The sequence below is a fragment of the Microbispora sp. H10836 genome (genome assembly GCF_012999525.1).
Lineage (GTDB): Bacteria > Actinomycetota > Actinomycetes > Streptosporangiales > Streptosporangiaceae > Microbispora.
In genome coordinates this window covers 1-57,671 of the sequence record NZ_JABBWU010000006.1, presented here as the reverse complement: position 1 = coordinate 57,671, position 57,671 = coordinate 1, and the positions used below count along the sequence as shown (strand labels likewise).

At 71.8% G+C, this 57,671-nt stretch carries 46 protein-coding genes (1 of these 46 running past the window's edge); 10 read left to right on the top strand and 36 right to left on the bottom strand.

Annotated elements, in window-relative coordinates:
* A protein-coding gene (locus HHX30_RS13490; protein ID WP_169982271.1) for a GNAT family N-acetyltransferase crosses the window boundary here: on the top strand, positions 1–681 show its 3' portion. Its footprint begins 432 nt before the window's first position; only the last 681 of its 1,113 coding nucleotides appear in the window; its start codon lies beyond the left edge, outside the window; it ends in the stop codon at positions 679–681.
* Between the two features lie 116 nt (positions 682–797).
* On the opposite strand, the gene HHX30_RS13485 is transcribed toward HHX30_RS13490, so the two are convergent.
* Both HHX30_RS13485 and HHX30_RS13480 read right to left on the bottom strand, forming a co-directional pair.
* Complete coding sequence (locus HHX30_RS13485) at positions 798–2,021, bottom strand: aminotransferase class III-fold pyridoxal phosphate-dependent enzyme (RefSeq protein WP_169982270.1); 1,224 nt, start codon at positions 2,019–2,021, stop codon at positions 798–800.
* 46 nt (positions 2,022–2,067) lie between these two features.
* Entirely contained in the window at positions 2,068–2,988 is a 921-nt protein-coding gene (locus tag HHX30_RS13480; protein WP_169982269.1) for a carbohydrate kinase family protein, read from the bottom strand.
* A gap of 52 nt (positions 2,989–3,040) precedes the next feature.
* Here HHX30_RS13480 and HHX30_RS13475 point away from each other — a divergent pair, with 52 nt between their 5' ends.
* The gene (locus HHX30_RS13475; RefSeq protein WP_169982268.1) at positions 3,041–3,631 is read left to right on the top strand and encodes a TetR/AcrR family transcriptional regulator; all 591 of its coding nucleotides are present in this window, start codon (positions 3,041–3,043) and stop codon (positions 3,629–3,631) included.
* 42 nt (positions 3,632–3,673) lie between these two features.
* On the opposite strand, the gene HHX30_RS42655 is transcribed toward HHX30_RS13475, so the two are convergent.
* Both HHX30_RS42655 and HHX30_RS13465 read right to left on the bottom strand, forming a co-directional pair.
* Entirely contained in the window at positions 3,674–5,194 is a 1,521-nt protein-coding gene (locus tag HHX30_RS42655) for an FHA domain-containing protein (RefSeq protein WP_169982267.1), read from the bottom strand.
* Between the two features lie 234 nt (positions 5,195–5,428).
* Entirely contained in the window at positions 5,429–6,559 is a 1,131-nt protein-coding gene (locus tag HHX30_RS13465) for a site-2 protease family protein (protein ID WP_169982266.1), read from the bottom strand.
* A 159-nt stretch (positions 6,560–6,718) separates the two neighbouring features.
* On the opposite strand from HHX30_RS13465, the gene HHX30_RS13460 reads away from it, so the two are divergent.
* The 3 genes from HHX30_RS13460 (at position 6,719) to HHX30_RS13450 (ending at position 9,747) form a co-directional block, all read left to right on the top strand.
* Positions 6,719–7,579: a PD-(D/E)XK nuclease family protein gene (locus tag HHX30_RS13460; RefSeq protein WP_169982265.1), complete on the top strand. Its 861-nt coding sequence runs from the start codon at positions 6,719–6,721 to the stop codon at positions 7,577–7,579.
* Between the two features lie 166 nt (positions 7,580–7,745).
* The gene (locus HHX30_RS13455) at positions 7,746–9,005 is read left to right on the top strand and encodes a sensor histidine kinase (protein WP_169982264.1); all 1,260 of its coding nucleotides are present in this window, start codon (positions 7,746–7,748) and stop codon (positions 9,003–9,005) included.
* Between the two features lie 58 nt (positions 9,006–9,063).
* Positions 9,064–9,747, top strand: a complete 684-nt coding sequence (locus tag HHX30_RS13450) for a response regulator transcription factor (protein ID WP_169982263.1) — start codon at positions 9,064–9,066, stop codon at positions 9,745–9,747.
* 54 nt (positions 9,748–9,801) lie between these two features.
* Here HHX30_RS13450 and HHX30_RS13445 read toward each other — a convergent pair whose 3' ends face one another.
* The 8 genes from HHX30_RS13445 to metH all read right to left on the bottom strand — a co-directional run bounded on the left by HHX30_RS13445 (position 9,802) and on the right by metH (position 20,907).
* Positions 9,802–10,839 carry an ABC transporter ATP-binding protein gene (locus HHX30_RS13445; protein WP_169982262.1) on the bottom strand — a complete coding sequence of 346 codons (1,038 nt, stop codon included), beginning with the start codon at positions 10,837–10,839 and terminating at the stop codon, positions 9,802–9,804.
* The gene (locus HHX30_RS13440; protein ID WP_169982261.1) at positions 10,836–11,861 is read right to left on the bottom strand and encodes an ABC transporter ATP-binding protein; all 1,026 of its coding nucleotides are present in this window, start codon (positions 11,859–11,861) and stop codon (positions 10,836–10,838) included. Before HHX30_RS13440 ends, HHX30_RS13445 begins: the two co-directional genes overlap by 4 nt.
* Positions 11,858–12,877 carry an ABC transporter permease gene (locus tag HHX30_RS13435; protein ID WP_169982260.1) on the bottom strand — a complete coding sequence of 340 codons (1,020 nt, stop codon included), beginning with the start codon at positions 12,875–12,877 and terminating at the stop codon, positions 11,858–11,860. Before HHX30_RS13435 ends, HHX30_RS13440 begins: the two co-directional genes overlap by 4 nt.
* 90 nt (positions 12,878–12,967) lie before the next feature.
* Positions 12,968–14,743 (bottom strand): ABC transporter substrate-binding protein, encoded by a 1,776-nt coding sequence (locus HHX30_RS13430; protein WP_169982259.1) that lies wholly within the window; start codon positions 14,741–14,743, stop codon positions 12,968–12,970.
* Positions 14,744–14,797: 54 nt separating this feature from the next.
* Positions 14,798–15,787, bottom strand: coding sequence for an ABC transporter permease (locus HHX30_RS13425; RefSeq protein WP_169982258.1), 990 nt, complete (start codon positions 15,785–15,787; stop codon positions 14,798–14,800).
* Positions 15,788–16,155: 368 nt separating this feature from the next.
* Complete coding sequence (locus HHX30_RS13420) at positions 16,156–16,650, bottom strand: cellulose synthase (RefSeq protein WP_169982257.1); 495 nt, start codon at positions 16,648–16,650, stop codon at positions 16,156–16,158.
* Between the two features lie 69 nt (positions 16,651–16,719).
* A complete protein-coding gene (locus HHX30_RS13415) occupies positions 16,720–17,361 on the bottom strand; it encodes an HAD family phosphatase (protein ID WP_169982256.1) in 642 nt (213 codons plus the stop codon).
* A gap of 81 nt (positions 17,362–17,442) precedes the next feature.
* Positions 17,443–20,907, bottom strand: coding sequence for a methionine synthase (gene metH / locus HHX30_RS13410; protein WP_169982255.1), 3,465 nt, complete (start codon positions 20,905–20,907; stop codon positions 17,443–17,445).
* A gap of 217 nt (positions 20,908–21,124) precedes the next feature.
* On the opposite strand from metH, the gene HHX30_RS13405 reads away from it, so the two are divergent.
* Positions 21,125–21,979 carry a PAC2 family protein gene (locus tag HHX30_RS13405; RefSeq protein ID WP_169982254.1) on the top strand — a complete coding sequence of 285 codons (855 nt, stop codon included), beginning with the start codon at positions 21,125–21,127 and terminating at the stop codon, positions 21,977–21,979.
* Positions 21,980–22,037: 58 nt separating this feature from the next.
* Here HHX30_RS13405 and HHX30_RS13400 read toward each other — a convergent pair whose 3' ends face one another.
* From HHX30_RS13400 to epsC, 8 genes are all read right to left on the bottom strand, one after another.
* Entirely contained in the window at positions 22,038–22,625 is a 588-nt protein-coding gene (locus HHX30_RS13400) for a TIGR03086 family metal-binding protein (protein ID WP_169982253.1), read from the bottom strand.
* On the bottom strand, positions 22,612–23,094 hold the full coding sequence (locus HHX30_RS13395; protein ID WP_169982252.1) for an SRPBCC family protein: 483 nt from the start codon (positions 23,092–23,094) through the stop codon (positions 22,612–22,614). Before HHX30_RS13395 ends, HHX30_RS13400 begins: the two co-directional genes overlap by 14 nt.
* Positions 23,027–23,425 (bottom strand): ArsR/SmtB family transcription factor, encoded by a 399-nt coding sequence (locus tag HHX30_RS13390; protein ID WP_396703870.1) that lies wholly within the window; start codon positions 23,423–23,425, stop codon positions 23,027–23,029. Before HHX30_RS13390 ends, HHX30_RS13395 begins: the two co-directional genes overlap by 68 nt.
* A gap of 98 nt (positions 23,426–23,523) precedes the next feature.
* Positions 23,524–24,459, bottom strand: a complete 936-nt coding sequence (locus HHX30_RS13385) for a PLP-dependent cysteine synthase family protein (RefSeq protein ID WP_169982251.1) — start codon at positions 24,457–24,459, stop codon at positions 23,524–23,526.
* A gap of 78 nt (positions 24,460–24,537) precedes the next feature.
* Positions 24,538–25,224 carry a TRM11 family methyltransferase gene (locus tag HHX30_RS13380; RefSeq protein WP_169982250.1) on the bottom strand — a complete coding sequence of 229 codons (687 nt, stop codon included), beginning with the start codon at positions 25,222–25,224 and terminating at the stop codon, positions 24,538–24,540.
* Positions 25,224–26,516, bottom strand: a complete 1,293-nt coding sequence (locus tag HHX30_RS13375) for an MFS transporter (RefSeq protein WP_211591980.1) — start codon at positions 26,514–26,516, stop codon at positions 25,224–25,226. Before HHX30_RS13375 ends, HHX30_RS13380 begins: the two co-directional genes overlap by 1 nt.
* On the bottom strand, positions 26,513–27,823 hold the full coding sequence (locus tag HHX30_RS13370; protein WP_169982249.1) for a hypothetical protein: 1,311 nt from the start codon (positions 27,821–27,823) through the stop codon (positions 26,513–26,515). Before HHX30_RS13370 ends, HHX30_RS13375 begins: the two co-directional genes overlap by 4 nt.
* Positions 27,820–29,814 carry a serine O-acetyltransferase EpsC gene (gene epsC, locus HHX30_RS13365; protein WP_211591979.1) on the bottom strand — a complete coding sequence of 665 codons (1,995 nt, stop codon included), beginning with the start codon at positions 29,812–29,814 and terminating at the stop codon, positions 27,820–27,822. The genes HHX30_RS13370 and epsC overlap by 4 nt, the downstream gene beginning before the upstream one ends.
* Positions 29,815–30,287: 473 nt before the next feature.
* On the opposite strand from epsC, the gene HHX30_RS43720 reads away from it, so the two are divergent.
* Positions 30,288–30,494 (top strand): plasmid mobilization protein, encoded by a 207-nt coding sequence (locus tag HHX30_RS43720; protein WP_283246764.1) that lies wholly within the window; start codon positions 30,288–30,290, stop codon positions 30,492–30,494.
* A 53-nt stretch (positions 30,495–30,547) separates the two neighbouring features.
* Here the strand turns inward: HHX30_RS43720 and HHX30_RS13350 are convergent, their stop codons facing one another.
* From HHX30_RS13350 to HHX30_RS13320, 7 genes are all read right to left on the bottom strand, one after another.
* Complete coding sequence (locus tag HHX30_RS13350; protein WP_311922353.1) at positions 30,548–31,279, bottom strand: CbiX/SirB N-terminal domain-containing protein; 732 nt, start codon at positions 31,277–31,279, stop codon at positions 30,548–30,550.
* Positions 31,276–32,439, bottom strand: a complete 1,164-nt coding sequence (locus HHX30_RS13345) for a uroporphyrinogen-III synthase (RefSeq protein ID WP_169982247.1) — start codon at positions 32,437–32,439, stop codon at positions 31,276–31,278. The genes HHX30_RS13350 and HHX30_RS13345 overlap by 4 nt, the downstream gene beginning before the upstream one ends.
* Positions 32,436–32,792, bottom strand: coding sequence for a nitrite reductase small subunit NirD (gene nirD, locus HHX30_RS13340; protein WP_169982246.1), 357 nt, complete (start codon positions 32,790–32,792; stop codon positions 32,436–32,438). Before nirD ends, HHX30_RS13345 begins: the two co-directional genes overlap by 4 nt.
* A complete protein-coding gene (nirB, locus tag HHX30_RS13335; protein WP_169982245.1) occupies positions 32,792–35,242 on the bottom strand; it encodes a nitrite reductase large subunit NirB in 2,451 nt (816 codons plus the stop codon). Before nirB ends, nirD begins: the two co-directional genes overlap by 1 nt.
* Positions 35,239–36,660, bottom strand: coding sequence for an FAD-dependent oxidoreductase (locus tag HHX30_RS13330; protein ID WP_169982244.1), 1,422 nt, complete (start codon positions 36,658–36,660; stop codon positions 35,239–35,241). Before HHX30_RS13330 ends, nirB begins: the two co-directional genes overlap by 4 nt.
* Entirely contained in the window at positions 36,657–38,741 is a 2,085-nt protein-coding gene (locus HHX30_RS13325) for a molybdopterin oxidoreductase family protein (protein WP_249350024.1), read from the bottom strand. The genes HHX30_RS13330 and HHX30_RS13325 overlap by 4 nt, the downstream gene beginning before the upstream one ends.
* A gap of 234 nt (positions 38,742–38,975) precedes the next feature.
* A complete protein-coding gene (locus HHX30_RS13320) occupies positions 38,976–40,331 on the bottom strand; it encodes an MFS transporter (RefSeq protein WP_169982242.1) in 1,356 nt (451 codons plus the stop codon).
* 472 nt (positions 40,332–40,803) lie between these two features.
* Between HHX30_RS13320 and HHX30_RS13315 the strand changes: the two genes are divergently transcribed.
* Entirely contained in the window at positions 40,804–41,601 is a 798-nt protein-coding gene (locus HHX30_RS13315; RefSeq protein WP_169982241.1) for a peptidoglycan recognition family protein, read from the top strand.
* 49 nt (positions 41,602–41,650) lie between these two features.
* Here the strand turns inward: HHX30_RS13315 and HHX30_RS13310 are convergent, their stop codons facing one another.
* From HHX30_RS13310 to HHX30_RS13295, 4 genes are all read right to left on the bottom strand, one after another.
* Entirely contained in the window at positions 41,651–42,907 is a 1,257-nt protein-coding gene (locus HHX30_RS13310; protein WP_169982240.1) for a nucleotide sugar dehydrogenase, read from the bottom strand.
* 38 nt (positions 42,908–42,945) lie between these two features.
* A complete protein-coding gene (gene rfbB / locus HHX30_RS13305) occupies positions 42,946–43,923 on the bottom strand; it encodes a dTDP-glucose 4,6-dehydratase (RefSeq protein WP_169982239.1) in 978 nt (325 codons plus the stop codon).
* Positions 43,920–44,987 carry a glucose-1-phosphate thymidylyltransferase gene (locus HHX30_RS13300; protein ID WP_169982238.1) on the bottom strand — a complete coding sequence of 356 codons (1,068 nt, stop codon included), beginning with the start codon at positions 44,985–44,987 and terminating at the stop codon, positions 43,920–43,922. The genes rfbB and HHX30_RS13300 overlap by 4 nt, the downstream gene beginning before the upstream one ends.
* 151 nt (positions 44,988–45,138) lie before the next feature.
* Positions 45,139–45,588 (bottom strand): GtrA family protein, encoded by a 450-nt coding sequence (locus HHX30_RS13295; RefSeq protein WP_169982237.1) that lies wholly within the window; start codon positions 45,586–45,588, stop codon positions 45,139–45,141.
* A 61-nt stretch (positions 45,589–45,649) separates the two neighbouring features.
* Between HHX30_RS13295 and HHX30_RS13290 the strand changes: the two genes are divergently transcribed.
* Positions 45,650–46,660 carry a glycosyltransferase gene (locus HHX30_RS13290; RefSeq protein WP_311922352.1) on the top strand — a complete coding sequence of 337 codons (1,011 nt, stop codon included), beginning with the start codon at positions 45,650–45,652 and terminating at the stop codon, positions 46,658–46,660.
* Here HHX30_RS13290 and HHX30_RS13285 read toward each other — a convergent pair.
* The 3 genes from HHX30_RS13285 to HHX30_RS13275 all read right to left on the bottom strand — a co-directional run bounded on the left by HHX30_RS13285 (position 46,623) and on the right by HHX30_RS13275 (position 50,709).
* A complete protein-coding gene (locus tag HHX30_RS13285; RefSeq protein WP_169982235.1) occupies positions 46,623–47,384 on the bottom strand; it encodes an N-acetyltransferase in 762 nt (253 codons plus the stop codon). The two genes, HHX30_RS13290 and HHX30_RS13285, sit on opposite strands and share 38 nt — an antisense overlap.
* Positions 47,381–48,538, bottom strand: coding sequence for a dTDP-4-amino-4,6-dideoxygalactose transaminase (rffA, locus tag HHX30_RS13280; RefSeq protein ID WP_169982234.1), 1,158 nt, complete (start codon positions 48,536–48,538; stop codon positions 47,381–47,383). The genes HHX30_RS13285 and rffA overlap by 4 nt, the downstream gene beginning before the upstream one ends.
* Before the next feature lie 101 nt (positions 48,539–48,639).
* Positions 48,640–50,709, bottom strand: coding sequence for a DUF4082 domain-containing protein (locus HHX30_RS13275; protein ID WP_169982233.1), 2,070 nt, complete (start codon positions 50,707–50,709; stop codon positions 48,640–48,642).
* Positions 50,710–51,784: 1,075 nt separating this feature from the next.
* On the opposite strand from HHX30_RS13275, the gene HHX30_RS43225 reads away from it, so the two are divergent.
* Entirely contained in the window at positions 51,785–54,607 is a 2,823-nt protein-coding gene (locus tag HHX30_RS43225) for a N,N-dimethylformamidase beta subunit family domain-containing protein (RefSeq protein ID WP_311922351.1), read from the top strand.
* Here the strand turns inward: HHX30_RS43225 and HHX30_RS13265 are convergent.
* Complete coding sequence (locus HHX30_RS13265; RefSeq protein WP_169982232.1) at positions 54,582–55,715, bottom strand: glycosyltransferase family 4 protein; 1,134 nt, start codon at positions 55,713–55,715, stop codon at positions 54,582–54,584. The two genes, HHX30_RS43225 and HHX30_RS13265, sit on opposite strands and share 26 nt — an antisense overlap.
* The coding region (locus HHX30_RS13260) for a hypothetical protein (RefSeq protein WP_169982231.1) at positions 55,712–57,671 on the bottom strand (1,960 nt) is incomplete at its 5' end. The genes HHX30_RS13260 and HHX30_RS13265, both read right to left, overlap by 4 nt.

Sequence of the window (57,671 nt, the reverse complement as noted above, 5' to 3'; positions counted from 1 at the left end):
CACCGGTGCGGATTCACGCACGAGGGCGTGCTGCGCGCGGCCGGTTCGGCCCGCGGGGAGGCCCGCGCCGATCTGGCGGTGTTCGGGCGGCTCGCCTCCGACCCGGGCGACCCGATCGCGCCCTTCCTCCCGTTCTTCCCCGGAGGGTTCCCCGGCGGCTCGCTCACCGACGGGGTCGTCCGGCTCACGCCGCTGACCGCCGCCGACGCCGCCGACTACTTCGCGCTGGCGTCCGTACCGGACGTGATGGACTCGCACGTGCCGCCGGTGGAGCCGTCGTACGCCGGCAGCGAGGCCGTCTGCCGGTACGCCGGGCACCGGTGGCTGACCGGCCAGCGGGCCGACGTGGCCATCAGGGACGCCCGCACCGGCGAGTTCGCCGGGGACATCCAGCTCACCGGCGTCGTCCCGCCGCTCGGCCAGGCGATGCTCGGCTACAGCCTCCGTCCGGAGTATCGCGGCAGGGGCATGGTGACGCGGGCGGTGAACCTGCTGGTGGAGTGGGCGTTCGCGAACACGCCGCTGAGGCGGATCGTCGCCGGGACCACGCCGGACAACACCGCCTCGCACCGGGTGCTCGAACGGGCGGGATTCACCAGGGAGCACCTCGTCAAGGGGCTGCTGCCCGGCCCCGGAGGCACCCGCCTGGACGACGTCCAGTGGGCCAGGACACGCCCCTGAGCGGAACGGACCCCCCGCGCTCGGGCGCCGCCCGGAACCCGGCGCCCGAGCGCGGGCCGTCCGCGGCGCGGCACGCCCGGGTGGGCGTGCCGGCCACGCCTGCGCCGGCCGGTCCCTCAGCCGGCTCCGTACGCGGCCCTCAGCTTGGCGAAGGCGGCGTCGGTGCCCTGCAGGGCCCGGTCGATCTCCTCGTCGGTGTGCGCGGCCGACAGGAACCAGTTGTGCCAGGGATGGAGGTAGACGCCCTCCTCCAGACAGGCCCCGGCCCAGGCGATGCCCTTCTCCAGGGTGTCGTCGCCGTCGAAGGACAGCCACGGCACCTGCACCGGGCCGGTCTGGCGGACCACGAAGCCGTGCGCCGCCGCCTGGGCGGCGAGCCCCTCGCGCAGCCGCGTCCCGGCCCGGTGCATGAGCGCGGGCCCGTCGATCTCGCGCAGGATCTCGATCGTCGCCTTGGCGGCGGCCATGGCCGTGGCGGAGAACCAGAAGGAGCCGGTCGAGTACAGCGTCTGGGCCGCCCCGCGCAGCGCGTCGGTCCCGGTGACCGCCGCGATGGGGAAGCCGTTGGCCATCGCCTTGCTCCAGGCCGTCAGGTCGGGGCGCACGCCGAGCGGCTCCCACGAGCCGCGCAGGTCCAGCCGCCACCCGGCGCGTACGTCGTCGATGACCAGGGCCGCGCCGAGACGGTCGGCCAGTGCCCGCACGCCCCGGGCGAACTCCGCATCGGCGGGCTCCTGGTCCTCGAACGAGTCGTGCTTGAACGGCGTGACCAGGATGGCGGCGACGTCGCCGGCCGCCTGGGCCGCGGCGGCCTCGGCGCTCGCGAGGTCGTTGTAGGTGAACTCGATCGTGTCCGCCCGCTGGTTGGGGGTGACTCCGGACAGACCGGGCGTGCACCAGGGGTCGGCGCCGTGGTAGGCGCCGTGGGCGACCAGCGTCTTGGTCCTGCCCGTCGCCGCCCTGGCCACCATCAGGGCCTGGGTGGTGGCGTCGGTGCCGTTCTTGGAGAACATGGCCCAGTCGGCGGAGGGGATGAGGTCCACCAGGAGCTCGGCGAGCTCCACCATGACCGGGCCGGGACCGTTCAGGCAGTCGCCCGCCGCCTGCTGGGCCGCGGCGGCGGCCTCCACCTTCGGGTTGCGGTGACCGACGATCATCGGGCCCCAGCTGCACATCAGGTCGACGTACTCGCGGCCGTCGGCGTCCCACTGCCGGGCGCCCTCGGCGCGGACGAAGAACTGGGGGTAGCGGTCCCCGTGCAGGGCCGCGTTGAGGTGGCCGTACATGCCGCCGGGGATGACCTTGGCGGCACGGGCCCGCAGAGAGGCGTCGACGGACATGGGCGGCACTCCTGAACTCGGGGGAATCGGAGAGGTGGAGCCGGGGTCAGGCGTCCGGGGCGGGGTCGCCGGGGCGGAAGCCGTCCAGGCCCGCGTCGGAGCCGAGCCCGCCGGCGACCCGCGCGGCGACGGACGTGCCGAGGCGGGCGGCGCCGAGGACGTCCTCGCCGCGCAGCAGTCCGGCGGCGAAGCCGGCGCAGTACGCGTCGCCGCAGCCCGTGGTGTCGACCACCGGCACGTCCAGGGCGGGCACGCGGGTGACTCCGCCGGCGGTGGCGACGAGGCTGCCCGCCGGCCCCAGGGTGACGATCACGCCCTTCGGGCCCTCGGCGAGCAGCGCGGCCGCGGCCTCCTCCGGCGTCGGCGCCCCGCTGAGCATGAGCGCCTGCTCCTCGTTCGGCAGGAGGTAGTCGACGTGGGGCAGGAACGCGCGGACGCCGGGCATGAGGTCGGGCATGTTCGACAGCAGGTCCAGCGTGACGGTCGTGCCGCCCTCGCGCGCCTTGTCGAGCAGCGTGTAGAAGGCGGGATCGTGCAGGCCCCAGGTGACGTCCATGCCGCCGAGGTGCACCACCTTCGCGCCGGTCAGACGGCCGGCGTCGAGGTCGGCGGTCGCCAGCCCCAGGTTGGCCCCGGGCACGTGGAACGAGGGCCGGCCGCCGTCGGGACGGATGGGCAGGATCGAGGCCGCCGTCTGCTCCCCCGCCCTGCGCACCACGCCGTCCACGTCGACGCCGTGCCGCGCCATGATCATCAGGAGGAAGTCGCCCAGCTCGTCGTCGCCGACGGCGCCCATGGATGCGACCGGCACGCCGATCTTCGCCAGGGCCACGGCCGTGCCCGCGGCGGCGCCGGCCGCGGTGATGCGGATCTGCTCCAGCAGGTGGGTGTCCTGACCGGCCGGGATGGACTCGACCGGGCGGGCCAGGACGTCGACGATATGCACGCCGACCGTCACTACCGTCATGAGCGGATAATAGACGGGCGCCCGACTAAAATGTCAACCGAGGTGGTGGGCCATGCCGAAGATCGTCAATCACGAGGAGCGCAGGGGCGAGGTCGTCGCGGCAGCCCGCCGCGTCATCCTGCGCGAGGGCATCGAGGGCGCGACCACGCGGGCCATCGCCAAGGAGGCCGGATACTCCAACGGGGTGCTCACGCACTACTTCGCCGACAAGGACGAGATCCTGCTGTCGGCGCTGGAGGCGTCCCACCGCCGGATCGCCGACCGGCTGCGGGAGAAGCTGTCGGGCCGCACCGGCCTGGCGGCGCTGCGGGAGCTGCTGCTCGACAACGTGCCGCTGGACGAGGAGCGGGCCGGGGAGACCGGCCTGGAGGTGGGCTTCTGGGGGCGCAGCCTGACCAGCCCCGCGCTGCTCGAGGTCCAGCGGCGGGAGGCCGCCGAGCTCCGCTATCTGGTGACGAGCCTGCTCAGGTCCGCGGCCGAGGCCGGTGAGATCCGTACGGACGAGGACCTGGAGGACGTCGCGGAGCGGCTGCTCGCGCTCGTGGACGGGCTCAGCGTGCACCGGCTGCTCTATCCGTCGCACGTCACCGGCGAGCGGCTGGAACGGCTCATCATGGGCGAGATCGAGCGCCTGCGCGCCTGACCGCCGCCGGGAGCCGGCCAGGCCCCCGGCGGGTCTCACGGGTCAGGCGTTGCGGTGGGCCTCGTACCGCATCGTGCGCGAGACGCCGACGCGCACGGTCGTGCCGGGCAGGATCGGCACCGGCTCGTTCGGCGGGATGTCGTAGAAGTTGGGGTCGCCGGGCGGCTGGATCTGGGTGCCGTTCACCGAGCCCAGGTCGAGCAGGTTGACGTCCCAGCTGTCCAGGAAGACCCGCAGGTGACGGCGCGACACCGAGCCGTCGGGGCTGGTGACCCTGGCCGGCCTGGCCTCGCCCGACTGAACCTCGGGCGCGCGCTCGGGGTCGCGGCCCAGCAGGTAGTCGGCCTCCAGCGGCAGCGCCATGCCGTCGTCGAGCAGCAGCACCCCGAGCTGCGGCCGTGGCCCCTTGTACGGCACCACCGCCCGCTGGTCGATGGGGATGCCGCAGACCGCGCAGTACGGCGCACGCGGGTCGTTGAAGTGGTCGTTCTTGCAGTCGACGCCGTAGACCATCGGCCGCGGCTCCGGCTCGGGCGTCGCGTCCATCTGGGTCGGCTCGCCCGGGTCCTCGTCGGCGGGCGCGTGCGGCGCCTGCTCGAACGGCCCGCCCGGCGGACCGTCCGGCCCGCCGAAGTCATGCGGCCCGCCGAAGTCGTGCGGCCCGCCGAGGTCGTGGGGCGCCCCGAGGTCGTGCGGCCCGCCCCGGTCCTCGGCGGGCTCGGGCAGCGGGGGCATCGGCTGCGGCCCGGAGTGATGCGCCGGCCCGGGGTCGGGGAGGGCGGGCGGCAACGGCGGCAGCGGCTGGGAGACATGGGACGGCGGCTGGACGGGCGGCGGCGCGAGCGGCTGGGACGATCCCGGCGGCGCCTGCTCGCCCGACGGCCCCCCGCCGGGCAGCGGGCCCGAGAACGGCGACACGGGCGGCGGCGGCACGGGCGACGGCACGGGCGATGGCACAACGGGTCCGCGCGGGGCGATCGGCTCGGGAGCCCCGATGGGCGGCGGCTGGACGCTCTGCTGCTGTCCCTGATGCTGCGGCGGGCGCGGGGGCAGCGGCGGGAAGGCGAGATCGCCCTGCTGGGCGAAGTCGCACTCCAGCCCGGCCCCGGCGACCACGCCGCCGTCCAGCCGGGCGTACGGGCTCGACGGGCCCGCTCCGGGCAGGCGCAGCTCGACCCGGGACACCGGGCCGTTGACGAGACGGTCGGTCCAGGTCAGCGCGTCGTGCCCGGCGAGGCGGACCTCGCCGTCGGCCCCCGACACGGTGGCGTACGCGGCCCCGCTGACCAGCACGGCCACACCGCCCCCGGCGGGCCCGGCGACCGCGCAGGCCACCGGCTCCCCGCCGATCGACCTGTCCATGGCGCGCGCGAGGACCTGGGCCACCCGCCGGGCCAGCGCCCGGCCGTCGCCGCCCGTCGTGGCGGTCTCGCTCAGCGCGCCGAGCAGGTCCTCGACCGGCTGGTCGCCGCCGGTGGCGCACACGAGCAGCAAACCGTTCAGATGGGCGACCACGCCCTCCCCCGGCAGCGGGCGGACCACCCCCACGCCCTGTTCCGTCACAGAAGTTCTCCCTCCGGAAACGCCACCGGATGACCGGCACCATCGCCGGCACGCCGTGTGCCGGATCGATCCCCCCAGAAAGTAGCAAAAAAGAACGGTGAACCGGCCTGCGGGAGCGCGCGGCGAGCGACCGAACGGCGCCCGGCCCCGGTCTCGATCAGCACCCGGTGCCAGGCGGGCCGCCGGACGAGTGCGCGGGGCGCCCCGCTGGGGAGGCCGTTCCCCGGGCCGCGCTCACACACCGCTGAACATGCGGTTGACGTCGGCGGTGGCGAGCACGCCGTATATCTCCCCGCCCCGCTCGACGAGCAGATACTCCGGGGCCGGGGTGTCCCGCATGGCGTCGAGCAGGGACTCCCCCTCCAGATCGGCGCCGAGCACGAGCGAGGGCTCCAGGGCGCGCGACAGGGCGCCGACGTTCACCCACGGCCTGCGGTGCTCGGGAGTGGCGTTGACCGCGGCCTCGTTGACGATGCCGACCGGCCGCCCGTCGTGGTCGACCACCACCATGGCCCCGGCCCCCGCCTCCTGAGCCCGGCGCAGGCCCTCCGACAGCGGCACCTCGGCGGTGACCGGGATCGCCCGGCGGGCCAGCCCCCTGGCCCGCAGCTGTGGCAGCCGGGCCCGCACGCGGGCCACCCGCAGCGACTGGGACGCGCCGAACCAGATGAACGACGCCAGCACCACGGTCCAGAGCATGCTGCCCACACTGGGCTCCTGCCCGGCCATCAGGTTCATCAGAAGCGGCACCACGACCACCGCCACCGCCACGCCCCGGCCGACCCACGCGGCGACCAGCGTGCCCGTGCCCGAGTCACGCCTGACCTTCCACACGGCGGCCCGCAGCATCCGGCCGCCGTCGAGCGGCAGCCCCGGCAGCAGGTTGAACAGGCCGACGATCAGGTTGGACAGCCACAGCTGCCAGACGAGCACCTGCGCCAGGCCGCCCGGCGGCACGACGAACGCCTCCGCCAGGGCCCCGATGCCGGCCAGCCCCAGCGACAGCAGCGGCCCGGCGAACGCGACGGCGAACTCCCGGCCCGCCGTCTCGGGCTCGCGCTCGATCTCCGAGACGCCGCCGAGCATGTAGAGGGTGATCCGGCGCACCGGCAGCCCGTAGTGCTTGGCCACGACGCAGTGCGCCAGTTCGTGCAGCAGCACGGAGACGTACAGCAGGACGGCGAAGGCCAGCGCGACGGCGTACGCCGCGGTCTCGCTGAAGCCCGGCAGCATGTCGGCGAACTGCGGCTGGAAGCTGATCGTGATGAACGCCGCCACGATGAGCCAGGTGGGCGAGACGTAGACAGGGATGCCGAACGGCCGTCCCATCCGCAGTCCGGTGGACTCCTTGACAGGTGTGCTCATGTGGCCGCCTTCCCCTCCCACGCCCCTCGATGCTACGTGCCGGAGCGTGAGATCAGCCTAAGAGCTCGCCCGCCCGTCGCGCACCGTGCGATCGGCCACGCGGGGCGAGCGGGGGCGAGACGGGAGCGTTCTGTCGGCCCGGTGTCCTACAGTTCGGGCATGACCCTCGCCGAAGAGCGCGCCGTCATCGGGGCGCTTTCCCCCTCCCGGGCCGGTGACTTCATGACCTGCCCCCTGCTCTACCGGTTCAGGGTGATCGACCAGCTCCCCGAGCGGCCCTCGGCCGCCGCGGTCAGGGGCACGCTCGTTCACGCGGTGCTGGAGCGGCTCTACGACCTGCCCGCGGAGGCGCGGACGGTCGCCGCCGCGCAGGATCTGCTCGAGCCCCAGTGGCGGCGGCTGCTCTCCGAGGAGCCCGACTACGCGGGGCTGTTCGAGGACGACGGCGAGCGGGACGCCTGGCTGACGCAGGCGCGCGGCATGGTCGAGCGTTACTTCACGCTGGAGGACCCCCGGCGGCTGGAGCCCGCCGAGCGTGAGATGTACGTCGAGGTCGTGCTCGAAAGCGGGCTGCTGCTGCGCGGCTACATCGACCGCCTCGACGTGGCCCCGACCGGCGAGGTGCGGGTCGTGGACTACAAGACGGGCACGGCGCCGGGGCGCGACTGGGAGGCAAAGGCGCTGTTCCAGATGAAGTTCTACGCGCTCGCGCTGTGGCGGCGCAGCGGCCAGGTCCCCCGGATGCTCCAGCTCATGTATCTGGGGAACGGCGAGATCGTCCGCTACGTCCCGGACGAGGCGGACCTGCGGGCGACCGAGCGCAAGGTCGAGGCGCTGTGGACGGCCATCGAGCGCGCCGTGCGCACCAAGGAGTGGCGCGCCCGCCGCTCGCGGCTGTGCGACTGGTGCGACCACCAGGCGCTGTGCCCGGAGTTCGGCGGCACGCCGCCGCCCGTGCCCGACCGCGAGCCCGGGCTGTCCCCCCGCGTCAGCAGAAGGTCGGCCAGCGACGAACTGTGAGGCCGGACCGGCGGCGCGGCCCTCAGGCTCGGGCCGCTCACTCCCGCCGGTCGTGCCGGAGGCGCGCCGCGAGCACAGCCCCGTCGCTCGGACTCATCCGCGGGGAGGATGCGCATATCCGTCCCGGGCAGGGTGGACGCGGGCGGTGACCGCCTAGATTTGGTACGTGCGCACCACCCCCGGCAGTACGCGGTCCTGGCTCTGGGCCCATCCCCTGGTCTCCGACTCGATCCTCGCGGTGGTGCTGACGACCGCGTCCCTCTGGACGATCGTCGCCTTCGCCGAGCCCCCGTACGCCCGCCCCGCGGACGCGCTCAACCTGGCGCTGGCGGCCTCCTGCACCCTGCCCCTGACCCTGCGGCGGCAGCGGCCGTTCGTGCTGCTGGTGGCCACCGCCCTTCCCGGCGTGGGGCTGATCGCGCTCGGCTACAGCCCCGGCCTGAGCGGGATCGGCACGTTCGTCCTCCTCTACTCGGTGGCCGCCCACCGGGGGCTGGCGTTGAGCCTGGCCGCGCTGGCCGTCTCCTTCGCCACCTACGCCGCCATGGTCGCCGCCGCGCCCGTCCCGATCTCCTGGGCCAACCACGTGGTCATGACCACCGTCATGCTGCTGTGCTGGGTGTGCGGCCGGGCGCTGCGGCTGCGCCGCGCCTACCTCTCGGAGCTGGTCCAGCGGGCCGACCGGCTGGAGCGGGCGCGGGAGGCCGACACCAGGGCCGCCCGGGCGGAGGAGCGCTCCCGCATCGCGCGGGAACTGCACGACGTCGTGGCCCACCACGTCAGCGTGATGACGGTCCAGGCCGCCGCCGCCCGCAAGATGCTCGACACCAAGCCCGACGTGGCGCGGGACGCCCTCACCGCCATCGAGGAGATGGGCCGCACGGCGATGGCGGAGATGCGCAGCATCGTCGGCGTGCTGCGCACCGACGGCCCGGCCGAGCGCGCCCCGCAGCCGGGCATGCAGGACCTGCCGGCGCTGGTGGAGCAGATGCGCGAGGCGGGCCTGCGGACCCAGCTGTGGATCGAGGGCGAGCGGCGCGGCCTGCCGCCCGGGGTCGACCTCGCCGCCTACCGGCTCGTGCAGGAGGCGCTGACCAACAGCCTGCGGCACGCCGGGCCCTCCGCCCGCGCCTGGGTCACCGTACGGCACGAGCCGGACGAGCTGAGCGTCCACGTGGAGGACGACGGGCGCGGCGCGGCGGAGGAGTCGCTGCGGATCGGGGGCAAGGGCCACGGGCTGGTGGGCATTCGCGAGCGCGTCGCACTCTATGGTGGTGTTCTGCGGATCGGTCCCCGCACCGGGGGTGGCTTCGAGGTCCGCGCCCAGTTCCCGATCAACCACAGGCCCCTCGGTAACAGCCCCCTCAACCACAGGCCCCTCAACCACAGCCCGCTCAAGCAGAGCCCCCTCGAGGACAGAGCATGACGATCAGGGTGTCCCCCTCCACCCGGCGGCCCGCCGCCTCCCCCGTAACGGACGCATCATGACGATCCGGGTGTTGCTGGTCGACGACCAGCCGCTGCTGCGCACCGGGTTCCGGTTCATCCTGGAGGCGGAGCCGGACGTCACCGTCGTGGGCGAGGCGGGCGACGGCGCGGTGGCCATGGAGCAGTCCCGGGCCCTGCTGCCCGACGTGGTGCTCATGGACATCCGCATGCCCGGCACCGACGGCATCGAGGCGACCCGCCGCATCGTGCGAGAGGCCGCGCCGAGCGCGCACGTGCCGAAGGTGCTCGTGCTGACCACGTTCGACCTGGACGAGTACATCGTGGAGGCGCTGCGCGCGGGCGCGAGCGGGTTCCTCCTCAAGGACGTGCCGCCGGACGACCTGGTCCAGGCGATCCGCGTGGTGGCGGCGGGCGACGCGATCGTGGCGCCGAGCGTCACCCGGCGGTTGCTGGACAGGTTCGCCAGCCGACTGCCCTCCGCGCACCAGCAGGCCACCCCGGCGCGGCTCGACCGGCTCACCGAGCGCGAGCTCGAGGTGCTGCGCCTGATCGCGAAGGGCATGTCGAACGCCGAGATCGCCGCCCAGCTCGTGGTCAGCGAGACGACCGTGAAGACCCACGTCGGCAACGTGCTGACCAAGCTGGGGCTGCGCGACCGGGTCCAGGCCGTCGTACTCGCGTACGAGACCGGCCTGATCGTCCCCGGCGCCTTCTCCTGACCGCCCGGCGCGGCGTCGCCGGGCCGGGGGCGTGGCCGGCGGCCACGCCCGGGCTCAGTCCGCGGGCGCCGCGGCCGGCTCCTGCGGCGCCGCCGCCGCGCTCCCGGAAGGCGCGTTCTCCGGGAAGTGGCAGGCCGCCTGGTGGCCGGGGGCCAGCGTCAGCAGCGGCGGCTCGACCTGCCGGCAGATGTCCTGCGCCTTCCAGCACCGGGTGTGGAACCGGCAGGCGGGCGGCGGGTTGAGCGGGGAGGGCACGTCGCCCTGCAGCCGGATGCGGTCCCGCTCCTTGCGCCGCTTCGGGTCCGGGATCGGCACCGCCGACAGCAGCGCGTTGGTGTACGGATGCATCGGCGCCTCGTACAGGCCCTTGCGGTCGGCGATCTCGACGATCTTGCCGAGGTACATTACCGCGACGCGGTCGCTGATGTGCCGGACCACCGACAGGTCGTGCGCGATCACCACGTACGTGAGGTCGAGCTCGCTCTGCAGGTCCTCCAGCAGGTTGACGACCTGGGCCTGGATCGACACGTCGAGCGCGGAGACCGGCTCGTCCGCGATGATCAGCTTGGGCTTGAGCGCGAGCGTCCTGGCGATGCCGATGCGCTGCCGCTGGCCGCCGGAGAACTCGTGCGGGTAGCGGTTGTAGTGCTCCGGGTTGAGGCCGACCAGTTCGAGGATCTCCTGGACCGCCTTCTTGGTGCCCTGCTCGGTCTTGATGCCCTGGATCCGGAACGGCGCGCCCACGATGGCACCGACCGTGTGCCGGGGGTTGAGCGAGCTGTAGGGGTCCTGGAAGATCATCTGCACGTCCCTGCGCAGCGGGCGCAACCGGCCCTGGGACATGTGCGAGATGTCGTTGCCCTCGAACACGATCGTGCCGCCGGTGGGCTCGATCAGCCGGGTGATGAGGCGTCCGGTGGTGGTCTTGCCGCATCCCGACTCGCCGACCAGGCCGAGGGTCTCGCCCTTCATCACGTCGAAGCTGATGCCGTCGACGGCCCTGACCGCGCCGACCTGCCGCTTGAGCAGGCCCTTCGTGACCGGGAAGTGCTTCTCCAGCCCCTGTACGGACAGCAAGGGCTCCTCGTTCACGAAGCCTCCAGGTTCGGCTTGATCTCGTTCTCCCAGATGGCGCGCCTGCGCTCGCGCGTCAGGTGGCAGCGCACCAGGTGGCCGCCCTCGGTCTCCAGCAGCTCGGGGACCTCCGTCTTGGCCCGCCCGGCGGTGCGCTCCTCGAACGCGCAGCGCGGGTGGAAGGCGCAGCCGGACGGCACGTTGATCAGCGAGGGCGGCGAGCCCTTGATCGGCAGCAGCCGTTCCGTCGGCTCGCGGTCCAGCCGCGGCATCGAGCCGAGCAGGCCCCAGGTGTAGGGGTGCTCGGGCCGCTCGAAGATGTCCTCGGACGTCCCGTACTCGACGCACTTGCCGCCGTACATCACGAGGATGTCGTCGGACAGCTCGGCGACGACGCCGAGGTCGTGGGTGATGACGATCAGCGCGGCGTTGAAGTCGCGCTGCAGGTCGCGCATCAGGTCGAGGATCTGCGCCTGCACGGTCACGTCGAGCGCGGTCGTCGGCTCGTCGGCGATCAGCAGCTCGGGGTCGCAGCTCAGCGCCATCGCGATCATGGCGCGCTGCCGCATGCCGCCGGAGAACTCGTGGGGGTAGCTGTCCACGCGCCGCTCCGGCTGCGGGATGCCCACCCGGCCGAGCATGTCGACCGCGTGCTTGCGCGCGACCTTCTTGCTGACGTCGTTGTGGATGCGGTACGCCTCGATGATCTGCTCGCCGACCGTGTAGAACGGGTGCATCGCCGACAGCGGGTCCTGGAAGATCATCGCCATCTTCTTGCCGCGCAGCCCCCGCACGTGCTCCTGGCTGGCGCCGACGAGTTCCTCGCCGTCCAGCCAGATCTCGCCGGAGATGCGGGCGCGCCCGCCCTTGTGCAGGCCGAGGATGCCGAGGCTGGTCACGCTCTTCCCGGAGCCGGACTCGCCGACGATGCCGAGCGTCCTGCCCCGCTCCAGCGAGAACGACAGCCCGTCGACGGACTTGACCAGGCCGTCGTCGGTCGGGAAGTGGATCCGCAGGTCCTTCAGTTCCAGGAAGCTCATCCCAGCCTCACCCTCGGGTCCACGACGGCGTACAGGAGGTCGACGATCAGGTTCGCGAAGACCACGAAGAACGCGGCGACGAGCGTCACGCCCATGACCTTCGGCAGGTCCTGGTTGGTGATCGCGTCGATCGCGTACTTGCCCATGCCGGGCAGCGAGTAGGTGCTCTCGGTGAGCACGGCGCCGCCGAGCAGCAGGCCGAGGTCGAGGCCGAAGATCGTGAGGATCGGGGTGAGCGCGCCGCGCAGGCCGTGTTTGACCACCACCCTCCGCTCGCTCAGGCCCTTGGCCCGGGCGGTGCGGATGTAGTCCTCGTTCATCGTCTCCAGCATGCCCGCCCGGGTGAGCCGCGCGTATCCCGCGGCGTACAGGAAGGCCAGCGTGATCCACGGCAGGATCAGGTTGTAGGCCCACATCGCCGGGTTCTCGTCGAACGGCGTGAAGCTGCCGCCCGGGGCGGTGATGCGGAAGGGAGTGCCATAGCTGAAGACGACCAGCGAGACGATGCCGGTGAAGAAGATGGGCAGTGACACGCCGGCCAGGGCGACGCCCATCGCGGCGCGGTCGAACAGGCTGCCGCGTCTCAGCGCGGACAGCACGCCGGTCGCCACACCGGCTATCACCCAGATGACGGCGGCCCCGATGGCGAGCGAGAGCGTCACGGGCAGCCGGTCCATCAGGTCCGGCCAGACCGGGAGCCGGGTGAGGAAGGAGTATCCGAAGCAGGGCGCCGGGCAGTGCTCCACGCCGGGGCCGTAGTCGTAGTCGGCGCCGGCGACGATGCCCTTGGCGAACCGCCCGTACTGCACGATCAGCGGATCGTTGAAGCCGAGCTTGTCAGCCGCGATCTTGACCTGTTCCGCCGAGGCGGTGCGCCCAACGTAGCGCGCGGCCAGGCTCTCGGAGGTGGCGCCCGCCAGGCGGGGCACCAGGAAGAAGATGCCGAACGTGATGATGCTCACGATGGTGAGCATCACCACCGCCCAGATCAGCCGCCGGATGATGTATGTGACCACAGTCCCCCCGGCTCCGGGGGCCGGTCCCGTGGGACCGGCCCCCTTGCCGCGTTCACGCGTCTATCGGATCTGTCTGGTCTCGGTGGACGCTTACTTGACGCCCATGCCGAGGTAGTCGTACATGCCGTACGCGTCGTTGACGAAGATGTTCGTCGCGTTCTTGCTCCGCACGAGCAGGGTCTTCGTCCACACGTTCGGCAGGATGAAGGAGTCCTCCATGACCTTCTTGTCGATCTGGGTCCAGATCGCGTTGCGGGCGTCGGTGTCGGTCTCCTTCATCGCCTGGTCGATGAGCTTGTCGACCTCGGGGTCCCGGACGCTGATGTTGGAGGAGCCGCCGGTGTCACGGATGACGCGGCTGTCGACGATCTGCTGCAGGAAGCCGAAGCCGTCGGGCCAGTCGGACTGCCAGCCGTTCATGGCCAGGCCGATCTTGTTGTCCTTGGCGTAGCCCGGCTTGCCGGCGTACAGGGCGAAGTAGTCCGCCTGCGGGAACGGCTTGAGCGTGAGCTTGATGCCGACCCGGCCGAGCGACTGCTGCAGCGCCTCGGCGGCCTGCTTCTCCTTCGGCCGCTCGGCGCGGTAGGAGATGTTGGTCTCGAAACCGCCCGGCTGGCCGCAAGCGGTCAGCGCCTCCTTGGCCTTGTCCAGGTCGCCCTTGTTGTCGGCGCCCGGCGGGTAGAGGTTGAAGTCCTCGTGGCCGGGGATCGCCGGCGGCAGCAGGCTGGTCGCGATCTGGCCGCCGGAGAACTCGCCGCCCCAGGCGGTCTGGAGGGCCACCTTGTCCGTGGCGTACTGGACGGCCTTGCGGCAGTCGATGTTGTCGAGCGGCGCCACGTTGCCGTTGATCGAGGTGTACCAGAGGCGGGTGCTGGTCGGGTTGTCGGAGTTCGCCTTCATCGCGGGGTCGGGCAGGACCCGGCCGAGGGCCGCCGACTGCACGCCGATGCCCGCGACGTCGACGTCGAGGTCGCCGGCGATGATCCGGTTGTCGATGTCGTCGGCGTTGACGTTGGTGGAGACCTCGTAGCCGTCCGGCAGCGCCTTGCGGTTCGGGTCGGTCGCCGGGTCCCACTGGTCGTTGCGGACCAGCGTGAAGCCCTTGCCGATCTCGTTCTTCTCGAACTTGTACGGCCCGGTGGAGATGATGTGCTCCTTGTACTTCGCGCCGGTGTCCTTGTCCTTGGGGACCGGGATCGTGGCGGGAAGCTGGGCGAAGTAGTCGAAGTTGCTCAGCGGCTGCTTGAGGTGGAAGACGATCGTGTAGTCGTCGGGCGTCTCGATCGCGCTGTCGGTGTTGACGTCCTTGGACTTGTACGCGCCCTTGTAGTCCTTCGGCCAGTCGAGGAAGTCGTTGAAGTAGGTGTATCCGTCGGGGAACACCTCCTTGTCGAACGACCGCTCCACCGCGTACTTCACGTCCTTGGACGTGACCGGGGTGCCGTCCTCGAACTTGATGCCCTTCTTGAGCTTGTACGTCCAGGTCTTGGCGTCGTCGCTGGGCGTGCCCAGGTCCTCGGCGAGGTCGGGGGCGAGCTGGTTGCCCTCCTTGCCCACGGCGGACTTGAACATCAGCAGCGACCGGCCGTACAGGCGGATGAAGTTCCAGGAGTAGCCGTAGTAGGTGTCGCCCGGGTCGAGGGAGTCCCAGTCACCGCCGTTGGCGAACTTGAGGATGCCGCCCTTCTTGTCGGACGGGTTGACCACCCCCGTCAGGGCGGCGTTGAACTCACCCGTGGCGTTCGCGCCGGCCGCGGCGCCGCCGGAGGACGACGGCGTGCTGCTGCCCGAACCGCCGCCACAGGCGGCCACGGCGAGGGCGAGCACGGCGCCGGTGGCCGCCACACCCAGTCTTCTTATCTGCATTTGCAAACCCCTTGGTGATAGGAGCCGGGGGACTTTTACGGGAAAGGAAGGGGCTCAACGAGCCTTCGGGTCGAGAGCGTCCCGCAGGCCGTCGCCGAACAGGTTGAACGCCAGGACCGTGATGAAGATCGCCATGCCGGGGAAGAACATGAAGTGCGGGATCGTGTAGAACCGCACCGCGTCCGACAGCATGCCGCCCCAGGTGGGGGTGGGCGGGCGCACGCCGACGCCGAGGAACGACAGCGCCGCCTCGAACAACACGTTCGTGGGGATCAGCAGCGTCGAGTAGATGAGGATCGGCGCCACCAGGTTCGGCAGCAGCTCGCGGAAGATGATGTACGGCCCCCGCGCCCCGAGGCTGCGCGCCGCGTCCACGAACTCCCGCTCACGCAGCGACAGCGTCTGCCCGCGGATGATCCGCCCGATGTACGGCCAGTTGAAGAAGCCGATGATGAACACCAGCAGCGAGACGCGCAGTGTGTCGCCGGTGAGCCCGAACGCGGAGTCGGGGACGATGCCCGCCAGCGCGATCGCGAAGACCAGGATCGGGAACGCCAGGAAGACGTCCATGGCCTTGCTGATGATCGAGTCCACCAGACCGCCGAAGTATCCCGCGGTGACCCCGAGCAGGGTCCCGATGACCACCGAGAGCAGCGTGGCCAGGAACGCGATGAGCAGCGAGATCCGCGCGCCGTACACGACCCGGCTGAAGATGTCGCGGCCGTTCACCGGCTCGATGCCGAACAGATGGTCGGCGCTGATGCCCGTGCCCGTCTTGGGCGCCATGGTGGAGGAGTCGATCAGGTCGGAGTTGAACTGCGTGGGATCCTGCCCGAACGCTCCGGCGATCACCGGGGCGAAGACGGCGACCAGGATCAGGAAGATGACGATCAGTCCGCCGGCGAGCGCGACCTTGTCGCGCTTGAGACGCATCCAGGCGATCTGACCGAGGGACCGGCCCTGGATCGCCTGGCCTCCCGCCCCTTCGACGACCGCCGGCGTGGCCTGCGTGTCCCCACCGGTGACGTCCATCGGCGCGGTCATCGATCCTCCTTCGCCCTGCCCGAGCCGACCGCGTCCGCGGTGACATGCTCGGGGAAGCCCGGGATCGATCCGGTGGCAGAGAAGCGGTGGCCGCTCACGACCTTGCCTCGCACGGCCATTTGGTGCTGGCCCCCTGGATCCCAGACGACATTGTCCGTAGGGGGTTCGCGTGGTGTGCGACCCCCGGAGGCAGAATCTATGGTCTGAGCTGGGCTGACCAGTCCCCAGAGGCGGCCTGTGGCTCAACTGTGATTCACGCGAAACTCATTCGTGTTGATCTTGAAGAGTTTGTCGGAGTCGCGTGCCGATTGTGTCTTGGGACTGTGACATTGCACTGGCCGGTAACTTGGTCCCACGATGTGGGATTCTCAGCTGATCCCGCGGCGCTTCAGGATGTCCTCGATGTCCGAGAAATCATCCCCAGCGGGCTGTTCGACCTGACGTGGTGCCGTCTTCCCGGTCTGTGCTGTTTTAGGCGTGGCTGTTTTGGGCGTGGCGGACCGCTCGGGTGCCGCGCTGGCGCCGCCCGGCTCCGGCTGTGCCGTACGCACCCGGGACAGGGCACGGCCGCGCAGCGTGCCGGAGACGACGAACAGCAGCGCCGACAGCCCGGCCAGGATCACTCCGGCCCAGACCGAGGGCGACAGGACCAGGCCGGTCACGAAACCCACCGCCGCCGCGCCGATGTTCCAGAGCGTCTTCAGCGCGCCGGTGAGATAGGCGGCCAGCGGCAGCAGGGACCAGGCGGTGGCCCGCAGGCCGGCGGTCACCCCCCGGCGCCGGAAGGCCAGATAGCTGAGCCCGACTCCCACCGCGGTGAGGCCTGCGCACAGCGGCAGCCAGGCGATGTCGGTGAATGTCATGAGGGGCCCCCTTAATCCACGGTGTACCCCCATCCTGGCACCCGCGACGCGATCATGCGGGGGACCGCGCTACCGGACGAGCGCCCGCAGGAAGTCGACGTCCACGTCGAGCAGCGAGGGCATGACGACCCGCCCGGGCGCCTGGGCGATCGGCAGGACGCCCGGCACGGCGACCACCCGGCAGCCCGCCGCGGTCGCCGAGGCGACGCCGTTCGGCGAGTCCTCCAGCGCGACGCACCGCTCCGGGTCCACCGACAGCAGCCCGGCCGCGGTCAGGTACGGCTCCGGGTGCGGCTTGGTGTTCATGACGTCGTCGGCCGTGACGACGATCTCGAAGTGCTCCCGGCCCACGGCCTTCAGCACGGCGTCGGCGATGATCCGCAGCGACGAGGTGACCAGCGCGGTGCGCACCCCGTGGTCGCCGAGCCCGCGCAGCAGGTCGAGCGCTCCCGGCATGGGTTCAACGCCTCTCGACAGGCGGCTCTCCATCCCGTCGATCAGCCACTCCCCCACCACCGCGGGGTCGGCGTCGGCCTGCGTCAGCTCCAGCATGTACGCGACGGTGCGGTCCCAGGAGCCGCCCACGAGCTGCTCCTGGTGCTCCGGGCCCCAGGATCCGCCGAGGCGGGTGACCACCTCGGTCTCGACCTCGAACCACACCCCTTCGGTGTCGACGAGCAGCCCGTCCATGTCGAACAGCACGGCGTCCACGTGGCCCCTTCCCCCGGTGAGACCCCCGATCAGGGGGGGACCAATATGGTAAGGGGCGCCCGTGAACGCCGGCGCGGCCGGTCAGACGTTGAAGTACTTCGCCTCGGGGTGGTGGACGACCAGGGCCGACGTGGCCTGCTCGGGGTGCAGCTGGAACTCCTCCGACAGCGTCACGCCGATGCGCGACGGGTCGAGCAGCTCCATGACCTGCACCTGGTCCTCCAGGTTGGGGCAGGCCGGGTAGCCGAAGGAGTAGCGGCAGCCGGCGATGTTCACCTTGAGCATGTCGGCCAGCGACTCGTCGCCGCCGATGCCCAGCTCCGACCGCACCCGCGCGTGCCAGTACTCGGCCAGCGCCTCGGTGAGCTGCACAGACAGGCCATGGAGCTCCAGGTATTCGCGGTAGGCGTCCTTCGCGAACAGCTCGGCCGTGGCCTCGCTGATCCGGTTGCCCATCGTGACGACCTGGAAGGCGACGACGTCGGTCTCGCCCGACTCGCGGGAGCGGAAGAAGTCGGCCAGGCACAGGTGCCGGTCGCGCCGCTGGCGCGGGAAGGTGAAGCGGGTCCGCTCCTTCCCGTCGTCGTCGAGGATGATCAGGCTGTCGCCCTCGCTGACGCAGCGGAAGTAGCCGTAGGCCACCGCCGCCTCCAGCAGGTTCTCCGTCTGCAGCCGCTCCAGCCACATGCGCAGCCGGGGCCTGCCCTCGGTCTCGACCAGCTCCTCGTACGACGGCCCGTCGCCGCCCCGGGCGGCCTTGAGGCCCCACTGGCCCATGAACGTCGCCCGCTCGTCCAGGAAGGCGGCGTAGTCGGCCAGCGGGACGCCCTTCACCACCCGGTCGCCGACGAACGGCGGGGTGGGCACCGGGTTGTCCGCCGCGACGTCGGAGCGGGCCGGCAGGTCCTCCTCGGCGGTCCGCGTGAGCACCGCCCCGGTCTTCACCCGCCGCGCGCGCAGCGGCGGCAGCGTCGCGCCGTCCACGCCGCGCTTGACCGCCATGAAGGCGTCCATGAGGCGCAGGCCCTCGAACGCGTCACGCGCGTAGCGGACCTCGCCCCGGTACAGGTCGGCCAGGTCCTGCTCGACGTACGCCCTGGTCAGGGCGGCGCCGCCGAGCAGCACGGGATACTTGTCCGCGATCCCCCGGGAGTTCATCTCCTCGAGGTTCTCCTTCATGACCACCGTGGACTTGACCAGGAGCCCGGACATGCCGACCACGTCGGCGCGGTGCTCCTCGGCGGCCTCGAGGATCGCCGACACCGGCTGCTTGATGCCGAGGTTCACCACGTCGTAGCCGTTGTTGGACAGGATGATGTCCACGAGGTTCTTGCCGATGTCGTGGACGTCGCCCTTGACCGTGGCCAGCACGATGCGGCCCTTGCTGCTGCCCTCGACCTTCTCCATGTGCGGTTCGAGGTAGGCGACGGCCGTCTTCATCACCTCGGCCGACTGCAGCACGAAGGGCAGTTGCATCTCGCCGGAGCCGAACAGGTCGCCGACGACCTTCATGCCGTCGAGCAGCACGTCGTTGATGATCTCCAGGGCCGGCCGCTGGGCCAGGGCCTCGTCGAGGTCGGCCTCCAGGCCCTTGCGCTCGCCGTCGATGATGCGCCGCTTGAGCCGCTCCCACAGCGGCAGCCCGGCCAGCTCGGCCGCCTTGCCGGCCTTCATGGACGCCGCGTCCACGCCCTCGAACAGCTCCATGAACCGCTGCAGCGGGTCGTAGCCCTCGCGCCTGCGGTCGTACACCAGGTCGAGCGCGACCTGCCGCTGCTCGTCCGGGATCCGGTTCATCGGCAGGATCTTGGAGGCGTGCACGATCGCGGAGTCGAGCCCCGCGTTGACGCACTCGTTGAGGAAGACGCTGTTCAGCACCATGCGGGCGGCCGGGTTGAGGCCGAACGACACGTTGGAGACGCCCAGCGTGGTCTGCACGCCCGGGTAGCGGCGCTTGAGCTCGCGGATCGCCTCGATCGTCTCCAGGCCGTCGCGCCGGGTCTCCTCCTGGCCGGTGGCGATGGGGAACGTCAGGCAGTCGACGATGATGTCCTCGACCCGCATGCCCCAGGTGTTCACCAGGTCCTCGACGAGACGGGTGGCGATCCGCACCTTCCCCTCGGCGGTGCGGGCCTGGCCCTCCTCGTCGATGGTCAGCGCGACCACGGCCGCGCCGTGCTCCTTCACCAGGCGCATGATCTTCTGGTAGCGCGAGTCCGGGCCGTCGCCGTCCTCGTAGTTCACCGAGTTGACCACGGCCCGGCCGCCGAGCATCTCCAGCCCGGCCTCCAGTACGGGCGGCTCGGTGGAGTCGATCACGATCGGCAGCGTCGAGGCGGTGGCGAAGCGGAAGGCCAGCTCCTTCATGTCGGTCACGCCGTCGCGGCCGACGTAGTCGACGCACAGGTCGAGCATGTGCGCGCCGTCGCGGGCCTGCGCCCGGGCGATCTCCACGCACTCCTCGTAGTCGCCGGCCAGCATCGCCTCGCGGAACGCCTTGGAGCCGTTGGCGTTGGTCCGCTCGCCGATGGCGAGGTAGGAGGTGTCCTGCCGGAACGGCACGTGCTGGTAGAGCGACGCCGCGCCCGCCTCCGGGCGGGGCCGCCGCTCGCCGCGGGCGCGGCCGCCCACCCGCTCGACCACCTGGCGCAGGTGCTCGGGGGTGGTGCCGCAGCAGCCGCCCACCAGCGCGAGCCCGTAGTCGCGGGTGAACGCCTCGTGCGCGTCCGCCAGCTCCTCCGGGCTCAGCGGGTAGTACGCGCCGTCGGCCGTGAGCTGCGGCAGACCGGCGTTCGGCATGCAGGAGATGGGGATGCGCGAGTGCCGGGCCAGATAGCGCAGGTGCTCGCTCATCTCGGTGGGACCGGTGGCGCAGTTGAGACCGATCAGGTCGACGCCGAGCGGCTCGATCGCGGTCAGTGCGGCGCCGATCTCGGAGCCGAGCAGCATCGCGCCGTTGGTCTCGATGGTGACCTGCGCGATGATCGGCACGTCCCGCCCGGAGGCCTCGACCGCCCGCTTCGCGCCGACGACCGCCGCCCGCACCTGCAGCAGGTCCTGGCAGGTCTCGATGATCAGGGCGTCCGCCCCGCCCGCGACCAGGCCGGCGGCGTTGTCCCGGTAGGCGTCGCGCAGCGTCTCGTACGGCAGGTGGCCGAGCGTGGGAAGCTTCGTGCCGGGGCCCATCGAGCCGAGGACGAAGCGGGGCCTGTCCGGCGTCGACCAGTGGTCGGCCCGCTCCCTGGCCAGCCGCGCGCCGGCCTCGGACAGCTCGAAGATGCGGTCCTCGATGCCGTACTCGCCCAGGGCCGCCCGGTTGGCGTTGAAGGTGTTGGTCTCGACGCAGTCGACGCCCACCTCCAGGTACGCGTCGTGCACCGCCCGCACGATGTCGGGCCGGCTCACGTTGAGCACGTCGTTGCAGCCCTCGTGGCCCTGGAAGTCGTCAAGGGTGGGGTCGTAGGACTGCAGCATCGTCCCCATCGCTCCGTCGGCGATCAGAACTCGCTCGGACAGCACTTCTCGGAACGACGGTCTGCTGGTCATGGGGCAAGCCTATCGGCCCCGCCGGACGGAACACGGATCGTGCGCGCGAAACGGGAATACCGGCCGGGTAAGGGGCGTCCGATTCCCTGTCGCCGGAACGGCGCCGCAGGTCAGGGGAGCGCGACGGGCCGGTGCCCGGCGGAGGTGACGTACGGGGCCCCTCACCGAATAGTCTTGGACTGAGCCATACTGCACAAGGCCAGTGAGGAGGCGGCGCGTGATCGAGTTCGAAGGGCTCCCCGAGCTCGTCGACCCGGTGCTGATCGCCGCGTTCGAGGGATGGAACGACGCCGGCGAGGCGTCCAGCGGCGTGCTCGCACACCTCGAGTCCGAGTGGAAGGCCACCCCGCTGGTCGAGCTTGACCCGGAGGACTACTACGACTTCCAGGTGACCCGGCCGGTGGTCGAGCTCGGCGACGGCCTGACCCGCTCGATCGTCTGGCCGACGACCCGGCTGCTGCTGGCCCGCCCGCAGGGCGCCAAGCGCGACGTGGTGCTGCTGCGCGGCATCGAGCCCAACATGCGGTGGCGGTCGTTCTGCGCCGAGATCGTCGGGCTCTGCCACGACCTCGGCATCGAGCTGGCCATCCTGCTCGGCGCGCTGCTCAACGACTCGCCGCACACGCGGCCCGTGCCGATCACCGGCTCGGTCAGCGACCCCGGCATGGCTCGCGCGCTCAACCTGGAGCTGACCAAGTACGAGGGCCCGACGGGCATCGTGGGCGTGCTGCAGCACACCCTGGGCACCGCCGGGCTGCGTACGGTGTCCCTGTGGGCGTCGGTGCCGCACTACGTCGCCCAGCCGCCCAACCCCAAGGCCACCCTGGCGTTGCTGCGCCGCATCGAGGACATGCTCGACATCCCGATGCCGTACGGCGACCTGGCCGAGGAGGCCCGGGCCTGGGAGCACGGCGTGGACGAGCTGGCGGCCCAGGACAGCGAGGTCGCCGAGTACGTGCGTGAGCTGGAGGAGCGCAAGGACGCCGCCGAGCTGCCCGAGGCCAGCGGCGACGCCATCGCGGCGGAGTTCGAGCGCTACCTGCGCCGCCGCGACCGCGGCACCGACCGCTGACCCGGCGAGACGGCGTCCGGGCCGGCGCCGGAGCCGGCCGGGCCGGGCAGCGTCCTGCTCACCGCCCCGGCCAGAACGGGTCCCGGCCGATGAAACCCAGCAGTCTGGTCTGGGCGTCGGCGCCGCCGGGCACCTCGACCCGGGCGCCGAACTGGCCCGAGGAGCGGATCACCCGCTCCATCGGCTCCATCTCGGCGAGGAGCCGAGCGCAGAACCCCTCGTCCAGCCGGTCGTCCTGGCCGGTGGCCCTGGCCAGATCCCAGGTGTGCATGAACACGTCGGCGGTGTAGAACCGGTCGATCGCCGTCTCCAGCGGCAGCCTGCCGACATGCGGGTCGGCGAGCTCCCGGTGCGCCGTCTCCGGATCGTCGAGCACCGCCTGCACACCGTCGCAGTGAACCTGCCACGCGGCGACCGGGTCCTCGTCCGCGGACGGCGCGCGAGAGCGGATCGGCACCGGCAGTTCGACGCCGGCGCCGGAGGCGAGAAATCCGGGGAGCCATTCGGTCAGGTGACGCACGACGTCGCGGGCGGTCCAGCCGGCCACCGGGGCCGGCGCGTCCCAGCGCCGGGTGCCGCGGACCCGGTCGGTGAACAGCCCGGCGACCTGACGGTGCCGCTCGGCCGGGCGGTCAGACAGCGCCATCGGCGAGCATCCGGTCGAGCTTCGCGTAACCCTCGTCGACACCGGTCTCCATACCGCTGCGCAGCCACGCGTCGCGGCTGTCGAAGCTGTCGACCAGCGACTGCGTCCGCAGCCGCGTCCGGCCGTCGCCCAGGTCCTCGAACCACAACGTCTCCAGCGCGACCGCGTCGGGATCGCCCTCGAACGTGAAGGTCTGCACGATACGGTCCGGCCGAACATCGTGGAAGCAGCCGTGGAACCCGTATTCCGTGCCGTCGTGCACCGAGACGTACCGCCAGCTGCCGCCGGTACGCGCGTCCCAGTGCTCGATCCGGCTGACCGTGGCGTCGGGACCCACCCACCGGACGAACAGCGCGGGATCCGTGTGGGCGCGCAGCAGCTGCTCCGGCGTCGCCGCGAAGTCACGGCTCATCCGGATGACCGGCAGCCTCGGGTCGGCCTCGACGGCCGTCTCCGTGTTCCTCTTCATGCTCGTCTCTCCCCATTTCCGCCAGGACGGCGTCGAGGCGGCGGTAGCGCTGCTCGACGCGGTCCCGGTGCCGCTCGATCCAGGTGTCCATCAGGTCGAGGGCCCCGATCTCCAGGCGTACCGGCCGGGGCTGCGGCCCTCGCGGCCGGCTGACGAGCCCGGCCTCCTCGAGCACCCGCAGGTGCTTGTAGACGGCCTGCAGCGTCATCCGGTACGGCTCGGCCAGCCGGCTCACGGTCGCGTCGCCCTCCGAGAGCCGGGCGACCATGTCGCGCCGGGTCGGATCCGCGAGGGCCGCGAAGACGCGGGACAGCGCGTCCGTGGCCAACACCCCCTCAGTTTCAACCCGATGGTTTAAAGGACCGTACGCCGCGCCTCCTCCCTTCGTCAACCCTGCGGTTGAAAGCGCTGCTCATGCCGTACGCCGGGTCAGGCCGGCCACCAGCTGAGGTAGCGCTCACCGGTGTCGGGGAAGATCGTCACGATGGTCTGCCCGGACAGGTCCCGGCGGCGCGCGAGGTCCGCGCAGCCGTACGCCGCCGCGCCCGAGGAGACCCCGACCAGCAGCCCGGTGGTGGCCGCGATGAGGCGGGTCATGCGGGCCGCCTCGTCGTCCGGCACGGTGATCACGTCGTCGATGAGGGTGACGTCGGTGACGGGACTGATGAAGCCGCCGTTGAGGCCGGGGATGCGGTGCGGCCCCGGGGCGCCTCCGGACAGCAGGGGGGAGCCCTCCGGCTCCACCGCGACGACGCGCAGCCGGGGGTTGCGCTCGCGCAGGTAGCGGGCCGTTCCGGTGAGCGTGCCGCCGGTCCCGACCCCGCACACCAGCACGTCGACCTCGCCGCCGGTGGCGGCCCAGATCTCCGGTCCCGTGGTCGTGTAGTGGGCCATGACGTTGGCGGGGTTCTCGTGCTGCCGGGCGTACCAGGACCCGGGGACGGCGGCGTGCAGTTCGGTCGCCCGGTCGACGCAGCCCTGGAAGCCAAGGACGTGGTCGGTGAACTCGACCCGGGCGCCCAGCATGCGCAGGGTCAGCGCGCGTTCCTTCGACGCGTTGTCCGGCATCACCACGATGCACGGATGTCCCCGGCCCACCGCGAGCGCCGCCAGGGCGATGCCGGTGTTGCCCGAGGTGGACTCGATCACGGTCGCGCCGGGGGTCAGCGCCCCGGACGCCTCGGCCTCCTCGATCATGCGCAGCGCCACCCGGTCCTTGACGCTCGACAGCGGGTTGGCCGCCTCCAGTTTGGCGAGCACGGTGGCGTCCGGGGGCAGGCCGTCGAGGGCGAGACGGAGCAGGGGGGTGTTGCCGATGAGGTCGTCGATCCTGGTCGCTATGTCGCCGCGGATGAGGGGGATCATGGGTACTCCTTGCACGGGGCCGGCTCCCCGGCGCCGCGGGGCCCGCGGGAGCCGGCCGTGGGGTCGTGATTGAGGCGGTCATCCGGCGTGGCGCGGTTCCTTCGCGGCCACCAGCAGGTATTCGTGCGAACGGTTGGTCACCATCGGGTCGTCGTCGCTGACCGGCCGGTCGTAGCAGTGGATCCGCTCGTCCCCGAGGGTCAGATGCCGGCCGAGCACCCGGGCGACGTCCCAGGCCAGCGGCACGAACCTGCCGCCCAGCCGGCGGTTCTGCACGGCCAGCACCGCACGCGCGCCCGGCCGCATGACCCTCGTCACCGCGGCGAAGGCGTCGTCGAGCGCGTCCAGGTACTCCTCATAGTCCCGCAGCGCGTAGAACTGGCCCTCCACGCCGGAGTCGGTGTCCAGATTCGTCCCGAAGTAGGGCAGATCCGCCAGGACGAAGTCCACCGACTCCTCCGGCAGGGGCGGGGTGCGGGCGTCGGCGCACAGCATCGTCTGGCCGGGATACGCCTCCAGGCGCCTTCGGGCCTGCTCCGCGCGGTCGGGCGAGACCTCGAAGCCGATGCCCTTCCGGGACTCGACCGCGCACGCCACCAGCGTGGTCCCCCAGCCGGCGAAGGGGTCGAGCACCACGTCGCCCGGCTCGGTCATCTCGACGATCAACGGCCGCAACTGGCTCACCCAGCCGCACTGGCCCGCGGCCTCCGGCAGCGCGTACGCGGGGTCCTCTCCCTGCAGCACGTGCCAGCTCGATCTGCCCATCACTCCACACCAGCCTTCTGTGTCGCCGTCGCGGCGCGACGGTCTTCCGGTTGTGTCTCTTCCGGGTCCTCGGATATCCGCGGGTGGACGGCCCGGGCGGGCAGCCGGGACTCCAGGCGGAGCACGGTGAGGGCCGAGCAGGCGACGCCTCCCGCGAGCAGCAGCCACATGGAGGCCGGCGACACGCCCAGCAGCGCGGTCAGCACGGCCGGAGCCAGCGTGATCGGGATCGCCCAGGAGAACTGGTAGACCGCCATGTATCTGCCGTGGGTCTCCTCGGGGGCCGCGCTGGACACGAGCGCGGACAGCGGCGCGCCGTGCAGCATCTCCCCCAGGGTGAACAGCGCCGTCGCGGCGAAGACCCCGGCCAGGGCGACCGGCCGCGCGGGCACCCCGGCCAGCAGGGCGAACGCCGCGAACGACACCCCGAACGTGGCGGCGCCGGCCGCGACCGTGCGAGTGCGCCGATATCGGATCAGCCGCCGCGTCACCGGGATCTGCAGCAGCGCGATGCCGACGGTGTTGACGGCGTACAGCACGCCGACCAGCGACGTGGGGACGTCCAGTTCCTGGGTGACGTAGACGGGCAGCGCCACCGACAACACCATGTAGCCGAAGGCGGTCGGCACGTTCTGCAGGGTCAGCGCGAGGAACGTCCGGTCGCGCAGGACGAGCCGGTATCCCCCGCCCCGCCGCGCCGTCGCCGCCCGCCCTGCCGTACGGGCCCGTCCGCCGGGGACCGGGATCGTGCGGAGGATCAGCGCCGCGCCGGCGAACGCGGCCGCGCTGACGAGGACGATCACCCGGTAGGCGGCGTCGCTGCCCAGGCCGAGCGCGGCGCCCGCGATCAGGCCGCCCGCGCCGAGGCCGGCGTTGCGCAGGCTGCGCTGGGCGGCGAGGAGCCTGTCGCGATCGGCGCCCCGCGCGATCGCGGCGACGAACGACTGGATCGACGGCGGGTAGGAGCCGTCGCCGAGCGCCACCAGCGCCACCGCGAGGAACATCGTCAGCGGCGAGTCCACCAGCGGGTAGGCGGCGAACCCCACGGCGCGCACCAGGTAGCCGCCCACCACGACGGCCCGCGCGCCGAAGCGGTCGACGAGCACGCCCGCGACGGGGTTGCCGACCAGGCTGAACAGCGCCGCCGCGGTCATGATCACCCCGACCCGCTCGATCGGCAGCCCGGTGACGTGGTGGAAGAACAGCAGGGACAGGGGCAGGTACATGCCGCTGCCGGTGGCGTCGACCACCATCCCGGCCATGTACCGCGTCCGCGTCGACGGGCGGGTCACGACGGCACCGCCCCGATCCGCACCTGCTCCTCCAGCCGCGCGCCGAGCGAGCGCAGCCTGCGCTCGCACTCCGCTCGGGTGGGGGCCGAGGCGATCGCCACGGTCAGGAAGTCGGCCGAGCCCGAGGCGGGCGGCACCACCTGGCCCGCCTCGGCGTAGAGCCAGAAGTGCTCCACCCAGGGCTCCCGCGGCGCGTCGGGCAGCGCGTGGATCAGTCCCGGCCGCTTCATCATGAGCACCTGCCCCGCCATTCGCGCCGGCTCCGGCCGCCGCCCGGGACGTACGACCCGCTCCACGTCGGGCAGCGGCAGGCCGAGCTGGGCGCGGATGGAGCATTCGGCGAGGTTGACACCGAACAGGGTGTGGAAGACCTCGCGGATCTTCCCGCCGCCGGAGCGGCAGGCTATCTCGCACAGCACCAGCCGGTCGTCGGGCGTGTGGAAGATCTCCGCGTGGAAGGCGTGGTCGCGCAGCCGGCCGCCGGGCCGCCGCAGCGCCGCGAGCGTCCGCCCGGTCAGCTCCAGCAGGCGGCCGGTGAGCGGGTCGCCGGGGTCGAGCGCCAAGTCGACCCGGGAGCCGGGGTCGGTGCCGAACGACGCGAGCTCGTACTGGTACTGGGACGGCCAGGCCAGCACGACCTCACCGTCGACCACCAGCCCGTCGACGTGGCACATGCGGCCGGGCACGTACGCCTCCAGCAGCAGGTCGTCCCGCTGCTCGGCCCCCCGCAGGTTGCCCTGCTCGTCCCGCCGCTCGTCCCGCTGCGAGCCGTACGTCTCGGCGAGGAAGGCCGTCAGCGCGTCCCGGTCGCGCAGGATGCGCAGGCCGACGGAGTTGAAGCCGGCCCTGTTCTTGACCACGAGGGGGAATCCGTGGAGGTCGGCGAAGGCCAGCACGTCCGCCACGCTCCCCGGCACGGTGTGCGGCGCGACCTCGACGCCGGCCCGCGCGGCGTGCTCCTTCATCAGGGCCTTGTCGCGGAACGGCAGCACGTCGGCGGCCCGGGGGCCGGGCAGCCCGAGTTCCTCGCGCAGGGCGGCCACGCGCAGCACGTCGGCCTCGTGCTCCCCGATCAGGTGCGTGGCGCCGTACTCGGCGGCGAGGCGGGCGACCCGCCCGGCCACCTGGTCGTCGTGGTCGAAGAGCTCCAGGCGGGTGTAGCCGAGGTCGCCCTCCGGCACCCGCTCGCCGAACGGCTCGAACCTGTCGCGGGCGGCGAGGATCACCACGGGGCCCTCGTAGTCGCGCAGCCAGCGGTCGTACGGGAACGGCTCCAGCGGGTTGCGGTGCACGATGACGACACTCATGCCAGAGCCTCCGCGAACGCCGGCGCCGGGGCCTCGGCCACCTGCGCGAGCCAGGTCCGCCCGTTCTCGCCCGCCACCCGGATCCGGATGGCGTCCGCGGCGACCTCCGCGCCGCGGCGGATCGCCGCGGCCGTGTCGGGGCCGGTCACCGCCACCAGGCCGAGCCGGTCCCAGTTGTCGCGCAACGCGTGCACGGTGTCGCCCGGCTTGGCGGTGACGCGCACGTCCAGCACGCCGTCCCGCGCCGCGGCGTCGGCGACGCCCTCCACCGACTCGACCCGCCCCGGCTCGCTCACCAGGGAGCGCACGCTGGCCCCCATGTGCGCCTGCGGCCGGTCGGGCAGCTCGGGGACCAGCCCGAACGGCCAGCCCAGCGCGTACTCGACCAGGTCGATGCCGTACGCGCCGCGCACGAGCTCCGGGATCATGTCGCCGGCGACGCGGTTGTGGCTCTCGATGATCACTGGACCGCGCGGGCCGAGCCGCAGCTCCGTGTGCGTGACGCCGTCCCTGAGGCCGATCAGGTCCAGGAAACGGGACACGCTCGCGCGGATCCGCTCCCCCACCGGCTCGTCCAGCCGGGCGGGCACGGCGTGGCCGAGCTCCGCGAACCGGTCGGCGTGCACGAACTTCTCGGTGATCGCCACCACGACGTGCCGGCCCGCGAAGCTGAACGCCTCGACGCTGAACTCCGGCCCTTCGGCGTACTCCTCCATGAGGAAGTCCCGCAGGAGGTACATGGTCGAGACGCGGTCGGTCCGGGTGCCGCGCAGCCCTTCCACCGTGGCCCACACCCGCTCGGCGTCCTCCGGCCCCCCGATCCGGAAGACGCCGATGCTCGCGGTCGCGTCGGTCGGCTTGACGATGAACGGGTAGCCGTGGGCGGCGGCGAAGGAGCCCAGGTCCTCGCGCCGCAGGAGCGGCGCGGCGGCCAGCGCGGACGGGTCGAGCTCGGCGCCCGGCACCGACGCGAGGTGGCGGCGCATGGCGAGTTTGTCGCGGAACCTCCTGGTGACCTCGTAGCCGGTGCCGCCCAGGCCGAACAGGTCGTTGATCCGCCCCGCGTTCTCCAGTCCGGGCTCGGTGATGGACAGCGCGACGCGGAACCCTGGCTCCTGCCACAGCTGCCGGGCGACGGGCTCGACGGCCGCCCAGTCGGTGTAGTCCAGGACGCGCAGGACGTCGGCGAGCTCCTCCTGCTCGGGGCTGACCTTGGTCGGATGCTGGAGCAGCAGGACGGTCAGGCCCAGCTCCTTGGCTTTGCGCACGGTTTCGTCGGTGGCGCCGACTATCAGGACCGTGCTGTCCGGATTCATCGATCCACTCCTTTCGTCGGGGGGCCTGGACAGGGGGGCGCGGGCCGTACGGGACGACCTGCCGCGGTGACGCGGTGACAGCGGTGACAGGGGTGACGCCGGTGACATGGGAGCGAGGGCACGCGCGCCGGCGGGCACGTCGTGGAGGACGAGCGCCCGCGCACCGATGACGGCGTCGTCGCCCACGCGCACCGGGCCGAGGACGGTCGCGCCGACGCCCAGCACCACGCGGGCTCCGATCGCCGGGTGCCGGCGTTCCCCGTCCGCGCGCCGGTTGTCGCGCCACCAGCCGACCGCCCCCAGCGTCACCTGGTGGTAGACGGTCACGTCGTCGCCCACGACCGCGGTCTCCCCGATCACCACGGCCGCGCCGTGGTCGACGAAGACCCTGCGCCCGAGCACCGCGCCCGGGTGGATCTCCACCCCGGTGACGGCGCGCGCCAGGAGCATCAGCAGCCGGGCCGGCAGCCGTCGTCCGCGCCGGTGCAGCCGGTGGGCGACCCGGTGCAGCCACAGCGCCGGTAGCACCGGGTGCAGCAACGCCTCCTTCCGGTCGCGGACGGACGGGTCCCGCTCGACGATCGTCCGCAGGTCCTCGGCCAGGAGACGCAGCAGTCTCTCCGGCCGGTCACGGTCGGACGGCGGCGGAGGACTCCTGAAATCGGCATGCGGCATCTTCGCCTCCTCGCATTTCTCGGCGAATGAACCATCTGGCTGAAAACCCGGATTCACGAATGGCGGACCCGCCACATGGCCCGGACTTCTCCGCGACCATTCCCGGGACACTGAATTACGGACCCTTTTTCCTCGGTTATCGGTAAGCCTGAGGGAACCGGAACATGCAGGTCAACCCCTACGACTACGACCAACAACCCGGCCTCGGCAAGGTCACGACCCGGATCCGCCGGCGATGTGCGGCGCATTCGAAACGGTAACGAGGATCCCTGACACGAAAGCCGCAAGGGCAGGCCCATTTCCTCGGGCCGGTGCACGACTACCGGCCCGTCACCGCGTCGGCGATCAGGCCGAGGTCGCCGAACGCGGATGACGTCGCGGCAAACGCGGCGAAAGGCGAGAGAGCCGGGCTCGCACGACGAACCCCAATCGCCTCAGGCCGAGTCGCGAACCGTCGGCAACCGACGAGGCCTATGTCGAGGCCGCGGTGGAGCACGTCCGGCGGACGGGGGGGCCGTCCCTCTCTCACGGCACCGGGCAGGCGATCGCCGCAGGTGACGTTCCGCCTGAGTCCGGAGGAGAAGGCGGCCGCCAGGGCACTGGCCGAACGGGAGGGCAAGACCGTGTCTCAACTGGCCAGGGAGGCCTTCGCCCAGTACCTCCGCGACCACGCCGCCTGACCGGCTCTCGCCCTCGGCGCAGCCGGCGTACGGAAGGCTCGGCCGGAGCCCGCTCAGCGACGCGTGCCGGCGGCGTGCGACGCGGGGGCGGGCGGAACGGCAGTGCCGGGCCGGGCGAGGGCCTCGTCGAAGCGGGCCCAGACGAGGGCGGCCAGGTCGTCGTCCACGCCGAGGGGCGCGCTGACCAGGTCCGCGCCGCTCGTCAGCAGCCGGTCGTGGAAGAAGCCGGGCGCGAGCAGGTAGGAGGCGACGGCGACGCGCGGAGCGAGGCCGGCCCTGGCGCGCTCCAGCGCCTCGGCGACCGTGGGCGTCCCGGCCGAGGCGAACGCGGCGGCGACGGGACGCGAGAGCCGTACGGACAGCAGCCGGGCGGCGGCGCGGACGTCGTCCAGCGCGGCGGGGTCGGACGAGCCGGCCGCGCCCAGGATCACGGTGTCACAGGGCCGCAGGCCCGCCGCGGCCAGGCGCCGTGCCAGCACCGAGGTCAGCAGCCGGTGCGGCCCGAGCTGCCCGGCGACGACCGCGTCGGGCCGGGTGCGGGCGACGACGGCAGGCAGGTCGATGTGCGCGTGGTACCCCCCGGCGAGCAGCATGGGGACCACCACGACCGGTCCCGGCACCCGCGACAGCACGTCGGCCAGCAGCGGCGCGCTGATCTCCAGGAACCCGAGTTCGACCCGTGCGGCGGGCCTGGCCCGGCGCACCCGGGCCGCCAGGGAGTCCATGACCGACTCCCAGTGGCCGCTGCGGGCGCCGTGCGCCGCCATCACCAGGGTCGGGGTCACCGCTCGTCCCGGCCGCAGGCGAGGCGGTAGCCGCGCTTGACGACGGTCTCGACGATGCCCGCGGGGCCGAGCGCCCGGCGCAGGCGGGTGATGGCCATCTCGACCGCGTGCTCGGCCGAGTCGCGTGAGGGGCCGCCGGGCAGCACGACCCGCAGGTCGGCCCGGTTCACGACGTGCCCGGGGCGCTCGGCGAGCCGCTTGAGCACGGCCATCGGGGCGGGCGGCAGCGGCTTGAGCTCACCGTCGACCACCACCGCGTGGCCGCGGATCTCCAGGTCGTGTCCGCCCGCGACGAGCCGCGTGACGCCGCTTTCCGGCAGGTGGCGGGCGAGAGTCCGGGCGAGCGCGCCGAGGCGGGCCCGGTCGGGCTGGACGGCCCGCACGCCCCGCTGGGTCAGCGGCCCGGCCGTGACCGGGCCGACGCAGGCGGCCACCACGCGGGCGTCGAACGCCGCCAGCAGGGCCTCCTCCAGCCCGTCGGCGCGGGCGGCGCCCAGCATCGCGAGCACCGCGGGAGCGCTGGTGAAGGCCACCGCGTCCACCGAGCCGGTGATCACCTGGCTGATCAGGCGGCGCAGCGGCGAGGTGTCGCGGTAGGGCAGCCACCGGTAGACCGGCACCTCGATCACCTCGGCGCCCGCCGCCCGCAGCGACGCGACGAAGCCGTCCAGCGGCTCGCCGTGCAGCTGCACCGCGATGCGGCGGCCGTGCAGGTCCTGGGCGAGCAGGTACTCCTTGACCTCCTCGCACGACTCGGTGGCCGGGGTCCAGAAGTCCACCAGGCCGGCGGCCCGCACTGCCCCCCGCGCCTTGGGGCCGCGTGCGAGCAGCCGCGCGTTCCCGAGGTGGGCGTTGAGGTCGGCGGACAGGCCCCAGCCCTCGGCCGCCGCCATCCACCCCCGGAAGCCGACGCCCGTGGTGATGACCACGTCGTCGACGGGCGCCTCCAGGCACGCCCGGGTCGCGGCGAGCAGCCCGGCGTCCTCCGCGAGCGGCACGATGCGGATCGCGGGCGCCCGCACGACCCGGGCGCCCCGCCGCTCGAGGAGCGCGGCCAGCTCCTCGCTGCGGCGGGTCGCCGTCACCCCGATCGTGAACCCGGCCAGGGCGTCGGGCGCGGTCTCAAGGGTCATCGGGACCTCCTCCAGCAGCGCGGTCATACCACGCTCACCTCCACGGTTCCGTCCGTCACTCGGATGGGATAGGTCGGTACGGCGACGCCGGGGTCGTCCACGCACGCGCCGGTGACCAGCGAGAACACCTGCTTGTGCATCGGCGAGGCCACGGTCGGCTCGCCGTTCCTGGTGCCGACGATGCCCCGGGACATCACCTGCGCCCCGCTGAACGGGTCGAGGTTGCCCAGGGCGTACAGGGCGCCGTCGAAGGCGCGGAAGACGGCCACCTGCCGGTCGCCGACGAGCACCGCCGCGCCCCGCTCGGGCAGCAGGTCGGTGTAGGTGCAGACCGGGGTCCAGTGGCCGGCAAGGGCCGGGGTCACGTCGAGGACGGTCATCAGCGGGTCACCTCCAGGGGAATCAGCACCGGCTTGATCTGGTCGCGCTCGGTCTCGAAGGAGATCGAGGGGTCGGGAACGCCGGGGGCGTTCACGAAGCTGACGAAGCGGCGCAGCTTGTCGGGGTCCTCGATGGTGGCGCGCCATTCGTCGACGTACGTGGACACGTGCCGCTCCATCTGCGCGTCGAGTTCCGCGCAGATGCCGAGCGAGTCCTCCATGACCACCTCACGGAGGTAGTCGAGCCCGCCGTCCAGGTTCTCCAGCCAGGCGGCGGTCCGCTGCAGCCGGTCGGCGGTGCGGATGTAGAACATCAGGAACCGGTCGATGGTCCTGACCAGGTCGTCGGTGGACAGGTCGGACGCGAGCAGGTCGGCGTGGCGGGGCTTGAAGCCGCCGTTGCCGCCCACGTAGAGGTTCCAGCCCTGCTCGGTGGCGATGATGCCGAAGTCCTTCGACCGGGCCTCGGCGCATTCGCGGGCGCAGCCGGAGACGGCCGACTTCAGCTTGTGCGGCGAGCGCAGCCCCCGGTAGCGCAGCTCCAGGGCGATGGCCAGGCCGACCGAGTCCTGCACGCCGTACCGGCACCAGGTGGACCCGACGCAGGACTTCACCGTCCGCAGGGCCTTGCCGTACGCGTGCCCGGACTCGAAGCCGGCGTCGACGAGCCGGCGCCAGATGGCGGGCAGCTGCTCGACCCGGGCCCCGAGCAGGTCGATGCGCTGCGCCCCGGTGATCTTGGTGTAGAGCCCGAAGTCCCGGGCCACCTCGCCGATCACGATGAGCTTGTCGGGAGTGATCTCGCCGCCCGGGATGCGCGGGACGACCGAGTAGGTGCCGTTCTTCTGGATGTTGGCCAGGAACTGGTCGTTGGTGTCCTGCAGCGCGGCCTGCTCGCCGTCGAGGATGTGGCCGCGGCCGAGGGAGGCGAGGATCGAGGCGACCACCGGCTTGCAGATGTCGCAGCCGCGGCCGGTGCCGTGCTCGGCGATGAGCTGGGAGAACGTGGTGATGCCGCGGACGTTGACGATGTCGAACAGCTCGGCCCTGCTGTGCGGGAAGTGCTCGCACAGCGCCTTGCCGACGTCGACGCCCGACTTCACCAGGATCTGCTTGAGCATCGGCACGCAACTGCCGCAGGTGGTGCCGGCCCGGGTGCAGTCCTTGATCCCCTGTACGTCGGTCAGGCCCTTGTCGGCGATGGCCGCGCAGATCCTCCCCTTCGTCACGTTGTTGCAGGAGCAGACCTGCGCGTCGTCGGGCAGGTCGACCGACGCCTTGCCCGCACCGGCGAACAGCAGGTCGCTCGGCGCGCCGGGCAGCGGCTTGCCGACGAACGGCCGCAGCGCGTTGTACGGCCCGGCGTCGCCGACGCAGATGCCGCCGAGCAGGGTCTTGGCGTCGTCGCTGATGAACAGCCGCTTGTAGACGCCGCCCACGGGGTCCATGTAGGTGACGTCGAGCGCGCCCGACATGGCCCCGAACTGGGCGACCTCCACGCCGAGCAGCTTGAGCTTGGTGGACATGTCGGCGCCGGTGAAGGCGGCCGACCCGCTCATGATGCGCTCGGCGGCCACCTCCGCCTGGGTGTTGCAGGGCCCGACGAGGCCGTAGACCACGCCGCCCGCCAGGGCGCACTCGCCGATGGCGTAGACGTGCTCGTCGGAGGTGCGCATGCCCGCGTCGACCACGACGCCGCCGCGCTCGCCGACCTCCAGGCCGCAGGCGCGGGCGAGCTCGTCGCGCGGCCGGATGCCGGCGGAGAAGACGACGACCTGCGTGTCGATCGCCTCGCCGCCGGGCTTCACCAGCGACGCGACCCGGCCGTCCGGGCCCGCCTCGATCGAGCGCACGCCCGCGCCCGTGTGGATGGTGAGCCCGAGCCCCTCGATGTGGCCGCGCAGCACCGAGCCGCCGCCCTCGTCCACCTGGCGGGGCATCAGCCAGCCGCTCATCTCGATGATGTGCGTGTCGAGCCCGAGCCCGCGCAGCGCGTCGGCCGCCTCCAGCCCGAGCAGCCCGCCGCCGATGACCACGCCCGCGCGGGCGTCCCGCGACGCCTCCCTGATGGCGTCCAGGTCGTCGATCGTCCGGTACACGAAACAGCCCGGCAGATCCCCGCCCGGCACGGGCGGCACGAACGGCGCCGACCCGGTGGCCAGCACCAGCGCGTCGTACGGCTCGCTGTCGCCGGCGTCGGTGGTGACGACGCGGTTCGCGCGGTCGATCGCGGTGACGCGGACGCCGGTCCTGACCGTGACGCCGTCCGGCACCGGATAGGTGAGGTCCTCGACGCTCCTGCCGCTGAGGTAGGAGGTGAGCGCCACCCGGTCGTACGCCGGGCGGGGCTCCTCCCCGAACACGGTGACCGTCCCGTCGAAGCCGCGGTCGGCCAGCGTCTCGATCAGGCGGTGTGCCGCCGGGCCGTGTCCCACTACGACGAGTCTCATGCGCTTACGCCCTCCTGCTCACACAGCCAGCCGACGATGCCCTCCACCGCGTCGCGGCAGCCGCCGCACCCGGTGGTGGCCCGCGTCGCGGCGGCCACGGCCTCCACGTCCCGCGCGCCGGACTCCCAGCACGCCCTGATCTGGCCCTTCGTCACGTTGTTGCACTGGCAGACCCGGGCCGAGTCCGGCATCCGGGTGGGGCTGTCGGCCACGGCCGCGCCGCCGAGGCCGAGGTCGGGGAACAGCAGCCCGGTACGGTCGCCGGGCAGGGGCCCGCCCCGGTCGAACAGCTGGGTCAGCGTGCCCACGGCGGAGGTCTCGCCCAGCAGGATCGCGCCGACCAGCCGTCCGTCGCGGATGACGAGCTTGCGGTAGGTGCCCTTGTGCCGGTGGGAGAAGCGGACGATCTCCGCCTCGTCCTCGGTCAGCTGGGTCTCCCCCATGGCCGCGAGCTCCACGCTCTTGGCCTTCAGCCGGGTGACCAGCCGCGAGCCGCGGTAGCGCGCGCCCTTGTCGGCGCCGGTGACGAGGTCGGCCACGACCGACGCCTGCTCCCAGCCGGGGGCGACCAGTCCGTAGACGCGACCCGCGTGCTGGGCGCACTCCCCGATCGCGAAGATCGACGGGTCGTCGGTGCGCAGCTCGTCGTCCACGACGACGCCGCGCCCGACCTCCAGCCCCGCGTCGCGGGCGAGCCCGACGACCGGCCGTACGCCGCAGGCGAGCACGACCAGGTCGGCGTCGATCGACTCGCCTCCGGAGAGCTCCCCGCCGGCCAGCTCCACGTGCCGCTCGTGGATCGCGCTCACCGTGACGCCTGTCCGGATGGCGACACCGAGCGCGCCGAGCGTCTCACGGAGGATGAGCCCGGCCTCCTCGTCGAGCTGGCGCTCCATCAGGTGGCCGGCCAGGTGCAGCAGCGTCACCGGGACGCCCCGCCCCGCCAGGCCGCGCGCCGCCTCGATGCCGAGCAGCCCGCCGCCGACCACGACCGCGCTGCGCGCGCTCGCGGCGGCCTCCCTGATCCGCTCGCAGTCGTCCAGCGTGCGGAACGCCGTCGCCCGCTCCACGCCGGGGATCGGCGGGACGAACGCCTCGCTGCCCGTGGCGAGCACGAGCACGTCGTACGGCTCACGCGTCCCGTCGGCGGCGACCACCGTCTGGCAGTCCCGGTCGATCGCGGTGACCGCGACGCCGAGACGGGCGGTCACGTCGTGCTCGGCGTACCAGCGGGGGTCGAGCAGCCGGACCTGGTCCGGGCTCGACGTGCCGGCCACCACGTTCGACAGCAGCACCCGGTTGTACGGCTGCCAGGCCTCGGCGCCGAACACCGTGATCCTCACGTCCTTGTCCCGGGCGCGGACCTCGTTGACCAGGCGCGAGCCCGCCATCCCGTTCCCCACCACGACAAGTCTCATGCGACACGCTCCCCGTCTTCGCAGCGTTCGAGGGCGGCGGCGCAGACCTTGAACTCCGGCATCCGCGACGTGGGGTCGAGCGCCGGGTTGGTGAGCAGGTTGACGCCCTCCCAGTGGAACGGCATGAACAGCGTGTCCGGCCGGATCGAGGCGTTCACCCGGGCGACGCCCTCGGCGGCGCCGCGGCGGCTGCGCACCCGGACGCGGTCGCCGGGGGCGACGCCCAGCCGCTCGGCGAGGTCCGGGTGCAGCTCCACGAACACCTCGGGCGACGCCTGTGTGAGCGGGCGGATCCGGCGCGTCTGCGCCCCCGACTGGTAGTGGGCGAGCACCCGCCCGGACGTCAGGTAGAGCGGGAACTCCTCGTCCACGTCCTCGGCGGGCGGGCGGTGGTCCACCGGCACCATGCGTGCCCGGCCGTCCGGGGTGGCGAAGCGGTCCAGGAAGGGCCGCGGGGTTCCCGGGTGGGGCTCCCCCCGCGTCTCGGGACACGGCCAGAACACGCCGGTCTCGGCCGCGATCCGCTCGTAGGTGATGCCGGAGTAGTCGGCGACGCCACCGGCGGAGGCCCGGCGCAGCTCGTCGAAGACCGTGCGGGGGTCGGCGGGGAACTTCTCGCCGCAGCCGAGCCGCTCGGCGAGGCCCCGCAGGATCTCCAGGTCGGTGCGCGCGCCCGGCGGGGGCGCGGCGGCCTGGCGGCGCAGCAGGACCCGGCCCTCCAGGTTGGTCATCGTGCCCGACTCCTCGGCCCACTGGGTCGTGGGCAGCACGACGTCGGCCATGGCCGCGGTCTCCGACAGCACGAAGTCGGAGACCACGAGCAGGTCCAGCGCCTCCAGCCGCCGCGTGACGTGCCCGGCGCGCGGCGCCGAGACGACGGGGTTGGAGCCGAACAGCAGCAGCGCCTTCGGTCCCTCCGGGGTGCCGAGCGCGTCCAGCAGCTCGTACGCCGACCGGCCCGGGCCGGGCAGGTCGGCGGGGTCGATCCCCCAGACGGCCGCGACGTGCGCCCGCGCCGCCGGGTCGTCGATCTTGCGGTAGCCGGGAAGCTGGTCGGCCTTCTGGCCGTGCTCCCTGCCGCCCTGGCCGTTGCCCTGGCCGGTCACGCAGCCGTAGCCGGAGCCCGCACGGCCCGGCAGCCCGAGGGTGAGCGCCAGGTTGACGAACGCGGTGACCGTGTCGGTGCCCTTGGCGTGCTGCTCGGCGCCCCGCCCGGTCAGCACCATCGCGCGCCCCGCCTCGCCGAGGATCCGTACGGCCTCGCGCATCCGGGCGACCGGGACGCCGGTGACGCGCTCCACCCGCTCGGGCCACCAGGCCGACACGGAGGTGCGCACCGCCTCGAAGCCGGTCGTGCGGGCGGCCAGGTAGTCCAGGTCGGCGTACCCGTCGGCGATCGCGATGTGCAGCAGGCCGAGCGCCAGCGCGAGGTCGGTGCCCGGGGTGACCTGCAGGTGCAGGTCGGCCATCTTGGCGGTCGGGGTGAGGCGCGGGTCGACGACGACGAGTCTGCCGCCCCCGGACCGCATCGCGGTCAGGTGCCGCACGAAGGGGGGCATGGTCTCGGCGACGTTGCCCCCGGCGAACAGGACGGCGTCCGCGCGGGCGACGTCGGTGATGGGAAACGGCAGCCCTCGGTCCATGCCGAAGGCCCGGTTGACCGCGGCCGCCGCCGACGACATGCAGAACCTGCCGTTGTAGTCGATCTGGCTGGTCCGCAGCGCCACCCTGGCGAACTTGCCGAGCTGGTAGGCCTTCTCGTTGGTCAGCCCGCCGCCGCCGAACACCGCCACGGCGTCCGGCCCGTGTCCGGCCCTGACGGCCTCGATCCGGGCGGCGACGTAGTCGAGGGCCTCGTCCCAGCTCACCGGGCTGCCGTGCAGCAGCGGAGTGGTGAGCCGCTCGGGCGAGGTCAGCAGTTCGGCTGCCGTCCAGCCCTTCTGGCACAGGCCGCCGGCATTGGCCGGGATGTCCTCCCGTGGGCTGATCTTCCCCTTCGAGACGTACATGCCGCACTGCAACGCGCAGTAGGGGCAGTGCGTGGCCGAGCCCACGGTCGGGTCCGCGGCGGCCTGTGACATCACAGGTCCGGGAGCGTGTAGTGAGATCGGCATGGATCCGATGGTGCTTACAGGCGGTTTCACCGCTGGGTCCCTTCTGTTACCGCTGTGCTACAAGCCGCCAACCGCGCTAACTTGGGCGAGCGCGGCGTGTGAGAGACCCCGTCGTCTCGAAAGCTCACTTGTGCTGTCGCCGCTTGTGAGGCATCGGTCCGGAAAAAGGGCGGGCGCCGCTCGGGCGCCCGCATCGGGAGTTCAGACGCGGGCGGCCGCCAGGCTCGGCGCTGCCTTCGCGCCGAGGGTCCGCATGTAGCAGAACCAGGTGAGCGCGAAGCAGACCGCGTAGAAGGCGGCGAAGGCCGCCAGCGCGGCCCCCGCGCCGCCGGTGGCGGCGATGGAGCTGCCGAAGCCGCGGTTGATGAAGAACCCGCCGAAGGCGCCGATCGCGGAGATGAACCCGATGGCCGCCGACGCGTCGCGCTTGCCGGTCGCCAGCGCCTCCTCGTACGCCGGGGTGCCGGGATCGAGGCCGCCTACGGCCTTCGCCCGGAAGATCGCCGGGATCATCCGGTACGTGGAGCCGTTGCCGACGCCCGCGGTGCCGATCAGCAGCATGAAGGCGGCGAAGAACAGCGCGAAACTGTGCGCGGTCGTGGCCTGCCAGACGAGCAGGACCGAGACGATCATCGCGGCGAAGTTCCAGAACGTCACCGAGGCTCCGCCGAGGCGGTCCGACAGCCAGCCGCCGACGGGCCGGATGACCGAGCCGACCAGCGGGCCGAGGAACGCGAGCGAGGTCAGCGCGGCCTGCTCGGGGAACTGCGACTTGATGAGCAGCGGGAACGCCGTCGAGTAGCCGATGAACGAGCCGAACGTGCCGATGTAGAGGATCGACATGATCCACGTCTGCGCCCGGCCGGCCGCCTTGGCCATCTCCTTCGGCTCCGCCTTGGCCGAGGTGAGGTTGTCCATGCAGAAGTACGCCCCGGCGGCGGCGGCCAGGATGAACGGCACCCAGAACAACCCGGCGGCGGCCAGCCCGAACCCCGCGATGACCAGCGGCATCAGCAGCTGCACGGAACTGACGCCGATGTTGCCGCCGGCCGCGTTCAGGCCGAGGGCGGCGCCCTGCCTGTTCTGCGGGTAGAAGTAGGTGATGTTGGCCATGCTTGAGGCGAAGTTGCCGCCGCCGAGCCCGGCCGTCGCCGCGATCGCCAGGAAGGCCCAGTAGGGCGTACCGGGGTCGTTCACCGCCACCGCGAGCAGGCCGGCGGGCACCAGCAGCAGCAGCGCGCTGACCACGGTCCAGTTCCGGCCGCCGAACCGGGCGGGCGCGAAGGTGTAGGGGATGCGCAGCGCGGAGCCCACCAGGTTGGGCAGCGAGACGATCCAGAAGAGCTGGTCGGTGGAGAACTTGTAGGCGCCGAGCTTGACGGCGACGATGCTCCACACGGTCCACAACGTGAACCCGAGGTGTTCGGCCAGGATCGAGAACACCAGGTTCCGCCGGGCCACCTTCTTGCCGGAGCTCTCCCAGAAGGCGGAGTCGTCCGGTCTCCAGTCACCGATCCAGCGGCCCTTCCCGGGTGTCGCCGCCTGTGTCGCCGTCATCGTTCCTCCCGCGTCTGTGTCGGCTGGGGCCGGTATCAGAAGCTAGGAAGAGCGCGTTACGCACTTTGACCATGCGTGACCGTGCGGCCGTTACATGTGCCGCACCCGCGAAACACGCAATCCACAGGCATAACGGATGCAACATCGGGTTAACACGGGCGTGCCCCTCGTGTGGCCCGCGTTTCCTCCGCGTGACGTCGCGCGATCCGCGCCCGGCCTGCCGCCGTCACACAAGGTCAGCACATCGGCCCCGGCCCGTAACGCGGGTATTTCGTGAAATTCCCGCGATCGCGGTAGCGCCATTCCGTGACCGGACTGCGGCATTTTCCGCCGCGGGATGGCACGGACATTTCGGTTGACATGTGACCGGTTTTCCGACCGCAGGAATATCCGCGGCGGAGAAAGGGGATACCGATGCCGCCTCCCCCCGGACGAGGGCCCCCGAGGGCCCGCGCGCACTCGGGGAGGACGGATGCCAGCGGTCTCGCGCCGCGCGTTCCTTAGGTCGGGGTTCCTGCTGCCGGCGCTCCTGGCCGCACACGGTGGAATCGTCGCCGTCGCCACGCCCGTCTGGGCCGGAAACCGCCCGCGGCGGCCGCGCGTGTACACCCGGTCCGACTGGGAGGCCGAACCGCCGAGGAGCAAGGCCGAGGTGCTCGACCGGGCGCCCGACCGGCTCGTCGTCCACCACACGGCGACGGCGAACACGGGCCCGGCCGACCTCGAGGCCGCCTTCCGGCTGTCCCGGTCGATCCAGCGCTACCACATGCGGCGCAACGGCTGGGAGGACATCGGCGAGCAGTTCACCGTCAGCCGGGGCGGATACGTGATGGAGGGCCGCAACCGCTCGCTGCCGGCCGTCGAGGCGGGCAGGCACGTGCTGGGCGCGCAGGCGGCCGACCACAACGACCACACGCTGGGCATCGAGACCGAGGGGACGTACACCTCCCTCCTGCCCCCGGCCCGCCAGCTGTCCGCGCTGACCACGCTGCTCGCCTGGCTGTGCGACGCGTACGACCTCGACCCGCACGAGGCGATCGTCGGCCACCGCGACCTCAACCGGACCGCCTGCCCGGGCGACCGCCTCTACGCGTACCTGCCGCGGCTGCGGGACGACGTCGCCCGCCGTCTCGGCGGTCGCGGGTCCGGACGGGACGAGCCCCCGCCGCCGCGGCTCGCGCTGACGGACGACTACGAGGGAGTCGCGCTCATCGGCGACCTGCCGTACGAGCACGGTCCCGCGGTGGGTCCGCACGACCTGTCCCGCTGACACGGCACGGGCGGCCCCCTCCTTTGGGGGGCCGCCCGTGCCGGCGGTGTCACAGCCGCTCGACGTTGGGCCCCCGGCAGCGGTTGCGGGTGTCGAGGACGAAGGCGCTCTCGCGCTGGACCAGGGCGTAGTCGAAGCAGTCGTGGTCGGTGAGGATCACGACGGCGTCGGCCACCGCGATCTCCCGCGGCGACGCCTCGGCGAGCGCCACCCCTTCCGGCACGAGGGCGAGGTCGACGTGGGGGTCGGCCGCGCGCACGTCCGCGCCCAGCTTGCGCAGGTGCCTGGCCACTTCCAGCGCCGGGGACTCGCGGCAGTCGCCGGTGTTCTTCTTGTACGACAGGCCGAGCAGCAGCACACGGCTGCCGTTCACGGCCTTGCGCCGGTCGTTCAGCGCCAGGACCAGCCGGTCGGCGACGTGCGCGGGCATGTGGTCGTTGACGTCGTTGGCCAGCTCCACGAACCGGAAGTTGTGCCCGAGGCTGCGCTTGACCTTCCAGGACAGGTACGACGGGTCGATGGGCAGGCAGTGGCCGCCGACGCCGGGCCCGGGGGTGAAGCGCATGAAACCGAACGGCTTGGTCGAGGCCGCGTCGATGGCCTCCCACACGTCGATGCCGAGCTGCCGCGCGAACACCGAAAGCTCGTTGACCAGGGCGATGTTGACGTGCCTGAAGGTGTTCTCCAGCAGCTTGCACAACTCGGCCACCTGGGGCGAGGACACGGGGACGACCCGCTCGACGACGGCCTCGTAGAAGGCGCGGACCCGCGCGAGGGCGGCAGCGTCGAGACCGGAGACGACCTTCGGCGTGTTCTCCAGACCCCAGAGCGCGTTGCCGGGATCGATCCGCTCCGGGCTGTAGCCCAGGTGGAAGTCTCCGGGGGCGCGCAGCCCCGACCCCTCCTCCAGGATCGGCCGCAGGTACTCCTCCGTCGTGCCGGGATAGGTGGTCGACTCCAGCACCACGGTCGCGCCCGCCCGGAGGCGGGGGGCGAGCGACCGCCCGGCCGACGCGATGTGGCTGAGGTCGGGCACGCCGTCGGTCAGCGGCGTCGGCACGGTGATCACGCAGACGTCGAAGCCCTCGGCGTCGGCATAGTCGGCGCTCGCCCGGTAGCGGCCCGTCGCGTGCGCCGCCGCCAGCGCGTCGTCGCCGACGTCCTCGACGTACGACTGGGCGGCGTTGAGACGCTTGACCCGCCACTCGTCCACCTCGACGCCCACCACGTCGAATCCGGCGTCCACCGCGCGGACGGCCAGCGGCAGGCCGACATACCCCTGCCCGACCACGACCAGTTTCTCCATCAAGGACCCCCGTCCCTTGTCTGTCACGATGTGCCGGCTCAGCCGCGGCGGTTCGTCAGCGGGCGCCACCAGTCCTGGTGGTCCCGGTACCAGCGCACGAGGTCCGCGAGCCCCTCGTCGAAGTCCACCCGGGGCTCGTAGCCGATCGCGCGGATCTTGCCGCTGTCCAGCGCGTAGCGCCGGTCGTGCCCCGGCCTGTCGGGCACGCGCTCGACCATCTCCCAGCCGGCGCCGAGGGCGTCCAGGATCCGGCGGGTGAGATCGAGGTTGCTCAGCTCGGTCCCGCCGCCGATGTTGTAGACCTCGCCGGGCTCCCCCTTGTCCAGCACGAGCTGGATGCCCCGGCAGTGGTCGTCCACGTGCAGCCACTCCCGCACATTGCGGCCGTCGCCGTACAACGGCACGGGCCGCCCGTCGATCAGGTTGGTGACGAACAGCGGGATGACCTTCTCCGGGTACTGGTACGGCCCGTAGTTGTTGCAGCACCGGGTCAGCCGGACGTCCAGCCCGTACGTGCGGCGGTAGGCGCGGCAGAGCAGGTCGGCCCCGGCCTTGGCGGCCGAGTAGGGCGAGTTCGGCAGCAGCGGCTCCGCCTCCGTCCACGTCCCCTCGTCGATCGAGCCGTACACCTCGTCGGTGGACACCTGGACGAACGTGCGCACGCCCGCCTCCAGGGCGGCCTGCAACAACCGCTGCGTGCCCAGCACGTTGGTCGTCACGAAGTCGCCCGCACCGGTGATCGAGCGGTCGACGTGGGTCTCGGCGGCGAAGTTCACGACCACGTCGTGCCCGGGGACCAGCTCGGCCAGCAGGTCCGCGTCGCACACGTCGCCGTACGCGAACGTGAACCGCGGGTCGGCCTCGACCGGTGCCAGGTTGGCCGGGTTGCCGGCGTAGGTGAGCCTGTCCAGCACCGTGACCTCGGCGTCCTCGTAGCCGGGGTAGGCGCCCGACAGCAGCGAGCGGACGTAGTGGGACCCGATGAAGCCGGCCGCGCCGGCGACGAGGAGCCTCATGCGCGCACCTGCACCTTGCTGTGGTCTCCGATCATGAGCTGGTAGGCGTTGGGCACCCCGGTCGCCTTCGTGACCTCCGCGTTGCGGCCGATCAGCGAGTGGGTCATGCCGCAGACGCCCCGGACGGCCGAGTCGGCGAGCACGATGCTGTAGTCAACCTCGGCGTCCTCGATCACGCAGCCCTCGCCGATGGACGTGTACGGTCCGACGTACGATCCGATGATCTTGGTGTCGGCGCCGATCACCACGGGGCCGCGGATGACCGAGCCCTCCACGACGGCGCCGGGGGCGATCACGACGCGCCCGCTGACCTCCGACAGCCCGTCCACGGTGCCCGCCACGTCGGGCTCGACCGCCTCCAGCACGATGCGGTTGCACTCCAGCATGTCCTGCAGGCGGCCGGTGTCACGCCAGTAACCGGTGACGAAGTGCGACCGCACGCGGTGGCCGGTGTCGATGAGCCGCTTGATCGCGTCGGTGATCTCCAGTTCGCCCCTGGCGGACGGCGTGATCGCGCGTACGGCCTCGTGGACGGCCGGGGAGAACGCGTAGACCCCGACGATCGCCAGGTCGCTGCGCGGGTGCTCGGGCTTCTCCTCCAGCGCGACGATCTCCCCGTCCGGGCCGAGCTCGGCGACGCCGTAGAACTGCGGCTCGGCCACCCGGGTGAGCAGGATCCGGGCGTCGCAGTCCTCGGCGCGGAAAGCCTCGACCAGGCCGCCGATGCCGCCGACCAGGAAGTTGTCGCCAAGGTACATGACGAACGGGTCGTCGCCGAGGAACTCCCGCGCGACGAGGACGCAGTGCGCCAGCCCGAGCGGCGCCTCCTGCTGGATGTAGGTGACGTCGAGCCCGAACGCCGAACCGTCGCCGACGGCCTCGCGGACCTCCCGGCCCGAGTCGCCGACGATGATCCCCACGTCCGTGATGCCGGCGTCCCTGATCGCCTCCAGCCCGTAGAAGAGCACCGGCTTGTTCGCGACGGGAACGAGCTGTTTGGCCGAGGTATGGGTCAGCGGGCGCAATCTCGTGCCCTTGCCGCCCGCCAGGACGAGTGCCTTCACGCTCTTCTGTTCCTTTCCTAGAATTTGGCCGCCGATGGGATTGCCCGGGACGCGCACCACCGGCCGATCGCCCGAAAATAACAGCCACCGGTAATCGGCCGCGGATCGCCGCTCCCCGTTTTGCCGTACGGCGTGACACGGGTTGCGGAGCTCAGGCGATGCCGGTCGCCCGGAAAGCCCAGAACCGGTTTGCGAGGTAACTCAGCGGCGGGCTCAGCAGGATTATCAGGGCCTGCGCCGCCATGAGCGGAATCCCGGCGAACTCCACCAGTAGCGGCAGTCCCACCACGGACACGCCGAGGAAGGTCAGCCCCACGGCGTAGAAGCGCAGGTAGCCGATGATCCAGCCGGTCGAGCAGCCACGGAAGACGACGAGCCGGTACGCCGGATAGACGGTCACAACGGTGACGAAATGGCAGCCCACGACGAGGAAAAGATAGGGCACCGAATTCCTGGTCAGCAGCAAACCCAGGCCAAGAAGAACGTAATACACCCCCGCCGTTGCCGCACCCGCCAGCAGGTATGTGATGCGCTGGCCGAGAACAGCCGGGAGGGCCGCGACCCGGGCTTTCCGGGCACTCCGGCTTTCCAGTTCAAGCATGATTGAATCACTCCGGATGTGCTACCGAGACCGGTCAGCAGGAGTGTAATCGCCGGTGCTCATGAACCGCGCTAACGAACCAGGGGAATCGATGTCGGTGTCGGTGGTAATTCCGTGTTATCGCTCAGCGCGGACCCTTCCGTCGCTGGTCGCCAGGCTCATGCCGGTCCTGCGCCGGCTGTCCCCGCCGCACGAGGTGATCCTCGTCGTCGACGGGAGCCCGGACGACACCTGGCTCACCGCGTCCCGGCTGGCCGGCGAGGTGGACGGCGTGCGCGCCCTCCACCTGTCGCGCAACTACGGGCAGCACAACGCCCTGGTGGCGGGCATCCGGGAGGCGAGGTTCGATGTGGTCGTCACCATGGACGACGACCTGCAGCACCCGCCGGAGCAGATCCCGGTGCTGCTGGACGCGCTGGAGCGGGAACGGCTCGACCTGGTGTACGGAGTGCCGTACCAGGAGGAGCACGGGTTCCTGCGCAGTTTCGCGTCGCGCTCGGTGAAGGCGGGAATGGCGGCCACGCTCGGCGTCGGCGCCGCACGAGCGATCAGCGCGTTCCGCGCCTTCCGCACCCCGTTGCGGGACGCGTTCGAGGGACTGACCGGGCCGCACGCCTCCGTCGACGTGGCGCTGTCGTGGGCGACCACCCGGGTCGGTTCCGCGTCGGTGCACATGGACGAGCGCGGCCACGGCAGGTCCAACTACACGCCCCGGCTGCTCGTCCGGCACACCCTGAACATGCTGGTCGGATACAGCGCGGCCCCGCTCAGGGCGGCCAGCTACCTCGGGTTCCTGGTCGGCATCGTGGGCCTGGCGCTCGGCGGAGCGGTGTTGTGGCGCTTCCTCACGGGAGGCATCACGGTCGCCGGGTTCACCACGCTGGCCTCGATGGTCGCCCTGTTCTCCGCCGCGCAACTGATCTCGATCGGCGTGCTCGGGGAGTACATCGGGCGCATTCACGGCGGCGGCATGGGCCGCCCGACCTACGTGATCCGCGAGCGGGCCGGCTCCCCTCCCCGGCAGGCGTCCGTGTTCAGCGCGGCAGCGGGCCCCGGATCAGATGCACGGTGAGGAGGGTGTGGACCGGCTCGAACCCGTACCTCGCCCATGCCCTCTGCACGCGCGTGTTGTGCCCCTGGGTGGAGATGACGACCTCGGCCGCGCCGCGTGAGGTTGCGCGGTCCTCGACCGCCGCGAGCAGGTGCGCGTAGACGCCGCGCCCCTGCGCCGCGGGGGTCACACCGGCGAGCAGGATCTCGGTGCGCGGACCGTCCTGCTCGATCGTGGCGAGCGCGAGCACGCCGTCCGGGTCTCGCAGGGTCACGCATCCGTCCCGCGCCGCCGACCGCAGCGCCCACTCCTCGTAGCCCTCGGCCGCGTCCGCGGCGCCGAACAGCGGGTTGGCGAGGTAGTGGTTGCCGTACGCCCCGAAGGTCCGCCGGACGAAGGCGCGCACCTCCGCCGCGGCCGGCACACCGTCCACGGCCAGGCCCTCCACCGGCTGGGGCCGGCGGCCCTCCCCCGCCCGCAGCCGCCAGTAGACCAGCGAGTCGGCCAGCACGGCGGTGCGGCCGAGCGTCGTCAGCCCGGCGAACCAGCCGACGTACTCGGCCGGGTACCGCAGGATGACGACGTCCGCCGCCGACCGCGCCACCGCGTCGCGCACCGTCTCCAGCGGCGCCGCGGACGAGGCGGAGACGGTGAGACGCTCGACCGAACGGCCGAACCTCGCGGACTCCACCGGCGACGGTACCGTCAGCACCACGCCGGGCTCCGTCACGTCCCGCCAGCTCATCGGTCCACCCTGTAACCGCGCACGGCCTCGATCACCCGGGTGACGCCGGCGTCGTCCAGCCCCGCGAACAGCGGAAGCCGTACGAGCCGGTCCGCGACGTGCTCCGTCACGGGGCAGCCGCCGGGCGCGGTGCGCCCGTAGCGCAGACCCGCGACGGCATGGTGCAGCGGCTGGTAGTGGAACGCCGCCTGCACGCTCGCGGCCGCGAGATGGGCGAGGAACGCCTGCCGGTGATGCAGGTCGGGCAGCAGCAGGTAGTAGAGGTGTGCCGGATGCCGGCGGTCGTCCGGCACCACCGGCTGGGCGACGCCGTTGTCCCCCGCCCACTCCGACAGCCCTTCATGGTAGGCCTGCCACACCGTGTGACGCCGCGCCTGGATGGGGCCGAACGACTCCAACTGGGCCGTCAGCATGGCGGCGAGGACGTCCGAGGGCAGGTAGCTGGAGCCGATGTCGATCCACTGGTACTTGTCGACCTGACCGCGGTAGAAGCGGCTGCGGTCGGTGCCCTTCTCCCGGATGATCTCCGCCCGCGCGGCGAGGGTGGCGTCCTGGAGCAGCAGGGCCCCGCCCTCTCCGCACTGAACGTTCTTCGTCGCGTGGAAGCTCTGGGCCGCCATGCACCCGAAAGACCCGAGAGGCCGGTTCCGGTAGAACCCGCCCAGGCCGTGGGCGTTGTCCTCGACAACAGCCAGGCCGTACCGGTCGGCGAGGGCCTGCACGGCGTCCATCTCGCAGGCCACGCCCGCGTAGTGGACGACCACGACGGCCCGCGTGCGGTCGGTGATCGCGGCCTCGATCAGGCGCTCGTCGATGTTCAGGGTGTCGGGACGGCAGTCCACGAACACCGGCACGGCCCCGCGCAGCGCGTACGCGTTGGCGGTGGACACGAAGGTGAACGACGGCATGATCACCTCGTCGCCGGGCCGCAGGTCCAGCAGGATCGCCGACATCTCCAGCGCGTGTGTGCAGGAGGTGGTCAGCAGCGCATGGCCGGCACCGGTCAGCTCGCGCAGGAGCTCGGTGGCCCTGCGGGTGAAGGGCCCGTCGCCGCACGTGAATCCATGGCGTACGGCCTCGGCGAGATAGCCGAGCTCGTTGTCGCAGACGTGGGTCCGGTTGAAGGGAACCGCCGTCAGGCTGGTTGTGCTCACCCCCGGTAGTGAACATCGCCCCGGCGGGGGTGGACGCGGCCGACCGCCCGCCGTGGCGATGTCATTGCGCAAGCCTTACCGGTGGCCGCGCGTCAACCGCCTCACTCGAGAATCGGCTCCACCCAGTAGTTCGAAGCGTGGTAGGTGTTGCTGGGGAAGATGTCGGTCGCGCTGTAGGTGTAGACGCCGTTGCCGCCCGACGCGGCGTCGGCGAGGCCTATGAGCGGGTTGTTCACGTACTGGGAGTTGAAGTAGTTCCGGTCGGCCGAGTAGTACCCCGACGTCGTGTGGTACGACGCGACGTACGTCGTGCCGGCTGAGACGGCCACCGGGGTCGGGAAGAGCACGGTCTGCCACCCGGACGCGGTCTCGCCGGTGAACGTCGCGCTAGCGAGCGGCCCGCCGGTGGCCGTCCACAGGCTCCCGGTGTGCGTGCCGGTGTTCTGCGGACCCTTGTAGAACCGGATCCCGGTGATCACGCCGTCCTGGGTGGTCCGGAACTTCACCCCGAGGGACACGGCCTGCGAGTCGGACTGGGTCACGCCCCCCGGCGTCGTGGTATCGGGCCAGAGGGTGGACGCCGGGTTGAACATGACGTCGACCCAGTAGTTCGAGGCGCGGTAGGAACTGGTGGGGAAGGTGTCGGTGGCGCTGTAGGTGTACACGCCGTTGCCCCCGGACGCGGCGCTGGCGAGGCCGACGAGCGGGCTGTTCACGTACTGGGAGTTGAAGTAGTCCCGGTCCACCGAGTAGTACCCCGACGTCGTGTGGTACGACGCGACGTACGTCGTGCCGGCGGAGATGGCCACGGGGTCCGGGAAGCTCATCGCCTGCCAGCCGGATGCGGTCTCTCCGGTGAATATCACGGTCGCCAGCCGCTGGCCGTCGGCCGTCCATAAGCTCCCGGTGTGCGTGCCGGTGTTCTGCGGGCCCTTGTAGAAACGGATCCCTGTGATCATGCCGTCCTGGCTGGAGCGGAACTTCACCCCGAGCACCACGGGGTTCGAGTCGTTCTGCGAGGCGACCGCGGGGGTCGCGCTGTCGCTCCAGAGGGCGGTGGTCGTCACGGTCTGCACGACCGGCTGCGACGTGCTGGGCGCGAAGTGGATGAGCGCCTCGTTGTCGAACGTGTCGCCGCCGAGGTAGACGGCGGTGATCTGATGCTGCCTGGCGGCGAGGCGGGACGTCGTGAACACCGCGGGCTGGCCGTTGCTCTGCCTGGCCTTGCCGAGGAGCACACCGTTGTCTTTGAAGGCCACTTCTCCGGCCGGGACGACCGAACCGGACTGCGCTTGCACGTTCGCGGTGAAGGTGACCACTTTCCCGGTGTGCGCGGGGTTGGGGGAGGCGGTCAGGGTCGTGGTCGTGGGCGGGTTGTTCGGCAGCATGATGAGCGTGGCGGGGATCTGCGAGGTGCCCTGGATGGCGACCGTGCCGCCGAGCGAGAACATCCGGCCGAAGACGTTCGCGCCAGGGCCCACCGAGACGTTGCCGTTGGCAAGGACGTTTCCCCGGAACGTGGCCCACATGCCCAGCGACGCGGTGCCGGTGAACTGCCAGTAGACGTTGTCCTCCTGGGCGCCGTTCACGAGGGCGATGTTGCTGACTCTGGCGGCGCTCAGGCTGGAGGCACGGAGCACGAAGATCGCGTCCGGGTTGGTCTGGGCGTCGAGGGTGAGCGTGCCGTCAAGGGAGTAGGCGCCGGTGGTCGAGTCGTAGACACCAGGGCCCAAGGTCGTCCCGCCGAGGTTGGGACCGATGAGGGCGGTGCGGGACATCCCGGTGATGGCGTCGCGCGCCGCTACCGCGTCGGACATGGCGCTCGCCGCGGCCGAGTCCCCCGCGTGGATGGTCCCGTTGACGGTGCCGGGCGGGAAGCCGCTGACCGAGTTGCCGGGGCTCACCCCGAGATTTCCGGTGACCTGGGTGAGATCGGTGTTCGTGACCGAGACCGAGGCCAGAACCGCGTATGTGGCGGAGTTGCCGAGGTTCGGCGTGGCGGCGTCGGCCTTCCCCGGCACCACGAGGAGGCCGCCGGCGGCCAGCGCGGCAGCCAGTGCCGCGGCCAGCCGATGCCGGCGGGTGTGCCGCGAGCGATCACGGCGACGTGGGTGGGTTCCGGCCGCCGCGGGCTCACGCCCGCGTCTGTCTGTTCCGGCTGTGCGATTCATTTCCGACCTGCCTCGCGTCGTGCTTCGGAACGCACGTCGTCGCGTGCGTGTGATGGGACCTGTATGCGAAACAGCTCTCTGTGCTCTTGTGCGTGGTCTGGCGACCGGCCGGGTTCGGCCGTGCGGCGGTGCCGGCCGGTGGAGTCGGCCGGGCACCAGGGCTGAGAGTTGTCACTCGGAAACAGTGGCGCGAGTAAGGGCGGGGGAAATCGCTGATTGCCGCGCCTGTGCCGACGATCTATACGTGGGCGGGGACGATCTACATAAAAGCCCACTGGCGTGAACGCTACTCCCGGGCATTCATGATTACCAGCCTTTTCCTGTCTTTTCGCTACTACGACTGGCTCCGAGGCGCGAAGCCGATGCGATGCCGCTATATGGCGATAAGCACCCGCATCCGGGTTGGAACCGAGCAAAGAGAAACTTTTTCCGGTTCATCAAGAACACACCGTTTCCCGGGTGACGCCGGTCGGGGCCGGGCCGTCGTTATCCTGCCCTGGTCTCCCCCCGTTCACGGCGTTCCGCCGCACGATCAGGGGGCAAGATGCCAGGCGAACGGAAAGGGGCCGCAGGCCCGCGGTGGGCGACCCCGGCCGCGCGGATCCTCTGCGCCGTCTCCAGCGCCACGGTCCTGCTCGGGGCCGCATGGACGCCCGCTCGGGCCGCCGGCGAGACCGGCGGGGGCCGGGGCGAGATAGTGGACGCAGTCACCCGATCCCCCGGGGGCGGCCTGCCCTCGGCCACGCCCGCCTCCTCGCCCTCCTCTCCGCCCGGCGTCTCCCCCGGCCCGTCCATGCTTGGCTCCACCGAGAGCCCATCCGGCGCCGTTTCCCCAGGGAACGGCACGCCGTCCCCAAGCGTGTCCCCGTCCGTGTCCCGGTCCCCGTCACCGCACACGTCACCGGGCGTGTCTTCGTCCAGCGCGAGCGCCGTGAACAGTCCCCCGCCCGGCCACCCGGAGCCGACCCCGGCGCACGGCCGGCCGCTCCGCCGGGGAGCCCGCGCGACCTGTCCGTCCACCTCGATAATCTGCCTCGAAAACAGCCTGCCGGGTACTCCGCCATCGCAATGGGACGTGCCCGGGGCGGGGAGCAGCGCCATCAACGGCTTCCCCACCCAGATGAGCGTCAACGCCGGGCAGACCCAGCAGTTCAAGGTGCGCGCGCCGAGCATCACCGCGTACCGGATCGACATCTACCGCGTCGGCTACTACCAGGGCCTCGGCGCACGCCTGGTGGCCACGTTGCTCCCGTCGGTGCCGCTCCCGCAGGCGCAGCCGAACTGTCTCACCGACTCGGCGACCGGCCTCATCGACTGCGGCAACTGGAGCGTCTCCGCGTCCTGGTCCGTGCCCGCCGACGCCGTCTCGGGCGTCTACCTCGCGAACTTCGTCCCCACCGACGGCACCGGAGGCGTCAGCCAGAACATCTTCGTCGTGCGAAACGATGCCCGTAACTCGGACATCCTCGTGCAGACCTCCGACACGACCTGGCAGGCGTACAACAACTACGGCGGCAACAGCCTCTACACCGGCAGTCCGGCGGGCCGCGCGTACAAGGTCAGCTATAACCGCCCGCTCCTCACCCGGGCCTCCTCTCCACAGTCCAACTTCTTCGACTCCGAATACCCGATGATCAGGTGGCTCGAGGCGAACGGCTACGACGTCGCCTACACCAGCGGGGTCGACACCGCCTCGCGCCCGTCGGCCATGCTCAACCACAAGATCTTCATGTCGTCCGGGCACGACGAGTACTGGTCGAACGAGACGCGCGTCAACGTGACCAACGCCAGGGACAACGGCGTCGGCGTCGCGTTCTTCTCCGGAAACGAGTCGTTCTGGAAGACGAGGTGGGAAAGCAGCATCGACGGTTCCGGCACCCCCTTCCGCACGATCGTCTGCTACAAGGAGACCCTCGCCAACGCCAAGATCGACCCCACCACGACGTGGACCGGAACGTGGCGGGACCCCCGTTTCTCCCCGCCCTCCGACGGCGGTCGGCCCGAGAACGCCGTGACGGGGACGCTCTTCCGAATCAACGGCGTCGCCTCGGACGCGATGACCGTCTCGTCCGACTACGCCGCGATGCGGCTGTGGCGCAACACCTCGATCGCGAACCTCCAGCCCGGCCAGGTCGCCGTCTTCCCCAACGGCACCCTCGGCTACGAGTGGGACGAGGCGCCCGACAACGGCGTCGCCCCGCCTGGAGCGGTGCTGCTATCAGAGACGAAGGTGACCACCTCCAGCTTGTTTCTGCTCAACTACGGCAGCGCGTATGGCGGGGGGACGGCCACGCACCACTTGTCGCTCTACCGCGCCGCGAGCGGAGCCGTCGTCTTCGGCGCCGGGACCACCCAGTGGGCCTGGGGGCTGGACGCCGTGCACGACCGTCCCGGCACCTCCACCGACATCCGGATGAAGCAGGCGACGGTGAACCTCTTCGCCGACATGGCGAACGTCCAGCCGGCCACGCTGGAGTCGGGACTGGTCCCCGCGACGCAGTCGACGGACACCGCGCCCCCCACCTCCACGATCGTCATACCGTCGGCCGGTGCCACAGTCCCCGGCGGGACGACCGTGACGGTCAGCGGAACGGCGGCGGACACCGGAGGCGGCGTGGTGGCCGGGATCGAGGTCTCGACCGATGGCGGCACGACCTGGCGCCGCGCGACGGGCCGGACCACCTGGCAGTACCGCTGGACGACGCCGAAGTCACAGACGGTCACGATCCAGGCTCGGGCGATCGACGACATCGGCAACGTCCAGACCACCCCGGCCACGCGCACGGTGACCGTCAACGCGGGGTGCCCGTGCTCGCTCTGGGCGCCGGACAAGACCCCTGCCAACGCCAGCTGGCCTGATCGCGACCCGGTGGAACTCGGCGTCCGGCTCCGCTTCACCTCGCCGGGCTACGTCTCCGGGGTCAGGTTCTACAAGGGCTCGCTGAACACCGGCACGCACGTCGGCAGCCTGTGGACCGCGGGCGGCCAACTGCTGGCGCAGGCGACCTTCACCAACGAGACCGCGAGCGGCTGGCAGCAGGTGAACTTCTCCGATCCCGTGCTCGTGTCCGAGAGCGTCGACTACGTCGTCTCCTACCACACACCCGGCTACTACTCGGTGACCAGGCCCTACTTCACCACCCAGTACTCCAACGGGCTCATCACCGCCCCGGCGAACGGCGACGGCGGGGGCAACGGCTTGTACACCTACAACTCGGCGAGCTCGTTCCCGACCTCCACCTACCAGACCAGCAACTATTTCGTCGACGTGGTCTTCGCGCCGGCCACCACGTTGTGGGACGACACCACGACGCCGCTTATCGCGTCTCAGGACGACAACAAGCCGGTCGTCGTGGGGGTGAAGTTCCAGGCCTCCGAATCCGGCAAGATCAGAGGGATCAGGTTCTACAAGGGGCCGCAGAACACGGGGACACATGTCGGCAGCCTGTGGACCTTCACCGGGCAGCTGCTGGCGAGCGTGACCTTCAGCGGCGAGAGCGCGAGCGGCTGGCAGCAAGCGACCTTCTCGCCGCCGATCTCGATCAGTGCCGGCACCACGTACGTCGCCTCGTACTTCACCACATCGGGGTACTACTCGGTGGACCCGTACTACTTCGTCAACCCTTACACACGCGACCCGCTCTTCGCGCCGGCCGACGGCGCCGCGGGCGGCAACGGCGTCTACCGCTACAGCTCCACGAACGCCTTCCCGAGCAACACCTACCACGCCTCCAACTACTGGGTGGACGTGCTGTTCGACCCCGATCCGCCGCAGGCCGCCGCTCGCCAGGGGCTCCGCCGCGCGCCGGCGTCTCGGAGCGGCCGCCGCATGGGGGCCGGTCACACCCCCATGCTGGAGCGGCTCGCCTATCTCACGCCCGCCCGGTCACGCGGGTGACGCGGCGCCCCTTCCCCGGCGAGGCGCGCCTGATCTCCTCATACCGGTCCTCGATCCGGGCGGCCACTTGAGGCCAGTCGAGGTCGGCGACCGCCCGCCGTCCCCGCTCGGCCATCCGCGTCCGTACGGCCTCGCTCCCGGTGAGCACCCGCAGGTGCGTGGCGAGGTCGTCAACGGAGCCGCTGCGGAAGACGCGGTACGCGCCGGAGTCCGTGACCACCGGGTCGAGGGTGGCCTCCGAGGACAGCACGACCGGGGTGCCCAGGGCCAGGGCCTCCAGCGCGGCGGTCGGAATCCCTTCCCCGATGGCGGGGAGCCTGCGCGAGGCGAGCACGAAGACCTCCGCCCTGGCCATCAGCGCGTAGACCTCACCGCCGGACAGGTGCCCGGCGAGCTCGACGCCCCGGCCCGCTCGCGCGAGCCGCTCCAGGCGGGCGCGTTCTGGGCCCTCGCCCGCGATGACGAGACGCGCCCCGGGGCGGTCGGCCCGCAGCCGGTGGAACGCCTCGATCGTCAGGGCGTGGTTCTTTACCGGCAGGAGGTTGCCCACGCTAACGATCAGGCCGGGTTCCCTCGGCGTCCGCGCCCTCACGGCCTCCAGCAGGGGAAGGTCGAGGCCGCTGGACATCGTGCTGATCACCTGTGCCGGAACCCCGGCGCCGCGCAGCTCCGCGGCTGGCCGCGCGCCGACGGCGACGAACCCGCCCACCCGCCGGAAGGCCCAGGGCATGATCGGCCGGTGCCGCATCGCCAGCGCGCCGTGCACAGTGAGCAGCAGCGGAATCCCGAGCCGCGCGGCGGCCGGGCCGAGGAACAGCGCCTCCCGGTGGTCGCCGTGCAGGTTGACCACGTCCAGGGGTCCCAGGCGCCGGAGCGCGCGGGCGCACTCCAGTGCGAACGCGACGGGGTCGGACCGCCCGGCGAGGGCACGGCCGGCCACGGTCGGCTCCAGAGCGACCGGGGCCACGCCCGGCGGCACGTCGCCGCGTCTGCGGGCGACGAGCACCTCGTGCTCGCGGCGCAGCTCCTCCTGGGCGAGGCGGGCGATGTAGCGCTCCTTGCCGCCCGGCTCCGGGGCCAGCCGATATCCGATGTGCAGGATTCTCACGTCGTACCTCTCCGGAATCGATCACCTATGCGGTAGACGGCGTAGTCGCCGGAGCGGAACCGCAGTTCGGCGACGTCGCCGAGCCTCCCGTCCGGGGCCGTGTACCGCTCGTCCGCCAGAAGCCAGCGCACGCCGTACCGGTCGCGCAGCAGCCGGGCCGCGGCCGATGTCGGGGAGACGAAGACCAGGTCGTTGGCCCGCAGCCGCTCCGGGTCCCGGAACGGGATGTGCTCGGGCAGCAGGCCGGGACGCCAGCGGTCCATGTTCGATGAGGTGTACGTCCACCCCTCCACCAGCACCCGCCGCTCGGTCAGCGCGGACACCCAGAACTGCCGGCTGTCGCAGGGACTGTCGTATCCCCAGCGGCAGTGCCCGTTCGTCGCCACCAGGTCGCCGGGCGACGAGTGCGCGCGCACCCATCGCGCCGCCGCCATCAGGCCGGGCGGCACGGCGTGCGGCGGCACCGGCCGCACCCCTCCGAATGAGGCGGACGACGGCGTCCTGTCCACGACCGACAGCACCCGGGCCGACCACGCGGCGGGCCAGCCGACGGCGGTGAACGCGACCAGCGCGAGGGCGCAGGCGCGCACGCCGCCCCCGGTGCTGAGCAGAACCACGGCCGCCACCGCCCCGGCGACGGCCAGGACCGCGTAGGGCAGATAGAGGAGGCTCTCCGGCCGCCCCGGGGACAGCGGCGTCCTGACATCGCAGAGCGTGCGCACGGCGTACGCGCCGGCCATGCCGGCGATCAGCGCGTACACGACCGCCCGCGGCGTGAGCGCCGCCCGGCGGACGACCGTGACGAGCCCGTGGACCGCGACCATCGTCAGGTACGGGTACCCGGCGCCGAAGAAGTAGAGCTGCCCGAGGTGAGGGTGGTCGAACACCAGCGCCGCGCCCACGCACGCCGCGCCCATGCCGAGCAGGAGCGTCACCACGGGCCGCAGGAGGAGCCGTGGCCGGCAGAGCAGCCCGAGTACGCCGCACCAGGTGATCCCGAGGCACGCCAGGTAGAGCGTGGTGAGCCCGAGGAGCGACGCCGGGGGCACGGCCGCGCCGGGGTGACCGGTCAGCTCGCCCCACGCGCGGCGCAGCAGCGACAGCGGGTCCACCGTCATGGCCTGCCGCGCACCGCCGAACAGCACGAGCTGGGCGTACGCCACGCACGTGACGCTCAGGGCGAGCATCGCGAGCACCCGCCACGGCGGACGGCGGTGCGTGACCGCCTGGACCCCCGCGACCAGCGCGAGGCCGGCGGCGAGCGGAGTGAGGTGGGTCGCCTTGGCCCCCATCACCGCCACGGTGAACACGGTGAGCAGGACCCAGGCGCGCGCGTCGCGGCGCCGGGCGCGGAGCATGTCCGCCGTCAGCAGCACGACCGGGGCGAACAGGAGGGCGCCGAAGGTCTGGCTCGGGCCGGTCCACGACTGGTACCCACGCCAGGTGAACACGCCGAGGTTCGCCCCCACGTACAGGTTTGGGGCGACCATGAAGACGGTACCCGCCAGCGCCGCAAGCGCGCCCGCAGCCGAGCCGACGACCCGCTTGGCGACCATGCTGAACAGCACCGCGATCGCGGCCATCATGGGCGGCATGCCGAGGCGGAACAGCAGCACGAGCGGGTCGATGCCGGTGATCCAGCTCGACGCGGCGAAGTGGGCGTAGACGAACCAGTGGTAGAAGAGCGGTTCGCCGGCGACCATTGGCACGCTCGGCGGCATGTGGTTGCGCAGCTCGCCGATCAGAGCCAGGTGGTAGGGCATGTCGACGTCGGCGGTGGCCATGGCGGGCCAGGTCATGGGGTTGCCCCGCAGGAAGGTGACCACGGCGAGCGCTAGGAGGTAGGTCATGGTCAGGGCGAGTGCCCATGACCACCACAAGGGGGAGGCCTGGTGCTGTGGGCGTCTCCAGTGGCGGCGCAGGCGGGGCACGAGCAGGAACAGGGAGTAGGTGGTG

Excerpts from the sequence above, each read along its gene's own strand:
- HHX30_RS13485 (WP_169982270.1), bottom strand. The coding sequence starts at position 2,021 with ATGTCCGTCGACGCCTCTCTGCGGGCCCGTGCCGCCAAGGTCATCCCC.
- HHX30_RS13480 (WP_169982269.1), bottom strand. The coding sequence starts at position 2,988 with ATGACGGTAGTGACGGTCGGCGTGCATATCGTCGACGTCCTGGCCCGC.
- HHX30_RS13475 (WP_169982268.1), top strand. The coding sequence starts at position 3,041 with ATGCCGAAGATCGTCAATCACGAGGAGCGCAGGGGCGAGGTCGTCGCG.
- HHX30_RS13465 (WP_169982266.1), bottom strand. The coding sequence starts at position 6,559 with ATGAGCACACCTGTCAAGGAGTCCACCGGACTGCGGATGGGACGGCCG.
- HHX30_RS13460 (WP_169982265.1), top strand. The coding sequence starts at position 6,719 with ATGACCCTCGCCGAAGAGCGCGCCGTCATCGGGGCGCTTTCCCCCTCC.
- HHX30_RS13450 (WP_169982263.1), top strand. The coding sequence starts at position 9,064 with ATGACGATCCGGGTGTTGCTGGTCGACGACCAGCCGCTGCTGCGCACC.
- HHX30_RS13440 (WP_169982261.1), bottom strand. The coding sequence starts at position 11,861 with ATGAGCTTCCTGGAACTGAAGGACCTGCGGATCCACTTCCCGACCGAC.
- HHX30_RS13430 (WP_169982259.1), bottom strand. The coding sequence starts at position 14,743 with ATGCAGATAAGAAGACTGGGTGTGGCGGCCACCGGCGCCGTGCTCGCC.
- HHX30_RS13425 (WP_169982258.1), bottom strand. The coding sequence starts at position 15,787 with ATGACCGCGCCGATGGACGTCACCGGTGGGGACACGCAGGCCACGCCG.
- HHX30_RS13420 (WP_169982257.1), bottom strand. The coding sequence starts at position 16,650 with ATGACATTCACCGACATCGCCTGGCTGCCGCTGTGCGCAGGCCTCACC.
- metH (WP_169982255.1), bottom strand. The coding sequence starts at position 20,907 with ATGACCAGCAGACCGTCGTTCCGAGAAGTGCTGTCCGAGCGAGTTCTG.
- HHX30_RS13400 (WP_169982253.1), bottom strand. The coding sequence starts at position 22,625 with ATGGCGCTGTCTGACCGCCCGGCCGAGCGGCACCGTCAGGTCGCCGGG.
- HHX30_RS13395 (WP_169982252.1), bottom strand. The coding sequence starts at position 23,094 with ATGAAGAGGAACACGGAGACGGCCGTCGAGGCCGACCCGAGGCTGCCG.
- HHX30_RS13385 (WP_169982251.1), bottom strand. The coding sequence starts at position 24,459 with ATGATCCCCCTCATCCGCGGCGACATAGCGACCAGGATCGACGACCTC.
- HHX30_RS13380 (WP_169982250.1), bottom strand. The coding sequence starts at position 25,224 with ATGGGCAGATCGAGCTGGCACGTGCTGCAGGGAGAGGACCCCGCGTAC.
- HHX30_RS13370 (WP_169982249.1), bottom strand. The coding sequence starts at position 27,823 with ATGAGTGTCGTCATCGTGCACCGCAACCCGCTGGAGCCGTTCCCGTAC.
- epsC (WP_211591979.1), bottom strand. The coding sequence starts at position 29,814 with ATGCCGCATGCCGATTTCAGGAGTCCTCCGCCGCCGTCCGACCGTGAC.
- HHX30_RS43720 (WP_283246764.1), top strand. The coding sequence starts at position 30,288 with ATGTCGAGGCCGCGGTGGAGCACGTCCGGCGGACGGGGGGGCCGTCCC.
- HHX30_RS13345 (WP_169982247.1), bottom strand. The coding sequence starts at position 32,439 with ATGACCGCGCTGCTGGAGGAGGTCCCGATGACCCTTGAGACCGCGCCC.
- nirD (WP_169982246.1), bottom strand. The coding sequence starts at position 32,792 with ATGACCGTCCTCGACGTGACCCCGGCCCTTGCCGGCCACTGGACCCCG.
- nirB (WP_169982245.1), bottom strand. The coding sequence starts at position 35,242 with ATGAGACTCGTCGTAGTGGGACACGGCCCGGCGGCACACCGCCTGATC.
- HHX30_RS13330 (WP_169982244.1), bottom strand. The coding sequence starts at position 36,660 with ATGAGACTTGTCGTGGTGGGGAACGGGATGGCGGGCTCGCGCCTGGTC.
- HHX30_RS13325 (WP_249350024.1), bottom strand. The coding sequence starts at position 38,741 with ATGTCACAGGCCGCCGCGGACCCGACCGTGGGCTCGGCCACGCACTGC.
- HHX30_RS13320 (WP_169982242.1), bottom strand. The coding sequence starts at position 40,331 with ATGACGGCGACACAGGCGGCGACACCCGGGAAGGGCCGCTGGATCGGT.
- HHX30_RS13315 (WP_169982241.1), top strand. The coding sequence starts at position 40,804 with ATGCCAGCGGTCTCGCGCCGCGCGTTCCTTAGGTCGGGGTTCCTGCTG.
- HHX30_RS13310 (WP_169982240.1), bottom strand. The coding sequence starts at position 42,907 with ATGGAGAAACTGGTCGTGGTCGGGCAGGGGTATGTCGGCCTGCCGCTG.
- rfbB (WP_169982239.1), bottom strand. The coding sequence starts at position 43,923 with ATGAGGCTCCTCGTCGCCGGCGCGGCCGGCTTCATCGGGTCCCACTAC.
- HHX30_RS13295 (WP_169982237.1), bottom strand. The coding sequence starts at position 45,588 with ATGCTTGAACTGGAAAGCCGGAGTGCCCGGAAAGCCCGGGTCGCGGCC.
- HHX30_RS13290 (WP_311922352.1), top strand. The coding sequence starts at position 45,650 with ATGAACCGCGCTAACGAACCAGGGGAATCGATGTCGGTGTCGGTGGTA.
- HHX30_RS13285 (WP_169982235.1), bottom strand. The coding sequence starts at position 47,384 with ATGAGCTGGCGGGACGTGACGGAGCCCGGCGTGGTGCTGACGGTACCG.
- HHX30_RS13275 (WP_169982233.1), bottom strand. The coding sequence starts at position 50,709 with ATGAATCGCACAGCCGGAACAGACAGACGCGGGCGTGAGCCCGCGGCG.